Annotated in this window: 49 protein-coding genes, 7 tRNA genes, 3 pseudogenes and 1 riboswitch (2 of these 60 cut by a window edge); of the genes and pseudogenes, 20 read left to right on the forward strand and 39 right to left on the reverse strand. The window is 66.1% G+C overall.

Going from position 1 to position 56,661, the window contains the following annotated elements:
* Positions 1-2,053, reverse strand: a pseudogene (locus tag ACQCSY_RS00595) (glycogen debranching N-terminal domain-containing protein) (it extends 103 nt beyond the left edge of the window).
* A 128-nt stretch (positions 2,054-2,181) separates the two neighbouring features.
* Positions 2,182-2,721: a DUF1016 N-terminal domain-containing protein gene (locus ACQCSY_RS00600; RefSeq protein WP_427132311.1), complete on the reverse strand. Its 540-nt coding sequence runs from the start codon at positions 2,719-2,721 to the stop codon at positions 2,182-2,184.
* A 315-nt stretch (positions 2,722-3,036) separates the two neighbouring features.
* Between ACQCSY_RS00600 and ACQCSY_RS00605 the strand changes: the two genes are divergently transcribed.
* Positions 3,037-4,596 carry an IS1182 family transposase gene (locus ACQCSY_RS00605; protein WP_427132313.1) on the forward strand — a complete coding sequence of 520 codons (1,560 nt, stop codon included), beginning with the start codon at positions 3,037-3,039 and terminating at the stop codon, positions 4,594-4,596.
* 253 nt (positions 4,597-4,849) lie between these two features.
* Here the strand turns inward: ACQCSY_RS00605 and ACQCSY_RS00610 are convergent, their stop codons facing one another.
* Both ACQCSY_RS00610 and ACQCSY_RS00615 read right to left on the reverse strand, forming a co-directional pair.
* Positions 4,850-5,506 (reverse strand): TetR/AcrR family transcriptional regulator, encoded by a 657-nt coding sequence (locus tag ACQCSY_RS00610; RefSeq protein ID WP_427132315.1) that lies wholly within the window; start codon positions 5,504-5,506, stop codon positions 4,850-4,852.
* Positions 5,507-6,142: 636 nt separating this feature from the next.
* Positions 6,143-6,679: pseudogene (locus ACQCSY_RS00615) on the reverse strand (6-phosphofructokinase); the annotation flags it as partial.
* Between the two features lie 678 nt (positions 6,680-7,357).
* Here ACQCSY_RS00615 and ACQCSY_RS00620 point away from each other — a divergent pair.
* Together ACQCSY_RS00620 and ACQCSY_RS00625 are read left to right on the forward strand one after the other, a co-directional pair.
* Positions 7,358-7,855: a hypothetical protein gene (locus ACQCSY_RS00620; protein WP_427132317.1), complete on the forward strand. Its 498-nt coding sequence runs from the start codon at positions 7,358-7,360 to the stop codon at positions 7,853-7,855.
* A complete protein-coding gene (locus ACQCSY_RS00625; protein WP_427132319.1) occupies positions 7,834-8,556 on the forward strand; it encodes a nucleotidyl transferase AbiEii/AbiGii toxin family protein in 723 nt (240 codons plus the stop codon). Before ACQCSY_RS00620 ends, ACQCSY_RS00625 begins: the two co-directional genes overlap by 22 nt.
* A gap of 413 nt (positions 8,557-8,969) precedes the next feature.
* Here ACQCSY_RS00625 and ACQCSY_RS00630 read toward each other — a convergent pair whose 3' ends face one another.
* From ACQCSY_RS00630 to ACQCSY_RS00660, 7 genes and pseudogenes are all read right to left on the reverse strand, one after another.
* Positions 8,970-10,100 (reverse strand): HIRAN domain-containing protein, encoded by a 1,131-nt coding sequence (locus ACQCSY_RS00630; RefSeq protein ID WP_427136022.1) that lies wholly within the window; start codon positions 10,098-10,100, stop codon positions 8,970-8,972.
* A gap of 345 nt (positions 10,101-10,445) precedes the next feature.
* Positions 10,446-10,769 (reverse strand): annotated as a pseudogene (locus ACQCSY_RS00635) (DUF4236 domain-containing protein); the annotation flags it as partial.
* An 884-nt stretch (positions 10,770-11,653) separates the two neighbouring features.
* Positions 11,654-12,550: an IS3 family transposase gene (locus ACQCSY_RS00640; protein ID WP_354248658.1), complete on the reverse strand. Its 897-nt coding sequence runs from the start codon at positions 12,548-12,550 to the stop codon at positions 11,654-11,656.
* 17 nt (positions 12,551-12,567) lie between these two features.
* Complete coding sequence (locus tag ACQCSY_RS00645) at positions 12,568-12,861, reverse strand: transposase (protein WP_427132321.1); 294 nt, start codon at positions 12,859-12,861, stop codon at positions 12,568-12,570.
* 15 nt (positions 12,862-12,876) lie between these two features.
* Entirely contained in the window at positions 12,877-13,719 is an 843-nt protein-coding gene (locus tag ACQCSY_RS00650) for an alpha/beta fold hydrolase (protein ID WP_427132323.1), read from the reverse strand.
* Between the two features lie 26 nt (positions 13,720-13,745).
* Positions 13,746-14,015 carry a transcriptional regulator gene (locus ACQCSY_RS00655; RefSeq protein WP_427132325.1) on the reverse strand — a complete coding sequence of 90 codons (270 nt, stop codon included), beginning with the start codon at positions 14,013-14,015 and terminating at the stop codon, positions 13,746-13,748.
* 831 nt (positions 14,016-14,846) lie between these two features.
* Positions 14,847-15,110, reverse strand: coding sequence for a hypothetical protein (locus tag ACQCSY_RS00660; RefSeq protein ID WP_427132327.1), 264 nt, complete (start codon positions 15,108-15,110; stop codon positions 14,847-14,849).
* A 44-nt stretch (positions 15,111-15,154) separates the two neighbouring features.
* On the opposite strand from ACQCSY_RS00660, the gene ACQCSY_RS00665 reads away from it, so the two are divergent.
* Genes ACQCSY_RS00665 through ACQCSY_RS00675 form a run of 3 tightly spaced genes read left to right on the forward strand, consistent with a single transcriptional unit; the run spans position 15,155 to position 17,648 of the window.
* Positions 15,155-15,289: a hypothetical protein gene (locus ACQCSY_RS00665; protein WP_427132328.1), complete on the forward strand. Its 135-nt coding sequence runs from the start codon at positions 15,155-15,157 to the stop codon at positions 15,287-15,289.
* A gap of 25 nt (positions 15,290-15,314) precedes the next feature.
* Entirely contained in the window at positions 15,315-17,030 is a 1,716-nt protein-coding gene (locus tag ACQCSY_RS00670) for an ATP-dependent DNA ligase (RefSeq protein WP_427132330.1), read from the forward strand.
* Between the two features lie 30 nt (positions 17,031-17,060).
* On the forward strand, positions 17,061-17,648 hold the full coding sequence (locus ACQCSY_RS00675; protein ID WP_427132332.1) for a TMEM175 family protein: 588 nt from the start codon (positions 17,061-17,063) through the stop codon (positions 17,646-17,648).
* A gap of 1,983 nt (positions 17,649-19,631) precedes the next feature.
* On the opposite strand, the gene ACQCSY_RS00680 is transcribed toward ACQCSY_RS00675, so the two are convergent.
* Positions 19,632-19,713: transfer RNA gene (locus ACQCSY_RS00680), tRNA-Leu, on the reverse strand.
* Between the two features lie 205 nt (positions 19,714-19,918).
* On the opposite strand from ACQCSY_RS00680, the gene ACQCSY_RS00685 reads away from it, so the two are divergent.
* Complete coding sequence (locus ACQCSY_RS00685) at positions 19,919-20,524, forward strand: ANTAR domain-containing response regulator (protein ID WP_427132334.1); 606 nt, start codon at positions 19,919-19,921, stop codon at positions 20,522-20,524.
* A 127-nt stretch (positions 20,525-20,651) separates the two neighbouring features.
* On the opposite strand, the gene pyk is transcribed toward ACQCSY_RS00685, so the two are convergent.
* From pyk to hisI, 11 genes are all read right to left on the reverse strand, one after another.
* Complete coding sequence (pyk, locus tag ACQCSY_RS00690) at positions 20,652-22,133, reverse strand: pyruvate kinase (RefSeq protein WP_427132336.1); 1,482 nt, start codon at positions 22,131-22,133, stop codon at positions 20,652-20,654.
* A gap of 86 nt (positions 22,134-22,219) precedes the next feature.
* Positions 22,220-23,677: a glutamate synthase subunit beta gene (locus ACQCSY_RS00695; RefSeq protein ID WP_427132338.1), complete on the reverse strand. Its 1,458-nt coding sequence runs from the start codon at positions 23,675-23,677 to the stop codon at positions 22,220-22,222.
* Complete coding sequence (gltB, locus tag ACQCSY_RS00700; protein WP_427132339.1) at positions 23,670-28,286, reverse strand: glutamate synthase large subunit; 4,617 nt, start codon at positions 28,284-28,286, stop codon at positions 23,670-23,672. Before gltB ends, ACQCSY_RS00695 begins: the two co-directional genes overlap by 8 nt.
* A gap of 264 nt (positions 28,287-28,550) precedes the next feature.
* Positions 28,551-29,864 carry a prolipoprotein diacylglyceryl transferase gene (lgt, locus tag ACQCSY_RS00705; RefSeq protein WP_427132341.1) on the reverse strand — a complete coding sequence of 438 codons (1,314 nt, stop codon included), beginning with the start codon at positions 29,862-29,864 and terminating at the stop codon, positions 28,551-28,553.
* 3 nt (positions 29,865-29,867) lie between these two features.
* Positions 29,868-30,707: a tryptophan synthase subunit alpha gene (gene trpA / locus ACQCSY_RS00710; RefSeq protein ID WP_427132343.1), complete on the reverse strand. Its 840-nt coding sequence runs from the start codon at positions 30,705-30,707 to the stop codon at positions 29,868-29,870.
* Positions 30,704-32,044, reverse strand: coding sequence for a tryptophan synthase subunit beta (gene trpB / locus ACQCSY_RS00715; protein ID WP_427132345.1), 1,341 nt, complete (start codon positions 32,042-32,044; stop codon positions 30,704-30,706). The genes trpA and trpB overlap by 4 nt, the downstream gene beginning before the upstream one ends.
* Before the next feature lie 126 nt (positions 32,045-32,170).
* Positions 32,171-32,989 (reverse strand): indole-3-glycerol phosphate synthase TrpC, encoded by an 819-nt coding sequence (trpC, locus tag ACQCSY_RS00720; RefSeq protein WP_427132347.1) that lies wholly within the window; start codon positions 32,987-32,989, stop codon positions 32,171-32,173.
* A gap of 2 nt (positions 32,990-32,991) precedes the next feature.
* Entirely contained in the window at positions 32,992-33,279 is a 288-nt protein-coding gene (locus ACQCSY_RS00725) for an HGxxPAAW family protein (RefSeq protein WP_427132349.1), read from the reverse strand.
* 66 nt (positions 33,280-33,345) lie between these two features.
* Positions 33,346-34,011, reverse strand: coding sequence for a Trp biosynthesis-associated membrane protein (locus ACQCSY_RS00730; protein WP_427132351.1), 666 nt, complete (start codon positions 34,009-34,011; stop codon positions 33,346-33,348).
* A complete protein-coding gene (locus ACQCSY_RS00735; RefSeq protein ID WP_427132352.1) occupies positions 34,011-35,591 on the reverse strand; it encodes an anthranilate synthase component I in 1,581 nt (526 codons plus the stop codon). Before ACQCSY_RS00735 ends, ACQCSY_RS00730 begins: the two co-directional genes overlap by 1 nt.
* Before the next feature lie 142 nt (positions 35,592-35,733).
* Positions 35,734-36,150 (reverse strand): phosphoribosyl-AMP cyclohydrolase, encoded by a 417-nt coding sequence (gene hisI, locus ACQCSY_RS00740; RefSeq protein WP_427132354.1) that lies wholly within the window; start codon positions 36,148-36,150, stop codon positions 35,734-35,736.
* 155 nt (positions 36,151-36,305) lie between these two features.
* Here hisI and ACQCSY_RS00745 point away from each other — a divergent pair, with 155 nt between their 5' ends.
* Complete coding sequence (locus ACQCSY_RS00745; protein ID WP_427132356.1) at positions 36,306-36,950, forward strand: TIGR03085 family metal-binding protein; 645 nt, start codon at positions 36,306-36,308, stop codon at positions 36,948-36,950.
* 97 nt (positions 36,951-37,047) lie between these two features.
* Here ACQCSY_RS00745 and hisF read toward each other — a convergent pair whose 3' ends face one another.
* From hisF to ACQCSY_RS00815, 14 genes are all read right to left on the reverse strand, one after another.
* Positions 37,048-37,824, reverse strand: coding sequence for an imidazole glycerol phosphate synthase subunit HisF (gene hisF, locus ACQCSY_RS00750; RefSeq protein WP_427132357.1), 777 nt, complete (start codon positions 37,822-37,824; stop codon positions 37,048-37,050).
* A 45-nt stretch (positions 37,825-37,869) separates the two neighbouring features.
* Positions 37,870-38,712 (reverse strand): ATP phosphoribosyltransferase, encoded by an 843-nt coding sequence (gene hisG, locus ACQCSY_RS00755; RefSeq protein ID WP_427132359.1) that lies wholly within the window; start codon positions 38,710-38,712, stop codon positions 37,870-37,872.
* A 108-nt stretch (positions 38,713-38,820) separates the two neighbouring features.
* Positions 38,821-39,084, reverse strand: coding sequence for a phosphoribosyl-ATP diphosphatase (locus tag ACQCSY_RS00760; protein WP_211878609.1), 264 nt, complete (start codon positions 39,082-39,084; stop codon positions 38,821-38,823).
* A gap of 103 nt (positions 39,085-39,187) precedes the next feature.
* Positions 39,188-39,673, reverse strand: coding sequence for a 6,7-dimethyl-8-ribityllumazine synthase (gene ribH, locus ACQCSY_RS00765; protein ID WP_427132361.1), 486 nt, complete (start codon positions 39,671-39,673; stop codon positions 39,188-39,190).
* A 66-nt stretch (positions 39,674-39,739) separates the two neighbouring features.
* A complete protein-coding gene (gene ribA / locus ACQCSY_RS00770; protein WP_427136024.1) occupies positions 39,740-40,405 on the reverse strand; it encodes a GTP cyclohydrolase II in 666 nt (221 codons plus the stop codon).
* Between the two features lie 46 nt (positions 40,406-40,451).
* Positions 40,452-41,180, reverse strand: a complete 729-nt coding sequence (ribB, locus tag ACQCSY_RS00775) for a 3,4-dihydroxy-2-butanone-4-phosphate synthase (protein WP_427132363.1) — start codon at positions 41,178-41,180, stop codon at positions 40,452-40,454.
* Entirely contained in the window at positions 41,177-41,851 is a 675-nt protein-coding gene (locus ACQCSY_RS00780; RefSeq protein WP_427132364.1) for a riboflavin synthase, read from the reverse strand. Before ACQCSY_RS00780 ends, ribB begins: the two co-directional genes overlap by 4 nt.
* Positions 41,851-42,915 (reverse strand): bifunctional diaminohydroxyphosphoribosylaminopyrimidine deaminase/5-amino-6-(5-phosphoribosylamino)uracil reductase RibD, encoded by a 1,065-nt coding sequence (gene ribD, locus ACQCSY_RS00785; protein ID WP_427136026.1) that lies wholly within the window; start codon positions 42,913-42,915, stop codon positions 41,851-41,853. The genes ACQCSY_RS00780 and ribD overlap by 1 nt, the downstream gene beginning before the upstream one ends.
* A gap of 244 nt (positions 42,916-43,159) precedes the next feature.
* Positions 43,160-43,310: riboswitch (FMN riboswitch) on the reverse strand.
* Between the two features lie 88 nt (positions 43,311-43,398).
* Positions 43,399-44,070, reverse strand: coding sequence for a ribulose-phosphate 3-epimerase (rpe, locus tag ACQCSY_RS00790; RefSeq protein ID WP_427132366.1), 672 nt, complete (start codon positions 44,068-44,070; stop codon positions 43,399-43,401).
* A 75-nt stretch (positions 44,071-44,145) separates the two neighbouring features.
* A complete protein-coding gene (locus tag ACQCSY_RS00795; RefSeq protein WP_427132368.1) occupies positions 44,146-45,780 on the reverse strand; it encodes an RsmB/NOP family class I SAM-dependent RNA methyltransferase in 1,635 nt (544 codons plus the stop codon).
* The gene (gene fmt, locus ACQCSY_RS00800) at positions 45,777-46,697 is read right to left on the reverse strand and encodes a methionyl-tRNA formyltransferase (protein WP_427132369.1); all 921 of its coding nucleotides are present in this window, start codon (positions 46,695-46,697) and stop codon (positions 45,777-45,779) included. The genes ACQCSY_RS00795 and fmt overlap by 4 nt, the downstream gene beginning before the upstream one ends.
* Positions 46,694-47,278 carry a peptide deformylase gene (gene def, locus ACQCSY_RS00805; protein WP_427132371.1) on the reverse strand — a complete coding sequence of 195 codons (585 nt, stop codon included), beginning with the start codon at positions 47,276-47,278 and terminating at the stop codon, positions 46,694-46,696. The genes fmt and def overlap by 4 nt, the downstream gene beginning before the upstream one ends.
* 70 nt (positions 47,279-47,348) lie before the next feature.
* Positions 47,349-48,194 (reverse strand): cytochrome, encoded by an 846-nt coding sequence (locus ACQCSY_RS00810; protein ID WP_427132373.1) that lies wholly within the window; start codon positions 48,192-48,194, stop codon positions 47,349-47,351.
* 112 nt (positions 48,195-48,306) lie between these two features.
* Positions 48,307-48,381, reverse strand: a tRNA-Val gene (locus tag ACQCSY_RS00815).
* 329 nt (positions 48,382-48,710) lie between these two features.
* On the opposite strand from ACQCSY_RS00815, the gene ACQCSY_RS00820 reads away from it, so the two are divergent.
* The 6 genes from ACQCSY_RS00820 (at position 48,711) to ACQCSY_RS00845 (ending at position 49,764) form a co-directional block, all read left to right on the forward strand.
* A tRNA-Gly gene (locus ACQCSY_RS00820) sits at positions 48,711-48,783 on the forward strand.
* Positions 48,784-48,830: 47 nt separating this feature from the next.
* Positions 48,831-48,901 (forward strand) — tRNA-Cys (locus ACQCSY_RS00825).
* 40 nt (positions 48,902-48,941) lie between these two features.
* Positions 48,942-49,016: transfer RNA gene (locus ACQCSY_RS00830), tRNA-Val, on the forward strand.
* A 58-nt stretch (positions 49,017-49,074) separates the two neighbouring features.
* Positions 49,075-49,147, forward strand: a tRNA-Gly gene (locus tag ACQCSY_RS00835).
* Between the two features lie 55 nt (positions 49,148-49,202).
* Positions 49,203-49,277 (forward strand) — tRNA-Val (locus ACQCSY_RS00840).
* A 217-nt stretch (positions 49,278-49,494) separates the two neighbouring features.
* The gene (locus ACQCSY_RS00845) at positions 49,495-49,764 is read left to right on the forward strand and encodes an antitoxin (RefSeq protein WP_427132374.1); all 270 of its coding nucleotides are present in this window, start codon (positions 49,495-49,497) and stop codon (positions 49,762-49,764) included.
* 92 nt (positions 49,765-49,856) lie between these two features.
* On the opposite strand, the gene zapE is transcribed toward ACQCSY_RS00845, so the two are convergent.
* Positions 49,857-50,894 (reverse strand): cell division protein ZapE, encoded by a 1,038-nt coding sequence (gene zapE, locus ACQCSY_RS00850; RefSeq protein WP_427132376.1) that lies wholly within the window; start codon positions 50,892-50,894, stop codon positions 49,857-49,859.
* A gap of 251 nt (positions 50,895-51,145) precedes the next feature.
* Here zapE and ACQCSY_RS00855 point away from each other — a divergent pair, with 251 nt between their 5' ends.
* From ACQCSY_RS00855 to ybaK, 3 genes are all read left to right on the forward strand, one after another.
* Positions 51,146-52,075 (forward strand): sulfurtransferase, encoded by a 930-nt coding sequence (locus ACQCSY_RS00855; protein ID WP_427132378.1) that lies wholly within the window; start codon positions 51,146-51,148, stop codon positions 52,073-52,075.
* A gap of 80 nt (positions 52,076-52,155) precedes the next feature.
* On the forward strand, positions 52,156-52,647 hold the full coding sequence (locus ACQCSY_RS00860; protein WP_427132380.1) for a SufE family protein: 492 nt from the start codon (positions 52,156-52,158) through the stop codon (positions 52,645-52,647).
* A gap of 27 nt (positions 52,648-52,674) precedes the next feature.
* Entirely contained in the window at positions 52,675-53,172 is a 498-nt protein-coding gene (gene ybaK, locus ACQCSY_RS00865; RefSeq protein WP_427132382.1) for a Cys-tRNA(Pro) deacylase, read from the forward strand.
* On the opposite strand, the gene ACQCSY_RS00870 is transcribed toward ybaK, so the two are convergent.
* The gene (locus ACQCSY_RS00870) at positions 53,169-54,479 is read right to left on the reverse strand and encodes an alpha/beta hydrolase family protein (RefSeq protein ID WP_427132384.1); all 1,311 of its coding nucleotides are present in this window, start codon (positions 54,477-54,479) and stop codon (positions 53,169-53,171) included. The two genes, ybaK and ACQCSY_RS00870, sit on opposite strands and share 4 nt — an antisense overlap.
* Before the next feature lie 180 nt (positions 54,480-54,659).
* On the opposite strand from ACQCSY_RS00870, the gene ACQCSY_RS00875 reads away from it, so the two are divergent.
* The 3 genes from ACQCSY_RS00875 to ACQCSY_RS00885 all read left to right on the forward strand — a co-directional run.
* Complete coding sequence (locus ACQCSY_RS00875; protein ID WP_427132386.1) at positions 54,660-55,151, forward strand: hypothetical protein; 492 nt, start codon at positions 54,660-54,662, stop codon at positions 55,149-55,151.
* 14 nt (positions 55,152-55,165) lie between these two features.
* Positions 55,166-55,666, forward strand: coding sequence for a peptide-methionine (R)-S-oxide reductase MsrB (msrB, locus tag ACQCSY_RS00880; protein ID WP_427132388.1), 501 nt, complete (start codon positions 55,166-55,168; stop codon positions 55,664-55,666).
* Between the two features lie 241 nt (positions 55,667-55,907).
* Positions 55,908-56,661: the 5' portion of a DUF6421 family protein gene (locus ACQCSY_RS00885; RefSeq protein WP_427132390.1), read on the forward strand. Its footprint extends 647 nt past the window's final position; only the first 754 of its 1,401 coding nucleotides appear in the window; its start codon is at positions 55,908-55,910; its stop codon lies beyond the right edge, outside the window.

The raw sequence follows: 56,661 nt of genomic DNA on the forward strand, positions 1-56,661 counted from the left end.
ACTGATCCCGACACGCTAAACGTGAATCGGGCACCCCCAGGGCCACGTTCGTAGCCCAAAAGTCCCCCCACGACTCAGGCAACACGGGGTCGATCCAGAGCCCGCCCAGGGAGAAGTGTGCGTCATAGCGCAGCATGCTCCGGATCAGCATGATCGGAGTCGTTGCAGCCCATGCCTGAGGCGAACATGCTGTCGGATATGGGAGCGGTTCGGGGTAGTCTTCGCGGCTGAACCCGCAGAACAGTTCCGGCAGCCTGTGGTCCATGTATTCGGCCGCCTCCATCAGAGCCTCCGATAGCCGCTGGGCTTCCTTGACGAACCCGTAGCGCATCAGCCCGGCAACGATCAGCGCGTTGTCGTGCGGCCAGACGGAGCCGTTGTGATAGCTCACCGGGTTGTACGCGCCCATGTCCGTAGCCAGGGTGCGTACGCCCCAGCCGCTGAACATCTCCGGGGACATGAGCCGCTGCACCACCTGTGGTGCCTTGTCCTCGTCCACGATCCCGGACCACAGGCAGTGTCCCATGTTGGACGCGCAGGCATCGACCGGGCGTTTGTCCCGGTCGAGCGCGATCGCGTAGTATCCGCGGTCCAGCAGCCAGAACTGCTCGTTGAACCGTTTTTTCAGCCGCTTCGCGCGGTCCCGGAGCTCGGCCGCGAGGGCCCGGTCCCCGGCGTCGTGGGCCATCCATGCACGGGCGACATAGGCGCTGTACACGTAGCCTTGCACCTCGCACAACGCGATGGGAGCCTCGGCGATGCGGCCGTCGGCAAAATTGATTCCGTCCCAGGAGTCCTTCCAGCCCTGGTTGATGAGGCCCTGGTCGTTGAGGCGCTCGTACTCGACGAACCCGTCGCCGTCGCGGTCGCCGTAGTCTTCGATCCAGTCCAGGGCACGGTCCGCGTGCGGCAGCAGGGCGGCGATGTCCGCCGCAGGGAGTCCCCACCGGCTGACTTCGCCCAGCAGGGTCACGAACAGGGGAGTGGCATCGGCGGTGCCGTAATAGGCTGACTTACCTCCCAGTGCCAGGCCCGTGCCGACCCCGAGCCGTACCTCGTGAAGGATCCGCCCGGGCTGTTCCTCCGTCAGCGGGTCAACTACCGTGCCCTGACGGTCGGCCAGGGTCTGCAGCGTGCCCAGCGCCAGCGGTGCGTTGATGGGCATCACCATGAAGGAGGCCAGCAACGAGTCCCGCCCGAACAGGGCCATGAACCATGGCGCCCCGGCGGCGACGACCATGCGGTCGGGGTGCTGCGGGTCAACGATGCGCAAAGCACCGATGTCGGCGTAGCTACGGTAGCCAGTTCTCGCGACGGACGGATTTCCCATTCGGAAAGGAGGGATACTCGCCACCCAGGCCTGCTGCCGCCGGTCCTGTGGGGAGACAGTGTCCGAGTTGGAGGGGAAGGGCGGCGAGGCCTGCTCAGCGTCGGAGGAAACCGGCGCCGCAGTCACCCGGACGCTCCACTCCCCATGCGCGGGGATAACTGTGTGGAAGAGAAGACCTTCCGCACCGGCCTCGGCGCCCGGTGCGTGCACGGTGACGCCCTTCCGCACATCCTGCCAAACGGCTGCCATCCTCACAGAACCGTTCTCGTACCGGCGCGTCTGTTCCCACTGCCGGTGAAACCTTCCGTCCTTGACCTCAAAAAGATCCGCGAAGTCCGCGTCCACGGACAGCGCGACTTCGCAGGGGGCCGACTGGGGGGCATAGTTGTGGATCGTGATGTCTTCCAGGATGCCGGCACCCAGCTCGCGCTTGCGTTCCACGGTCAGCGGGCTGTCGGCCCGGCCCTCGGCACGCACAGCCCTGCCAACGTAGGTTCCCTGGTGCGGCGAGGGCGTCAAGGCGCCGAGGGGCTCCAGCGGCTGGCCGTTGACGGTCAGAGACCAGCGGGACAGAATCCTGGTGTCCTGATGGAAAACGCCGTGCGGGTGATGGGGAAAGATATCCCCGTTCTGCAATGAGATGCAGAACGACGATCCCTCCACCAGGGTTACCGCACTCTGCCCGATAGGGCCTGCCGCGTTTTCTGCGTTCCACCCCGCCATCACAGGCTCCAACGAAATCACCCGCCTCACACTGACTTGAATCTACACCCATTGCTGAGTGCATCCCAGATCAGCTTGTGCCGGCGTCCTCTCCTTTTGAAAAGGCCTGGCTCCGGTACTGAAAAGGCTCACGGGATCAGAGGAACGGCATGTTCGGAGTCCTGGGCCGCCAACCGGCCGGTGAAGTTAGCCGGTGCTGCGCCGGTGCGCTCCATTGAATGGTTCATCATCTTGTTCAGCAGCACGTTCCGGGACCACCCGTACTGAACGGCCGCCGCTGCGTACCAGTCCCGCTCCTCGGTGGTGGCCGCCTTGGCCAGAATCGTCCTGATATGGCCCCACGGCAAATGTGCCACAACCTGTGGCACATTTGTCTCGGCGCCCCAGTCGCGCACCATGGCTGTCATGTACTGCAGGTTCCGGTACGACAAGCCCTTCATGTCCGGGAACGAGGCACCCAGGTCATTTGCCAGCTGCCTGAGGACGCCGCTCCCCCACCCTTGACGGTCCTGCCGGTCCAAGATGTCGTTGCCGAGCGACCAGTAGAGCTCGATGAGCAGCGCGTTGACGGTTCGTTGCGCCTGGACCCTGACGTTCGCCACCCGGGTCTTCAGGATCTCCAACAGGTCCGCGTAGCCTGCCGACAGGTCGATTTCTGAAGACGTCATAAATCAACCTACCGATCGCCAAATGTGCCACAGGCCGTGGCACAACATTTGGCGCAGAGTTCCCCTGCGGAGCAGCGTCCACGGAGGCCACGCGACATATGGCTGGTTATCGGCTCTTTGAAATGAGTCGGGGGGAGGGCTCTAAAGTAACCGTCCGCTCTCATTCTAGATGTCGGTTCTCGCATTCAACCCTTCACTGGGTACGACCCTGACGCCCACCGGCTCGGGCTTCCGCGCTAGGAGGCTGCTGAATTAAGTCGCGGGCGTTAAGGCGCGTCGGCTGGATTGGTGGGGCTGGTGGTTAAGACTGGTCTTATGCAGGGACGTGAGGACGCGCAACGCGGGTATTTGGATGTTGAGGCGCTGGCCGGGGAGTTGTTGGCCCCGGGCAGCGTCTTTGCTTTTCTGGCCAAACATCGGGGGCGGTTGTTCCCGGATTCGATGATGGAGGACCTCTTCCCGTCGCGGCGAGGACGGCCATCTGTTCCGGCGCCGGTGATTGGTTCGGTGCTGGTGCTACAGGCATTGCAGGGGCTCTCTGACCGCGAAACGGCGGAGGCGTTGACCTTTGACCTGCGATGGAAGGCCGCGTGCGGGTACGGGCTGACCGACACGGCGTTCCACCCGAGCACGCTGACGTATTGGCGGAGGCGTCTGGCCGGATCGAGAAACCCGCACCGGATCATGGAGGCGATCGCCGAGGTCGTCGCAGGGACCGGGGTATTGAAGGGCAAGCGCCGGCGGGCAGTGGATTCAACGGTCCTTGATGACGCGGTCGCGAGGCAGGACACGGTCACCCAGCTGATCGCCGGTGTCCGGCGTTTCGGACGTGAAGTCCCCGGCGGCCAGGAACTGGTGGCTACCCACGCTACCGGGTACGACTACACCCGCACCGGCAAACCGGACATCGCCTGGGATGACCAGGACGCCAAAGACCGGTTGATCTCGGCGCTCGTCAGCGACGCGCTTGCCCTGCTGGGAGCGGTCGATCCCGACACCCTCGAGGGCAAGGCCGCTGATGCGTACGCGCTGCTGGCCCTCGTGGCCGGGCAGGACGTGGAACCGGCCGAGGACTCGGACGGGACCGACGGGCGGTGGCGGATCGCCCGCAGGGTCGCCTCGGACCGAATGATCTCCACCGTTGACCCGGATACCCGGCATGCGCATAAGACCCAGTCCCGTCAGCAGGACGGATTCAAGGCCCACATCGTGATCGAGCCCGATACCGGGCTGATCACCGCCGCGGAACTGACGAAGGCTTCCGGACCGGAGAACAGCGACGGGACCGTTGGTGCGCGGCTTCTCGCGGCGGACCCCACGATCACCGGTACCAGCGTGCAGGTCCTGGCGGATTCGGCCTACGGTTCCGGGGAGATGCTCGCCGCCCTCGCCCTGACCGCCCATACCCCGGTGATCAAACCCTGGCCGTTGCGCCCTGCCGTCGACGGCGGGTTCACCCTCGATGACTTCGCCGTCGATGAGGCAGCCGGGACCATGACCTGCCCGAACAAGATCACCCGCAGGATCACCGCTAAACGCCGGGTCACGTTCGGAGCGGCCTGCAACGGCTGCCCGTTCCGGGCCCGGTGCACCACCTCACCACGGGGACGGAAGATTATCCTCCACGAACACGACGCGTTGCAGCGCGAACACCGCCAACGCGCCACGGACCCGGCCTTCCAGGAGAACTACCGTACCCACCGGCCCATGGTCGAACGGTCCATCGCCTGGCTCACCCGCGGCAACCGCCGCGTTCCCCACCGCGGCACCAGCCGCAACAACGCCTGGCTGCAACTGCGGATCGCGGGACTAAACCTGCGACGCCTGCTCACACTCGGACTGACCGTGAACGAAGGCTCATGGACGCTGGGATGAACCATCCGTTCGAACCCGTCCAATCCCACCACTGGATGACGCCCCACATCTGCGGCACAATGAATCAAGCGGGCGGAACGACCCCGTTGTCGCACCCAAGGGTGCTGACCAGAACACGCCGCTTGACGGCCATTGGTGGCGTTCCGCCCGCCCCACAACCACGTTTTTCAGCAGCCTCCTAGGCCGCTGCCAACATCCCAGCCTCCATTAACCCGCATCCCGAGAGCCACGGCATTGCGGGCGAACATTCAACTCACTGCAGCGCCCCGTTGCCTCTCAGAAGTGTTTTCACCTCTGCAGGGCGGAGGGCGCTCGGGCTGGAGTTTGCCTCCACTTGCAGTGCCTCCGCGATCAGGGTCGCGGTTCGAACGAGGAACGCACGACGTCGGATTGCCCGGTCAGGGCTGCTTCCGGCAAGAAGGGTATCGATTTGGGGCAGAACGGGCCAGCCGTCGCATAGCGTGATGACTGTGATCAGCAGGTCCGCGGCGTCCGTCCTGCCCACGCCGGGCAGGACGGCCATCACCTGGCCTACCTTGGTGGCGCAGTGGTCTGACCGGGTGGCGCGGCTTACGGTTTCCCGGCCGCGTTCCAAGCCCTCCCAGAACAGCAATCGCGGCAGGACACCCTCGCTGATGTGCCGGTCGAAAAGGCGCCCTGCGTAGTCTCCGACGGCCTCGGGTCCGAGTCCTTCGATGGGAACTTCGGTCATGACCCTAACCATTTCCGCGGCCAGGACTGCGTCGAACAGGTCGTCCTTCTTACCGAAGTACTGGTAGATCCTCTCCTTGTTGACCCCTGCGGCTGCGGCAATCCGGTCTACCCGCGCCCCGGCCAGACCGTTGGAGCTGAATTCCTCCGTGGCAGCCGCCAACAGAAGGTCCTTCGTGCGTTCCGTGTTCCATGCCATCGTGCCATTGTACGTAAACTCCAACCAGTCGGTTGCAATTGCAAGTCTGCGGACGTATTGTCAACTAAACAAGCAACTGATCAGTTGGAGATACATTGGACACAGCTTCCAGTCCCACGCCCGCCTTGGCTGCAGCCCAGGTTTCCTCCGAACCTGGGGCGCAAGGTGCCAGGCCTGGCCGGCCGGCCACGCCGCCGTCGATTCACGTGCGGGTTGCCATTACGTGGCTGGCCATCTTTCCGTTGGTGGCTATCGGAATGATGGCGGCCAGTCTTCTAATGGAGGGCTGGCACCCGATATTTCGGGCCTTGGTACTCACACTGGTGGTGGTACCCATCGCCGTCTATGTAGTGCTACCCCGCCTGTTCGCCGCTCACGCTTTCGTGGCCCAGCGCGGCAGCGCGCGCAGCTAGCGGTCAGCATTTGATACCCAACACGCCCTCGTCGTCGCCCGCCGTCGCAATCCAGGCGTCTCCCTGTTCCAGGTCCATACGGGATCGACGCCGAGCGTTATCGGTATGAAATGGGCGCGGGGCCAGCATGTAGCCCGGCGTACTGCCGGATGTCTAGCAGGACGTTTCGAGGTCTAGTCATACTTGAGCTCGTCGGTGGCAATGTTCAGGGTCTGCTGGCAGCTCAGCCGAACAGGACGGCGGCTTCGTCGTAGCGGTTCTGCGGGACGGTCTTGAGCTGGCCGAGGGCTTCCTGGAAGCCCACGTGTTCAATGTCCGTGCCCTTCAGAGCAACCATGGTGCCCCAGTAGCCTTCCACCACGGAGTCAATGGCCGCCATGCCCAGCCGGTTGGCAAGTATACGGTCAAAGGCCGAGGGCACCCCGCCGCGCTGGATGTGGCCAAGGACCGTGGCACGCGTTTCGATACCGGTCCGTGTCTCCAGTTCAGGTGCCAGCTGGTCTGCGATGCCGCCCAGCCGGGGCCGGCCAAAGGTGTCCAGGCCGCGTTCGGAGTGCGGGGTCTCCATATGCTCGGGAACGAACCCTTCTGCCACGACAACCAGCGGTGCGCGTCCGCGGGCGTGGGCTTCCTTCACCCATTGGGTGATTTGCTCGATGCTGACCTTCTGCTCCGGGATGAGGATGGCGTGGGCGCCGGCGGCCATGCCGGCGTGCAGCGCGATCCAGCCCACGTGGCGGCCCATTACCTCGGCGATCATTGTCCACCGGAACGTGTCCAATGACGTTCCGTATATGCCGATCCAGCATGGTCTGGTACGTCTTGGTGGTCCCACTGGATGGCCGGATCAGGAGATCGATGTGTTCCTGGATGACTTCGGCCACATTCGGTGTGCGCTTCGCGTTGGTGAGCATCGCGTGCTGGGCAACCTCGAAAGACTGACCATTGGCGTCCAAGAGCCGCTTTAGGGTCTCAGCTTCGACGGAAGTAGGAACTGTTATGCCCTGCTGTTCGCGGCTCTTTGGGTCCCGCCACAGCACCATGTAGGACGATGTACCGTCCTTTTTGGTGCGTTTACGGATGCTTGCCACATAAAAAACGGTACGCCGCTGTCAACACTTTGGGCGTTTTTGTCAACACTCAAAGTGCAAACAGGCCCCTGACCTGCGGAAACACTGTGCCCGAGGTGGGACTCGAACTGCATTCCAGCCCGCGCAATCACTGGGAAGTCGCGGAAACATGCCGAGTACGGGCCAGTCCGGCCCTAGTACGGCCCAGTCCGACGGCAAAAGTGTGGACACTGTCCACAGCCGGTTTGGCATTACTTAGCATCTCCGGGAAGCCGCACTCCGCGATGAAAACACTCCTCTTTCGTGGTGTCATGACACCGCGTAGACTTAGCTGGCAGGGTCAACCCTCTGAAAGTTAGGAGCGTGCCATGTCAGCAGGAACGCCACGGCACACGATCCGCGTCAGCGACGAACTCTGGAACGAAGCCCACCGCAAAGCACTGCGGGAAGGTACATCCGTGTCCGAACTCATCCGCACACGGCTCCGCGACTATGTCTCAACCCCCGTCGAGCACCGTCACACCGTTGCCGACTCCCTCGTCTACCTCGTCCCGGACGCTTTCGAAGACCTGCAAGGCCCTGCCGCCGGATCCGTGGAACTCCCGCTCCACCTGGACTGGGGACCGGAGAGAACCTACAACGTGGACGAAGACGGCAGCTGCACAGCGCTGTACCAACTCACCCTTCAAAATTCCGGGTCCCTCGAGGAAATCTGCAGCATCATCCAAGCCGAACGGCTGACCGCCCTGTGGCCGACCATGATCCTGCCCGCACGCTGCAGGCAGCTCTGGGAAACAACCTTCCCCCGCCTCCCCGCCCACCACGAAGCGAAGGAACACCCATCGTGGACCACTCTCAGCGCGTAGCAGCCAAGATCGCCCTTGCGGTCCTGGCAGCCGACGGCTTCATCCTCGCCGGCGGCCAAGCCCTGATCGAACACGGCATCACCGACCGCCCGTCGGAGGACATCGACCTCTTCGCCCTGCACCGCCGACACACGCCGGCAACCTTCGCCGCATCGGTGCAGAAAATGACAGCCGCACTCGAAGCCTCCGGCTACACGGTCGAGATCACCCGGCAGTTTGACGAGTTCGCCAGCGTCACCGTAGGACATGACGAGGAAGCCATCGTCATCGACCTCGGTCTGGACTGGTGGGAAAACTCACCCGCCATCATCGACATCGGACCGATACTCTCCCTCAACGACTCGGTAGCATCCAAGCTGCTCGCCGTCTACGGCCGCGGATACGCCCGCGACTACCTCGACGCCTACTCCATCATCACCAGCAGACGCTTCACCCACCAGCAACTCATCAGGCTATGCCAACGTCGAGACCCGAACCTGGACCTGGACCTGTTCGCAACATCCATCACCAGACACCGGACACTCCCAACCACGGAATTCACCAAATACGGTCTGCCACCCCGTGAACTCCCCACCCTCAGTTCCACCCTCCTGGACTTCGCCGAAACGATCCACAAAACCACCCAAAACCCCAGCACAGCCAACGACACCATCGACTTCATCATGCCCGGAAACGCAGGACCCGGCCCGGGACTGCTCTAGCCGGCTTGTTGCGGTGCACCCGCGCGAGAAGGATCACGGAACCGCTCACCAGGCGACTCCCCACTACCCGGCGATCGAGCAGACCCCGGACCACTCCATGAAGGATCAACGAGCCGAGAACTTGCGGGCCAAACTCAAGAAGGAAGCCGGACTGCATCTTCGACGGCGAACAAAATTAAAATGCTCCCGACGGGCCTGTAAGAGAATATCTGTGCACAGCCAGAGGCCCGTCAAAAATGTGGACGAACTGATCCCCGGAAATTGCGCCGGGAAATTCAGTTCCGACTCCCGGGGAACATCTGTATGCACGCGCGTAGTTGGCTTTGGTAGCCTGCGATTCCCAAGAGTCAGCCCCTCGAATGCTGGCTCACCCACGGGCCACTTCTGTTGATCCGTTCTATCCGGAGTGTCTCCTATGTAGCGTAGGCGGGTGGGACGTCATATCCCGTGGCCCACGGGAGGAGCTTTGGGGCAAGGTATGGCCCGGCGGATAGCCAGTCGTTGCTGATCTCGGTGGCCTTGGCCGCGTGCAGAACGAGCTGGGCAGCGAGGGCAGAACCGGCGATTTTTGCGTACGCGATAGCGGTTTCCCCGACAGTCTCGGTGTGCTCGAGAAGCGGCAGCAGATGTGCAGAGGTGATGTTGCTGAGCTCGCCGACCCGTTCGCCTTCGAGCCGGACTTCGACAAATGGACGCTCAACACCGTTCTTAAGAATGCGGATCGCCTTGTGAAGACTGACTAGCAGGAGGCCGACCCCTTCCGGTGGAACGTGGTTGAAAAGGACGTCGAAGTGGTTCTCTTCCTTGAGGACTTGAATTGCCGATCCCCACGGCACAAGAGTGGTGACGCCCGTCGGGGCCTCGTTCAGCGGCGCGATCAACCCCGGCTCAGGCAGGGCGACGGTGACTCGGGCTTGGAGCCGATCGCCACCGTCGTATGCCCAGATGCGAGCGATCGTAGCTGCAGTGTACCCACTCGCAATAATTCTCCTGATAGGTTGCGCGTAGCGGATCGCGTCTTCACGACTGAGATAGCCGAGGACCTGATTCCTCCACCGAACGCTGATGGCATTCATGTCATACGGATTATCAGGCTCGGCCACGAGTTCCACCTGAAGGCCTTCAGTTTCACTGTCGCTCCTTAGAGCGATCGGCGCTTTACTGGCGCGGAGCGCGGCTCTGATCGCATGACTGTACGCGTGCTCGCCCACGACTTCGACGTTCGGCCATTCCGAACGTCCGAGCGACACCAGATAGAGCGGCCCGCTTGAAGAAACATGCGGAGTGGCAGGCAAAATTGGTGCCTGCCCCTCAAGAGCGGCCCGCCTTGGGGCGGCGTGATTCGCCGGTGCCTCAATATGGACATCAGGAACTGCGAGTCCTGGGACGCCGCTGACTGGACTCCCGACCCAGGTCGCATCCTCCCACGCCTGCCGGTCACGGCGCCGCTTCCGCAACAGAAACATCAGCCCGACAATCCCTGCGGCCAGCAAGAACCCGATGGGCGAGGATACCGTCACAATCAGCACCAGCACCCCGAACATGGTCCACTGGGCAAGTGTCCCAGCCTTCTCCAGCCCCGGCACGCCGCGGCCGCCGGCGTTCAGCTTAGCCGGGCTCTGACCTACACACTCCAGGACGCGCGCCGCCTGCCCCAAGGTTAGGTGCATCAGACTAGGCCGCTTGCCCGTTGCACGTGCGACGGACGCGCGAACGAAGTTACGCTGGAACTTCGACGCCGCGGCTGTCTCATCGGTAGCGAGGAGCTCCCGCCATGTCTCGTCGCTGATGGTCTGATGCGCAACCTGCGGGCGGGTCGGTCGGGACGCCCGGGCGGCAGGCCTCTGTGTCGACCGGCGGCCAGGACTGGTACTCACGTACGACACGCCCGTTCCAGGGATCCTCACTGTGCTCGTCGTGCGGCCTGTCGTAGCCTTCGTAACCCGGAACGGGCCTGCCCCAATGCTCGCACTCACCCCGCGCTTCGACGCCGTGATCCTCACAGGCCCGAAACTCTTCGACTTGCGGTAACGGAACCCCAACTCGCACCCCCAAAGTAAGCAATCACGAGGGAGCACTCGTCCCCCCATAAGGGAGATTCTATGCCTCGGAATTCGTGAATGGGGATGCATCCGAACGAACACCGAAAAGACGGTCTCATCGACCGTCCCGAGGACACGAAATACTAAGACGGGCAATTGCCTCATCCGCATTCAGCCCAGTCAACCGGCCAGTCCCGGCAGGACACGGCCCGCCGGGCTGAGCCTGCTCCCCCACAACCGAAACGGGCCTCCGGGAACCCACACACCCCCGGAGAACCAGGTCAGAGGCTCAGTGTGCACATTGTGCACACGAAAAAGCACCAATTTCAGAGAAAAACGCCTCTGACCTGCGGAAACACCTGTGCCCAAGGTGGGACTCGAACCGGACTCCAGCCCCGGAAACACTGGGAAGTCTTGAAAACATGCCGAATCCGGCCCAGTCCGAACCCGGTATGGCCGGGTCCCGAGACATAACACGACCCAGTCCGAAGGCAAGGGTGTGCACACTGTGCACACCCTTCTTTTGGCCATCTTGAAAGCCCGCTGGGCCGAAGTTACGTGTGGCTGAGACGCCGGAGGCAAACATTCGACGCAGCCCTATGCCCCGTGTCCCGGTGGCCCCGGCCAGGAGTGGGACTGTGGAAATAGAGACGATTGGCATCGCCATTTCACCGTGGAAGGAAGGAAGGAAGGAAGGAAGGAAGGGGGCTCTCCTCGAAACGACACGAGGTCAGACGCCACAGGCTCAATCGTTCCTGTCATGGAATACGTCGACCGTCCGCAGGGGAAGGCGTCGTGCCGGTAAGAGTGGCTGGCCAGCCCGGCGGCCCCCAGAACTTCTCGATCTGGCGCGCGTCGATGCAGGTGTCCCACAGAAGCTATAGCAACACTGGGAAGTCGGCGACAACTTTCGTCGGTGGTGGTGGTTAGCGAGAGAGGGAATCGAGGACAGTGCGCAGGGTGGCGCCGAACTCGACGGGCTTGCCGGCGTAGGGGTTCTCGGGGCCGCCATGCGCACGTCAAGTTTCTGAGACAGTTTCATCGTTTTATTTCGGTTACGCTGCCAGGGATTCCTGGTCGCGGATCTGGTGGGCTGTGAGGGCTGCCGCCGGCGGTCGGTGGCCTGCTCGGGCGTTGGGCCGTTTGCGGTTGTACCAGGACTCGATATAGTCCATGACCGAGGTGCGGGCGGCGAGCCGGCTGGTGAAGCTGTGGTGGTGGTAGAACTCGGTCTTCAGATGCGAGAAGAAATTTTCGGCGACGGCGTTGTCCCAGCACACGCCGACCTTGCCCATGGACTGGGTGACGTTGTTCCCGGCGCACCAGCCCTGGAATTCGGCAGAGGTGTACTGGGTGCCGCGGTCTGAATGGAACACCGCCCCGTCCGCGTGCAGGTAGCCGTGATCGCGGGCCATGGCCAGCGCCCCGGTGCACAGTTCGGTGCGCATGTGGCGGTCCATGTTCCAGCCGATGACCATGCCGGTGCACAGATCGATCACGGTGGCCAGATACAGCCAGCCCTCGCCGGTCTTCAGGTACGTGATGTCCCCGCACAGCCGCGTGCCGGGCACCTCGGAGGAGAAGTCCCGCTTGCCGTTCTCGTCGAGCATGTGGTTCCCGATATGGGCGGTCTTCGCCTGCGGGTCCTGCTCGGTGGTCTTCTTCCACGCCCGAGTCCGTACGGCGCGCAGGCCCTGCTCGCGCATGATGGCCCCGACGGTGGGTTGGGAAACGCTGATCCCGTCCGCGTTGAGCATCCGGGTCAGCTGGTCCCTGCCGGCCTTGCCCTTGGCGTCGTTGAACTTTCCGGCCACAGCTTCCACCAGCGTCTGGTGCCGCACGGCCCGCGGGGACGGGCCCGCAGGGTTGCGCCACCGGTAGAACGAGGCCCGGGAGACCTTCAGGGTCCGGCATAGCCAGGCGACGGGATGGTTCGCCTTCTCTGCTTCGATGAACTCGTAGAAATCCTCTACCGTTGCTTCGCTGCAAAGAAGGCGCTGACTTTTCCCAGGAACTCAATTTCCTGCTTCAGCTTCGCGTTCTCGGCCAGCGCTTTCTGGTGCTCTTCCCACGGCACGGCTGCCTTCTCCTCGGTGAGGAACCGATCGGGATGGTCCTCACGGTATTTGCGCACCCAGGTCCCCAGAGTGCCCTCGTTCACGCCGATATCCGGCGCGACCTGGGCGATCGGACGGCCCGAGGAAATCACGAGCTCCACGGCGTCGTCCTTGTACTTCTGGCTATACATCTTACGGTCGGTCATTGTGAAGAAGGGCTCCTAACAAGCTGTCTCACAAAACCATACGGCCGCACCACCGACGAAGCCACCGTGGTGGCTGGGAAACACTACCGGCGGCGTGCCGAGGCGATCGGCGACGGCATGTGTGGTCCGCGCCGTGATGGTGTTGCCGGTTTCTTCGCCGACGCCCAACACCACCCGAGCGGGAGACGCCTTAACGGCGTCGAGGTCGTACGCGTATCGCGTGACCGACAGGCTGCGCTCGGACAGCAACGGGTCATCTCGGCTGCCGTCGTCCTGGGCGGGCAATCCGAACATGGCCGGGTCGGCCGGCGTCTGCGCGAAGTACTCACTGGTAAACTCGCCGGGCCACATGGTCAGGGCGATGAATTGCGCCATGCCAGGTCCGAACCCGCCGCTCTGGTAGGCCTGTCGGACGTTGCCGAAGGCCCGATCAGCTTCGTCGGCGTCATGGGAGAGTGCCCAGGTCGAAGGCGGCTCGTGCGCCACCAGCGTGTGCACGTCGTCCGGGTGGGTCGCGACCCATGTCAGGCCGGCGACAGCGCCGCCGCTACTGCCAAAGACGTCGACCTTGCCCGCACCAAGATGCTCGACCAATGCGTGGAGGTCGGCCGCCTGGTCCTCGGGCCGCTGGTCGGTGCGACCGTCGCGACGCACGACGCTTCGGCCGAGACCGCGCGGGTCATAGGTGACCACGGTCCGATCGGGAAACTGCACGGCCAGGTCGGCGAATCCGTCTGCCGTCATCGGCTGGCCGATCATGACGAGGATCGGCTTGCCGTCGGCGGACGGCACCGGCCCGTGGACGTCGTAAACGAGATCAACGTCAGCGAGCTCGAGAGTGTGCGTTGTGGTAGTCACGTTCGTCTCCTTGTGGATGGTGATGGTCAGTTGTCTTCTTCGGCAAAGAGGGCATCGAGTCGCTGAACCCGCCCCCGCCAGATCTGTTCGTACAAATTGGTCACCAGCTCGGCCCCTCCTAATACAGCGACGTGCTTCTGTACTGCGGCCCACGACATGTCGTAGGCGGTGGCGAGTTCGGACACCGAGACCTCACCGGCGAGGGGGCGGCGCACGATGTCGCGGCGGGAGGCGTCGGCGAGGGCCCGGAACAGGCGGTCGACCGCAGCGTCAGAGAGCTCAACATCTACAACCATTTGGTTGCATGCTAGGTGGCTCGGGCGGGGTCGTCAAGACGCAACCCAGATTTGTTCGCAGGGTGCCGGTTCGAAGGGCAACAAGGTCTTCGAGTACTTCGGGGATTTCGTCATGGTCCTCGATTGTCACGACGTTAATACCTGCTCGTGCCAAGTCGCGTGACCGTAGCTCAGCGAATCGTTCGTTCGGATGTCCGCTCTCGGAGCGCATGAGCGCGTAGTGCGGCAGGCGCCGCAGCCCTGGCGGCATGGACCTGCCTAATAGTGCCGTCAGGTCCGCCCACATAATTGCGTGCTCGGATGAATACGCTTCGTAGTCCGTGCGGGTGATTACTGGAGTTCACTGCCAATGCACAAGGCCATTGTGGTCAGTCCCGAGCCATGAAGCTTAGTGATGATCGTGCTATGCGGCCTTCCTCGGCTGCGCCCGTAGTCGTTGTCGTGCACAATGACAAATGCATCCCGGGCAAAACAGTCGTCTAGGACACGGTCATAGTTTGCTGTCCAGATACGCCTTAGCCTGAGGTTGCGTAGGGCTTCATGTGCTTTGGGAATCGCTCGATAGGATGAAACACTTTCCAAAACGTGATCGGTAAGCGCGTCACGCCCAAGTTCGGCTTCCCTGGGTGAACTCACCGCCCCGGCACGCGTCCCCTACCTGGGATCGATGCTGAACCTGACCCTTGACGTAAGTCAGCTCGGTGAACCGCTGACGCCCGCTCAGCTGACTGCTGCAAGCCCCAGCCCCTTCGATCCGCGCTCCGTGCGCGCCCTTGAAGTCGCCCGCGAGGGATGGACGATCCGAGACATTCTCGCCCACGGCGTCATCGACTACCACCCCACCCCCGTCGGCCCCGCCTCGGTCACCGCGGACCACATCAGGAATGGTTCGAAGCGGGCGCCTGCGACGGGTTCTGGGTCTCCATCGATATCAACGAAGACGGCATCGACACCTTCGTCGACGAGGTCGTCCCCCTGTTGCAGGAACGCGGGCTCTTCCACCACGACTACGAAGGCACCACCCTCCGGGATCACCTCGATGCGCCCGCGCAGTACGGGATCGACCCCCGGATCGCCGTGTCGACGGACTGCCATGACAGCTACCGGAACCCGCCTCAGCTAGAAGGATCGCCCTCGACATGACGACAACCGACACTCGCAGCATCGATCCCGGACTGTTCCGCAGCACCGTCGGTCAGTACGCCTGCGGGATCACCGTCATCACCGGCCACGACGACTCAGGACCGATCGGGTTCACCTATCGCTGTCCATAGCCAGCGGCCGTGACAGAATGGTGCCATGCTGCTCGACGAGCTCGTGAGGACCTCGGAAGCCGTCGCGGCCACCCGCTCCCGGCTCGCCAAGGTCAACAAACTGGCAGGCCTGCTGCTCCGGCTCGACCCCGCGGACATCCCGACGGCGGTCGGCTTGCTCACCGCCAAGCCTCGCCAGGGCCGAGTCGGGATCGGCTGGAGCAGCATGAGGGCGGCCAGGGGCGAGCCCGCTCCTGAGCCGAATCTCACTATCGCCCACCTCGACGTTGCGTTGGATCGGCTGCTGGCAGCCGCAGGCGCTGGCTCGACCGTGGAACGCGCCGCCACCCTTCGTTCTCTGATGGCGGAAGCCACCGAACGAGAGCAGGCCTTCATCGCTGGCGTGCTGCTCGGAGAACTTCGTACCGGTGCACTCCAAGGCGTACTGACGGATGCGGTTGCCCGCGCCGCCGGCCGGCCGGTCGAGGCCGTACGCCGCGCAGCGATGCTCTCCGGCGATCTCGGCGGGACCGCCCTGCTGGCGATCACGGGCACCGCGGCTCAGCTTGACGCGGTCGGCCTCGTCGTCGGGCGTCCGGTGCAGCCCATGCTCGCCGCAACCGCGGCCAGTGCCGGCGAGGCGCTGGAGGCGACGGGGGAAGCGTCGGTGGAATACAAGCTCGACGGCGCACGCATCCAGGTGCACCGTGCCGGCGATGACGTGCGCATCTACACCCGCACTCTGGCCGAAGTAACCCATCGGCTGCCTGAGGTGGTGGAGGTGGTGCGCGGACTGCCCGTGCGCAATGTGATCCTCGACGGCGAGACCCTAGCCCTCGACGAGGACGGCGGGCCCCGGCCGTTCCAGGAGACCATGTCCCGGTTCGGGGCGAACGCGGCGCGCACCACGCTGCTGCATCCGTGGTTTTTCGACGTGCTGCACATCGACGGGCGCGACCTGCTCGACGAGCCGCTGTCCACACGCATCGCCGTGCTCGAGCGCATCGCCCCCGGTCACCGCATCCCGGGGAAAATCACTGCGGATGCGGCTGTTGCCGAGAAAGTGTCGCGCGATGCGCTGGCCGCCGGCCATGAGGGTGTGGTCGCGAAGGCGGTGGGCTCGGCCTACGCCGCCGGGCGGCGGGGTTCGAACTGGATCAAGGTGAAGCCGGTGCTCACCTACGACCTGGTGGTGCTCGCTTGCGAATGGGGGTCAGGACGGCGCACCGGGCTGCTCTCGAACCTGCACCTCGGAGCCCTGGACCCTGTTGGCGAGTTCGGCGAACCCGGCGGTTACGTGATGGTGGGCAAGACTTTCAAGGGCCTCACCGACGCGCTGCTGCAATGGCAGACTGAAAGGTTCCAGGAGTTGGAGGTGCGGCGTACGGCGGGTACGGTGTGGACCGAGCCGGTCACCGTGGTCGAGATCGCCATCGACGGCGTCCAGCACTCTCCCCGCTATCCGGGTGGAATCGCCCTTCGGTTCGCACGCGTCAAACGCTACCGTGACGACAAGACGGCCGCGGAGGCCGACACCATCCAGACGTTGCGCGCTCTGCTCCCTACTCCACGGGCAGAAAGGTATCGCCCGCGCCGGCGGAGCCAGATTCGGGAAGAGACGCCCCACTCCCGTAAAATTGACGGTTTAGCGTTTTCCGTGCAGGCGCGTCCACGAGCTTCAGATCCTAGCAGCGGCGAAGGACTTGATGAGCCGACGATCGTCACGTGCCGAGCTCTCCGGGCCCTGGCTGAGGATCCTTGATTAGGATGTTGCTTTGATGGAGGGAAGCCGGTGAACAAGAACCGTCTGGAGGCGTTCAGTGATGGTGTGCTCGCCATCATCATCACAATCATGGTGCTGGAGCTCCATGTGCCGGACGAACCGACCTGGCGTGGTTTGGGGTCCGTCCTGCCCACGTTCCTCAGTTACCTGCTCAGCTTCGTCTACGTCGGAATTTACTGGAACAATCACCACCACATGATCCATCTGGCAAGCAGGGTCAACGGCGCGATCCTCTGGGCCAATCTGCACTTGTTGTTCTGGCTTTCGCTAATCCCGTTCACCACCCGCTGGATGGATGAGTCCGGCTTCGTGCAGATCCCGGTGCTGACTTATGGGATCAACTTGCTGTGCGCCGCGTTGGCCTACTTCATCCTGGAACGGGCACTGATCCGCCAACAGGGCCCGGATGGCCCCCTCGCACAGGCAATTGGCCGGGACTGGAAAGGCAAAACGTCGCCACTGATTTACCTCGCAGGCCTTGGGCTGAGCGCAGTCCAGCCCCTGCTTGGGGTTGCGGTCTACACCATCGTGGCCCTGATCTGGCTCATTCCTGACCGCCGGGTTGAGCACTTCGTCACCCGGGCTCACCGGGACTGACCCGCGCGGGGCTGCCCATAGTCCGGTACCTGAAGATGTTTGAGTAGCCGGCTGCCTGTCCCATCAGACCCGCTGAAGCTCTCCGGTGTTCCGGATCAGGACAGTTCTCGTTGTTTGTTGGCCGCGCACTCCGCTGCCTTCAGGTGCCAAGGAACGCCTGGAGGCCATGATGGGCCATTTGCATCGGGCTGTGAATCCAAGCGGAGCGAATAGTTTGGTTCCTTCGTGGGGTTGATCCCGACGACTGTTGCTGCATCCCCGGCCGCCGCAATATTTTCTGTACCCGGCAGGCGGGGATAGTCAACGGTGAATTCGACTTGTCTCCTGGCTGAAATACCGGGTCGTCGTAGACGGTGTCGCTGCTGCTCAAGAAGAGAATTTCACTGCCGTCAGCATCGCGGGCCGGTCTGTCCTTGAAGTCGTTTGACATCATGTCCCCCTTGTCGGTGCAGCACGGGCGCTGCTGAGGCCACTAGAGCATGCGGCTCTACCGCCCCGGCAGTAGAAAGCCCCGGCACGCAAAACTGCTCCCGGGAAGTTGGACTGAGAAATTCAGTTCCGACTACCGGGGAGCAGTTGCTGGCAACTGCAGAAACTGAATTACGAGAAGCCCACCGATCCATGGCAGGGCTGCACCCCACGTGCGAGACTTCGTCATAGGGGTCAAGCAACAGGCAGTGGATGAGGCGAGGATATGATTGCCACGTTCAAAGCGCAAACGATTAGAACCTATCGTTCTTTGTACTGACTGATGTGTACACAATGGGAGGGCGACGTGTGCGTCGCCCTCCCATTTGTCTGCCAGCCTGTCCATGCGGATTGTAGCCTTGCTCGCTCCGAGCCCGGCGAGGATCAGGGGACGGGGCTATCTGACTAAATAGTTGCCGAATGAGTTGAGGTGCCGACCGTGCGGCAGATCCGGCCCTCTCCTCCTGCCACCCTCCCGTTGCCGAAAGGGTTCTAGTGGGTATCCGGTCTGCTCAGGTTGGCTGGGTGCACGCTCGGACTTGAGCTAATCGCGGACTATTTTGGAGTACCAGGAAGGGTTCGGCGACGAACAGGTCTGTTTGGGGCTCTCTTTTGAGTGTCGCTGACACAACCTGAGCTAACCGGATACGCACTAGGGTTCTTATCGGTGATCCCGGTCCTGAGTGAGAATATTGGGATACCCGTCCCCCAACCAAGCAAGCCATTCGGTGACATCAGGACAAGGACCGGGCCTTCCGGCCCTGGGGGCTCGAAGCGTCATAAGCCCACAGTCATATGGACACGGCGGCCGACGGCGGCGGGCCGTTCCGGAGCCAGTCCCACACCGCCGCATCCCACCCGCCCGGGTCGGAATTCCACTCCTGCGTATGCTCCGCACGGGATAGGTCAGCAACGCAGCCCTGAAACCAGCCGATGCAGCAAATTGGACCGGACCTTGGCCAACAGCGCACCGCTTCCGGTCGACAACGGGTCCATCGATCAGCAGCCTAGCTTTGCGAATTGCGTGGCGCGCCGGTGTAGTTCGTGGTAATCATGTCGTTGCTGGGGCGAAAGTGCATGAAGTCTTATCAGCGCAAATCAGCCAGACGGGGAGCCCTTCGATGAGCCAGGGAGTCTGTGATAGATGGTGTGGACACTGTCCACACACCTTTGGCTGGACAAACGGATGCCGCGGCGTTAGGCGGGGCGGCCCAACAGACTCCAACAACGAAGAAATATGGCGAAGGGAACTCGTCCTAGTCATGCCGTCAGTACAACCCCTGCCCATGAATAGGTGAACGACCAACTGCCACCACAGCGATTCGAGAGGACGCCCCGATTACCCCACATCCCCAGCAGGCGGAGGGCCCACGAGCCAGGACCCTGAACCCGCCACCCACATAACCGAATAGGTCACCGCGGAGCCAGGCACAGTCCGCGGCAGTGTCAGAGGGACCCGCGGAGGGTAAATGTCCACACATTAACGCAAAATTTCCCCTGACGCGGGAAAACACGTGCCCGAGGTGGGACTCGAACCCACACACCTTTCGATACCGCATTTTGAGTGCGGCGCGTCTGCCAATTCCGCCACTCGGGCGCGGATTACACCGGAAGTAACATTCGCGGAGCCACGGTGCTGTGAGCAACGCGATCGCTTCCAGTGCGCGAAATTACTCTACATGCAGATAGGCTGAATTCCAGAATCGCGCCAGTGACGCCGCATCGAACCAAACCGGTCCAAGTACACCAGCGGACAAAACCTATGATGGTCTAGTCCCGCCGTACCTTTCCAAGGAGTTCCCGTGTCAGAACAGACGGAGTCAAACCCCACTTCCCAGCCGGCGCGCCGCGTTGTCGTCGCCGAGGATGAGACCCTCATCCGCCTTGACATCATCGAGATCCTGCGGGGCGAAGGCTACGACGTCGTCGGCGAGGCGGACAACGGCGAAAAGGCCGTGCAGCTCGCCGAGGAACTCAGGCCGGACCTGGTCCTCATGGACGTCAAGATGCCCGTCATGGACGGCATCTCCGCCGCCGAGAAGATCGTCAAGGCCCGTATCGCGCCGGTGGTCCTGCTCACCGCCTTCAGCCAGAAGGAACTCGTGGAGCGTGCCCGCGACGCCGGCGCCATGGCCTACGTGGTCAAGCCCTTCACCCCGGCGGACCTCATCCCCGCTCTCGAGATCGCGCTGTCCCGCCACGAGGAAATCAAGGCCCTGGAGAGCGAAGTCACCGACCTGCAGGAACAGTTCGCCACCCGCAAGCTCGTGGAGCGCGCCAAGAGCCTCCTGACCACCAAGATGGGCCTGACCGAGCCCGAGGCCTTCCGCTGGATCCAGAAGACGTCCATGGACCGCCGCCTCAGCATGCGCGAGGTCGCCGAGACCATCATCAACCAGGTCAACTAGCGGCCGCTGCGCCCTAAACGGCGCCGGCCCGGTCCGGCCGCCGAAAAGACGACAAAAAGGGAGGGTCTCCGCCAATGGCGGGGACCCTCCCTTTATTCTGGAAAATGCGGCTAACGCCGGACCGTTGCTAGGCCTTCTCGGGCCAGGGTCCGACTTTTTCCTTGATGGCGGCGGTCTCGCCAATGCGGCCGGTGTCAGCCAGGTCCCCCACCTTGTGAACCTTCAGGGAGTTAGTCGAACCGGCTCTGCCGGGAGGGGAACCGGCGGCGATCACCACGAGGTCACCGTCCTCCACGAGGCCCAGTTCCAGCAGGCTGCGGTCAACCTGGGCGGTCATCTCGTCGGTGTGGCCCACCATCGGGACAAGTACCGGCTGGATGCCCCAGGTCAGGGCGAGCTGGTTCCAGACGTGCTCCACCGGGGTGAAGGCGAAAACCGGCTTGATCGGACGCAGGCGCGACAGGCGGCGGGCGGAGTCACCGGACTGGGTGAAGGCACAGATGTACTTCGCATCCAGCTGATCGGCAATTTCGACGGCGGCACGGGTGATGGCGCCGCCGCGGGTCCTGGGCTTCGTGCCCAGCGGCGGGACGCGCTCCAGGCCGTGGACCTCGGTGGACTCGATGATCCGGGCCATGACCTTGACGGTCTCGATCGGGTACTTGCCGACACTGGTCTCGCCGGAGAGCATGACGGCGTCGGCGCCGTCGAGCACGGCGTTGGCGCAGTCGGAGGCCTCGGCGCGCGTCGGACGCGGGTTGTCGATCATGGACTCGAGCACCTGGGTGGCCACGATGACCGGCTTCGCCCAGCGGCGGGCCAGTTCGATGGCGCGCTTCTGGACGATCGGCACTTCCTCGAGCGGAAGTTCCACGCCGAGATCGCCGCGGGCCACCATGATGGCGTCGAAGGCGTCGATGATCTCGTGGAGCTGGTCCACGGCCTGCGGCTTTTCGATCTTGGCGATCACCGGCACGCGGCGGCCTTCCTCGTCCATGATCTCGTGCACGCGCGTGATGTCCGAGGCATCGCGGACGAAGGAGAGGGCGACCATGTCCACGCCGCGGCGCATGGCCCAGCGGAGATCGTCCTCGTCCTTTTCGCTCAATGCCGGAACGTTGACCGCAACACCGGGCAGGTTGATGCCCTTGTTGTTGGAGACCATGCCGCCGACTGTCACGCGGGTGACGACCTTGACGTCGTCGACCTCGATGGCGCGCAGGCCGACCTTGCCGTCGTCGATCAGCAGCGCGTCGCCGACGTTGACGTCGTCCGTCAGGCTCTTGAGCGTCGTCGAGCAGATGTCCTTGGTGCCCGGAACGTCCTCGGTGGTGATGGTGAAGGTGTCACCGACGGAGAGGAGGTGCGGGCCGTCAACGAAGCGGCCGAGGCGGATCTTGGGACCCTGCAGGTCGGCCATGATGGCCACGGCCTTGCCGAGCTGCCCTGCTGCCTTGCGGACGTTCACGTACGTGTTGTCGTGCACGGCGTAGTCGCCGTGGCTCATGTTCATCCGCGCCACGTCGACGCCTGCTTCCAGCACGGCGAGCGTGTTGTCATAGCTCGCGATTGCCGGTCCGAACGTGGCCACTATTTTAGCGCGTCTCATGTACCTACCCTATGTAGTCTCTTGCATGGATTAAGTTGTAGCGGGAATGAGCCTGAACAAGGACCGCAGGGACTTGTCCTGAACGACTACAGTACGGCCATCGCCCGGTCGGTGGGAGCCACGGGAGCCGGGAGGATGGTGCTACCCATCAGGAACTTGTCCACCGCGGCGGCGCAGGCGCGCCCCTCGGCGATGGCCCAGACGATGAGCGACTGGCCACGGCCGGCGTCTCCGGCAACGAAGATCCCCTCCGTCTTGGTCATGTAGTAGCCGTCGCGGGCCACGTTGCCGCGGCCGTCGAATTCGGCGCTGACCTGCTCGGTGATCCCGGCAGGCTCGGCGCCGGTGAAGCCCAGCGACAGGAAGACGAGGTCCGCGGGGATGATCCGCTCCGTGCCGGCCTTCGGAAGACGCCTGCCGTCCACGAATTCGGTCTCGGCGACCTTGACGCCGGTCAACTTGCCGTTCTCGCCGACGAACTCCACGGTGGAGGCGAGGTAGGTGCGTTCGCCGCCTTCCTCGTGGGCGCTGGCAACCTCGAACAGCGTGGGGAACGTGGGCCAGGGCTGGTGGCCGGCTCGCTCCACGGGAGGCTGCTTGCCGATGGCCAGGGTGGTCACGGAGGCCGCTTGGTGCCGGTGCGCGGTGCCGAGGCAGTCCGCTCCGGTGTCGCCGCCGCCGAGGATCACCACGTGCTTGCCGGCGGCGTTGATCTGGTTCTCCACGGTCTCCCCCGCCACGACCCGGTTGGCCGGCACAAGGTAGTCCATGGCGAAGTGGACGCCCTCGAGTTCACGGCCCGTGATCGGCAGGTCACGCGGGACGGTAGCGCCCGTGGCGACCACGACGGCGTCGTACCGGCGGCGCAGCTGCTCCCAGGTCACGTCCGCACCGACGGCGACGCCGGTCCGGAAGCGGGTGCCTTCGGCCTTCATCTGCTCCAGCCGGCGGTCCACGTGCTCTTTTTCCATCTTGAAGTCGGGGATTCCGTAGCGCAGGAGGCCGCCGATCTTGTCGTCGCGCTCGTACACGGCGACGGTGTGGCCCACGCGGGTCAGCTGCTGCGCGACGGCGAGCCCGGCCGGGCCGGAGCCGACGACGGCGACCGTCTTGCCGGTGAGTCGGGCCGGCGGCAGCGGGGTGACCCAGCCGTTGTCGAACGCCTGGTCCACGATCGAGACCTCGACCTGCTTGATGGTCACGGCGGGCTGGTTGATGCCCAGCACGCAGGACGCCTCGCAGGGGGCCGGGCACAGGCGGCCGGTGAATTCGGGGAAGTTGTTGGTGGCGTGCAGCCGCTCCATCGCTTCCTCGCCCTTGTCCCGCCAGATGAGGTCATTCCATTCCGGAATGAGGTTTCCCAGCGGGCAGCCCTGGTGGCAGAACGGCACGCCGCAGTCCATGCAACGGCCGGCCTGGCTCTTCAGGACACCCTTTTCCTGGGCCTCGTAGACTTCCTTCCAGTCCATGATGCGGACCGGAACGGGGCGGCGTGGTTGTGTTTCACGCTGGCGTACTTTCAGAAATCCGCGTGGGTCAGCCACCGGTCACCTCCAGGATTCGAGACCAAACTTCTTCGCCGTCGGGGTCCAGGCCCTCTTCAATGGCGTCAAGGCGGGTTTGCAGGACGGCCGCGTAGTCGCGCGGCAGCACCTTGGTAATGCGGGCTGCGGTGTCGTCGAAGTTCTCGAGCAGCCGTGCCGCGAGGAGCGACTCGGTCTCCTCGGCATGCTTGACGAGCAGCCCGTGGACGATGTCGCGGTCTTCGGCGTCGAGCTCGCGCAGCTGCAGCTCGCCGGACTCCAGGGCCTGCTTGTTCACGCGTTCGGTCTGCAGGTCCAGCACATAGGCCGTACCGCCGGACATGCCGGCACCGAAGTTGCGGCCGGTGCGGCCGATGATGAGCGTCTGGCCGCCGGTCATGTACTCGCAGCCGTGGTCGCCGATTCCCTCGACCACCGCGGTCGCGCCGGAGTTGCGGACCAGGAAGCGTTCGCCCACCTGGCCGCGCAGGAACAGTTCGCCGCTCGTGGCGCCGTAGCCGATCACGTTCCCGGCGATCACGTTGCGCTCGGCCGGGAAGACGTTGGTCCGGTCCGGACGGACGATGATCCGCCCGCCGGAGAGCCCCTTGCCGACGTAGTCGTTGGAGTCGCCGAACATGCGCAGCGTGATGCCGGCCGGCAGGAAGGCACCCAGCGACTGGCCGGCCGTGCCGGTCAGCGTGATGTCGATCGTGTCCGTGGCCAGCAGGTCCGTGCTGAAGGTCTTGGTGACCACATGGCCCAGCATGGTGCCCACGGAGCGGTCCGTGTTGATGACATCGACGGCGATCTTCACCGGCGTGCGGTCGCTCAGGGCCTCGGCGGCCATGGCGATCAGGCGCTGGTCGAAGTGCTTGTCCAGCTCGTGGTTCTGGCCGGTGAGGTTGCGCAGCGGGGCGTCGTCGTCGAACTCGAGGCCGTGCAGGATCGGGTCCAGGTCCAGCCCTTCGGCCTTCCAGTGGTTGATCGCCTCGCGGGAGTCGAGCATCTCGGCGTGGCCGATCGCTTCCTCGATGCTGCGGAAGCCCAGTTCCGCCAGGATCTCGCGGACCTCCTCGGCAAGGAATTCGAAGAAGTTGACCACGAACTCGGGCTTGCCGTTGAAGCGGGACCGCAGCTCGGGGTTCTGCGTCGCGACTCCGACCGGGCAGGTGTCGAGGTGGCAGACGCGCATCATGATGCAGCCGGAGACCACCAGCGGGGCCGTCGCGAAACCGAACTCCTCGCCGCCCAGCAGCGCGGCGATGACGACGTCGCGGCCGGTCTTGAGCTGGCCGTCCACCTGCACCACCACACGGTCCCGCAGGCCGTTGAGCATGAGCGTCTGCTGGGTCTCGGCGAGGCCGAGTTCCCACGGGACGCCGGCGTGCTTGAGCGAGTTCAGCGGCGAGGCGCCGGTGCCGCCGTCGTGCCCGGAAACCAGGACGACGTCGGCCTTGGCCTTCGTGACGCCGGCGGCAACCGTGCCGATCCCCACCTCGGAGACGAGCTTGACGTGCACCCGGGCCGACGGATTGGCCCGCTTGGCGTCGTAGATCAGCTGCGCGAGGTCCTCGATCGAGTAGATGTCGTGGTGCGGGGGCGGGGAAATGAGCCCGACGCCGGGCGTCGAGTGCCGCGTCCGGGCCACCCACGGGTAGACCTTCTGCGCCATCAGCTGGCCGCCTTCGCCGGGCTTGGCACCCTGCGCCATCTTGATCTGGATGTCGTCGGCGTTGCTCAGGTACAGGCTCGTGACACCGAAGCGGCCGGACGCGATCTGCTTCACCGCGGAGCGGCGCTCGGGATCCAGCAGCCGGTCCACGTCCTCGCCGCCTTCACCGGTGTTGGACTTGCCGCCCAGCCGGTTCATGGCGATCGCCAGGGTCTCGTGCGCTTCCTTCGAGATGGAGCCGTAGCTCATCGCGCCGGTGGAGAAACGCTTGACGATGCTGGAGACGGACTCCACTTCCTCCAGCGGCACGGCGGGGCGCAGCCCGGACTTGAACTTCAGCAGCCCGCGCAGGGTCATGAGGTTTTCGGACTGGTCGTCCACGCCGCGGGTGTAGGACTTGAAGATGTCGTAGCGGCGCTCACGCGTGGCGTGCTGCAGCCGGAACACGGTCTCGGGGTTGAACAGGTGGGGTTCGCCGTCGCGGCGCCACTGGTACTCGCCGCCGCCCAGCAGCGGCTGGTGCGGCAGTTCGATGCCGCCTTCCGGGTACGCCATCTGGTGGCGTGCGGAGACTTCCGCCGCGATGACATCGAGTCCGACGCCGCCGAGCTGGGAGTGCGTGCCGGAGAAGAACTCGTCCACGAGCTCCTGGCCGAGGCCGAGCGCTTCGAAGGTCTGGGCGCCCGTGTAGGAGGCCACGGTGGAGATGCCCATCTTGGACATGATCTTCAGGACGCCCTTGCCGAGGCCCTTGATCAGGTTGTAGACGCCGTCTTCGGGCGTGACGCCCACGACGTCGCCGGTGCTGATGAGCTGTTCCACGGATTCCATGGCCAGGTACGGGTTCACGGCGGAGGCGCCGTAGCCGATCAGGACGGCGACGTGGTGCGTCTCGCGGACGTCGCCGGCCTCGACGACGAGGGCGGTCTTGGTGCGGTTGGCGCTGCGCAGCAGGTGGTGGTGCACGGCGCTGACGAGCAGCAGGGACGGGATCGGGGCCCACTGGGCATTCGAGTCTCGGTCCGAGAGCACGATGTACTGGACGCCGCGGTTGATCGCGCCGGAGACCTGCTCACAGATTTCCGTCAGCCGGGCGCGGAGGGCGTGCTCCCCGCCTTCGGGACGGTACAGGCCGCGGACTTTCATGGCGACCTTGTCGCCGGCAGCGTTCTCGATGTTGGCGATCTTGGCCAGCTGGTCGTTGTTGATCACCGGGAACGGCAGCGACACCTGCGGCTGGCGGACCCGGTTGAGGTCAAGAAGGTTGCCGTTGGGACCGATCGCGCCCTTGAGCGAGGTGACCAGTTCTTCCCGGATGGCGTCCAGCGGCGGATTGGTGACCTGTGCGAAGGATTGCACGAAGTAGTCAAAGAGCAGCCGCGGGCGCTTGGACAGGACGGCCACGGGGGTGTCCGATCCCATGGCGCCGAGCGGTTCGGCCCCGGCCCGGGCCATCGGGCCCAGCAGGATCTTCAGCTCCTCGGTGGTGTAGCCGAAGGTGCGCTGGCGGATGTTCACGGACGCCGCGGTGTGCACCACGTGTTCGCGTTCCGGCAGGTCGTTGAGGTCGATCAGGTTGTCCTTGACCCACTCGGCCCAGGGGTTGGCTGCCGCGACCTCGGCCTTGACCTCGGCGTCGTCGATGATCCGGCCGGCCTCGGTGTCCACGAGGAACATCTTGCCCGGCGAAACCCGGCCCTTCTTGACCACCTTGGAAGGTTCGACGTCGATCACGCCGACCTCGGAGGCGAAGACGATGAGCCCGTCCTCGGTGATCCAGTACCGTCCGGGGCGCAGGCCGTTGCGGTCCAGCGTGGCGCCGACCAGGTTGCCGTCCGTGAAGGAGACAGCCGCGGGGCCGTCCCACGGCTCCATCAGCATGGAGTGGTATTCGTAGAACGCGCGGCGGGCCGGGTCCATGGTGGCGTGGTTCTCCCACGCCTCCGGGATCATCATCATGATCGAGTGCGTGATGGGGCGGCCGGAGAGCCACAGCAACTCCGCCACCTCATCGAACGACGCCGAGTCCGAGGCGCCCGGGGTGCAGATCGGGTACAGCTCTTCCGGCGAATCCCCAAGCAGCGGGTTGGCCAGCTGTGACTGCCGGGCACGCATCCAGTTGCGGTTGCCCTTGACGGTGTTGATTTCGCCGTTGTGCGCGATGGTCCTGAAGGGCTGGGCCAGCGGCCAGGACGGGAACGTGTTGGTGGAGAACCGCGAGTGGACGATCGCGAGCTTGGTCTTGAAGCGCTTGTCCGACAGGTCGGGGTAGAACGGCTCCAGCTGTGCCGTGGTCAGCATGCCCTTGTAGACGATGGTCCGCGAGGACAGCGAGGGGAAGTAGACGCCGAACTTGTTCTGGGCGCGCTTGCGGATCCGCCAGGCGCGGGAATCGAGCTCGTTGCGCTCGAGGGTCTCCCCCGTGCTGGAGGCGAAGAACGGCTGGGAGAAGTGCGGCATGCAGGCCCGGGCCATGGCTCCGACGAGGTCCGCCACGATGGGGACGTCGCGCCAGCCGAGGACGGTCAGGCCCTCGTCGGCGGCGAGTCCTTCGATGCCGGCCCTGGCGGCGTCGGCTTCGCGCTGCTCGGCCGGGAGGAACGCGGTGCCGACCACGTACTGGCCGGGGGCGGGGAGTTCGAAGTCGGTGACTGCGCGGAAGAACTCGTCCGGCACCTGCATGAGGAGGCCGGCGCCGTCGCCGGTTCCTTCGTCGGCGCCCACGGCGCCGCGGTGCTCAAGGTTGCGGAGGGCCGTCAGGGCCGCCTCGACGATGTCGTAGCCCGGCTCGCCGCGCAGGGTGGCGATGATGGCCAGGCCGCAGGCGTCCTTCTCATTCTCCGGGTTGTAGAGCCCGGCCGCGGCCGGCATCGCCGCGAAGCGCTTGAACGGAGACATGGCGGCCGCTGGCCGGTCCGGCTCGGACCAGCTGGGGCTGTGAAGAGTTTGGGTCATGGGAGACGTCCTTCCTCCTGATCGTGCGTATGGGAGGGACAACACTGGCCCCACTCGGCGCGCCGGTGTGACGGGCGCAACAGAGTGTTTTACTAACTGGAATTGTAGGCCAGCCCGGCCTGCTGTACTAACAGTTACGCGGGCCACCGGCCCGGGCTTGCACTGACGGCAGCTGTCTGCTGCCAGTAACATGCCCTGCTGCCACGACGCTGTGGAAACGGGCCCTGCGAGTGGTGACTCTGCAGCCCGTGTGCCGGCGCTGACCTACTTGGTGCCGTCAGCCTCCGGTGCGGATCCGATGGCCTGGTGGCCGGACACTCCGGCCCCCGGTGCTCTGGTGGCGGGCTTGTCTCCGCCGGTGGATTCCTTTGACGCTTCAGCTGGCGCGGAAGCGTGGCCTGGACCGCTTTGGTTATTCCGGACATTATCACGGGATTCACTATCTGAGACAGCGGAGTCCGCATGGCGGAACGTCCCGGCGTCGGCCGGAACGGTGGCCCGTTCCTTGGTGTCGGCGGCGGTGTCTTCGTCGGCGGCGGTGCCCGCCTCGGCCATGGAGGCGTCCTTCTCGTCCGCGTCAGTGTCGGCGTCGGCCTTTTCGACGTCGGCCTTGTCGCTGGCGGTGTTTTCGGCGTCGGCCTTGTCGGCGTCGTCGGTGCCGGCGACGTCAGCCGTTGGTTCATGGCCGGGCAGGTACACGGTGTCCGGTTCCTCCCGCTTACGCAGCCCGAGGACGATAAAGGCGATCAGGGCCGCCACGAGGACGAAGATGCTGGTCCAGACGTTGAGCCGGGTGGTGATGCCGAAAAGGCTGATCTGTTCGGCGTCGTCGATCCGAATGGCCTCGATCCAGACGCGGCCCAGCGTGTAGTAGATGGCGTAGAGCCAGAACAGGCGGCTGCGGCGGAAGTTGAACTTGCGGTCCAGGGCCAGCAGGATGACGACGCCCACCAGGTTCCAGAGCGACTCGTAGAGGAACGTGGGGTGGAAGAGGGTGTCTGCCGGCACGCCGACCGGGAAGTTGGGGCTGTTGGGGTCGATCTGCAGCCCCCACGGAAGCGTGGTGGGGCCGCCGAAGAGCTCCTGGTTGAAGTAGTTGCCCCACCGGCCGATCGCCTGGGCCAGCAGCAGTCCCGGGGCCGCGGCGTCCAGGAAGGCGCCCAACTTGACCCCGGCGCGGCGGCAGCCGATCCAGGCGCCGAAGGCGCCCAGCACGACGGCGCCCCAGATTCCGAGGCCGCCGCGCTGGATCTGCGGGATCAGGGACAGGTCACCCGTGCCGTTGAACCCGGGGCCGAAGTAGGCGTCCGGCGAGGACACGACATGGTAGAGGCGGCCGCCGATGATGCCGAAGGGAATGGCCCAGATGGCGATGTCCCAGACGCTGCCCTCCGGTGCGCCGCGCCGCGCCCAGCGGACGGACGTGAGCCAGAGCCCGACGATGATGCCGGCCAGGATGCACAGGGCGTAGGCGTGGATGCGCAGTGACCCCCACGGCAGCGGGATGTCGAATCCGGACCAGTTCGGGCTCGGAATGCTCGCGGGAATCATCGCCGCCGCGTGGAGGACTGACTGCATTGCTTACGCTTCTTCCTTGGTAAGGCCGGTGCTGAGGTCTTTCGTCAAGGAGGCTACAGCATCCACGCCGCCGTCGCGGATGGCCGCGACGAGGGCGGTGCCGACAATCACGCCGTCCGCATAGGCGGCGATCTCGCGGACGTGCTCCGCGTTGGAAACCCCGAGGCCCACGCAGACGCGCTCGGCGCCGGCGGCATGCGCGGCTGCCACAACGTCCTTGGCCGCGGAGCTGACGGAGGCGCGCGCGCCGGTTACGCCCATGATGGAGACGGCGTAGACGAAGCCGCGGCTCGCCTCGACGGTCCGGCGCATCCGCTCCGGGGAGGACGACGGCGCCACGAGGAACACCCGGTCCAGCCCGTATTTGTCCGAGGCCGCCATCCATTCCGAGGCTTCATCGGGGATCAGGTCCGGGGTGATCAGCCCCGCTCCCCCGGCCTCGGCCAGGCGGCGGGAGAACTCGTCCACGCCCATCCGGACGACGGGGTTCCAGTAGGTCATGACCAGGACGGCGGCGTCAGTCTTGCTCGTGATGCCGCGCACGACGTCGAAGACCTGGCGGACGTGGAAGCCGCTAGCGAGGGCCTCTGTGGTGGCGGCTTGGATGACCTGGCCGTCCATGACGGGATCGGAATACGGGATGCCGATCTCGATCAGGTCGGCACCGTTCTCGGCCAGCGCGATGCCGGCGGCGATCGTGTCTTCAACGCTCGGGTAGCCTGCGGGCAGGTAGCCGATCAGGGCCGCCCTGCCCCGGGCCTTGGCGCGGTCGATGGCCGCTGCCGACTTGCTGGCGGCGTGGCGGGCCGTGCTCTGGAAGCTGTTCGATTCAGCGGTGCTCACAGCTGTTCCCCCTCTTTGGCGATCTCGGCTTCGGGTGAATCCTCATCCAGCAGGTTGAACCACTCCGCGGCGGTGGCCACGTCCTTGTCACCCCGGCCGGACAGGTTCACGAGCACGATCTTGTCTGAAGTTTTGCCTGCGGCCTGGCCTGCGGCGGTACCCTCGGCGGCGAGCCGCTGGCCCACCTTGATGGCGCCGGCGAGGGCGTGCGCGGACTCGATCGCCGGGATGATGCCCTCGGTACGGCAGAGCAGGCGGAAGGCCTCCATCGCTTCGCCGTCGGTGATGGGCTCGTAGCTGACCCGCCCGATGTCGGCGAGGTAGGAGTGCTCGGGGCCGACCCCGGGGTAGTCCAGGCCTGCCGAAATCGAGTGCGACTCGATCGTCTGGCCGTCGTCGTCCTGCATGAGGTAGGAGCGGGCGCCGTGCAGCACACCGGGCTTGCCGAGGGTGATGGTGGCGGCGTGGCGTCCGGTTTCGACGCCTTCGCCGCCGGCCTCGAAGCCATAGATCTTCACCGAAGGATCATCCAGGAAGCCGTGGAAGATGCCGATCGCGTTGGACCCGCCGCCGATGCAGGCGCAGACGGCGTCCGGCAGCCTGCCCGCCTGTTCCAGGATCTGGGCACGGGCCTCCTCGCCGATGACTTCGTGGAAGTACCGGACCATGGCCGGGAACGGGTGGGCCCCGGCGGCGGTGCCCAGGAGGTAGTGGGTGTTGTCCACATTGGCGACCCAGTCGCGGAGGGCCTCGTTGATGGCATCCTTGAGCGTCTGGGAGCCGTTGGTCACGGGAATGACGGTGGCTCCGAGGAGCTCCATCCGGGCCACGTTGAGGGCCTGCCGGCGGCAGTCCTCGGCACCCATGTACACGACGCACTCCAGGCCCAGCAGGGCGGCGGCCGTGGCGCTGGCAACGCCGTGCTGGCCGGCGCCGGTTTCGGCGATGACCCGGGTCTTGCCCATCCGCTTGGCGAGCAGCGCCTGGCCCAGCACGTTGTTGATCTTGTGCGAACCGGTGTGATTGAGGTCCTCCCGCTTGAGGAAGACCCGCACACCCCCGGCGTGCTCGGCGAAGCGCTTGGCCTCAGTCAGCAGCGAGGGCCGGCCGGAGTAGTTCTTGTTCAGATCGGCGATCTGCGCGACAAATTCGGGATCGGCCTTGGCCTTCTCGAAGGTGTCCTCAAGCTCGTCCAGGGCCGCGATCAGCGACTCGGGCATCCACCGGCCGCCGTAGGAGCCGAAGTAGGGTCCCGGGGCGTGCCGCAAGGACTGTCCACCTTGCAGAAACGCGTCCACGGCGCTTTCGTCTGAGCCGGCTGCTGGCGCATCGACCATCAGTCTCACCATCCTGTTCCACTGCTAGCTATGAAGATCTGTTACGTAGATCCGCTAATTTTCCGAAGCTCCCGTGCGGGTCCGGTACCGCTCCCGACCCGGGCGGCGGGCCCGGACCGGCAGGCCTCAGGCGCGTGCGGAGATTTCTGCTGCCCCGGCGGCCATGAATTCGGCGATCCGCTCGCGGGGCGTCGAATCGCTGACCAGCGCCTCGCCCACCAGGATCGCGTTGGCGCCGTCGGCCGCGTAATGCCTGACGTCCTCGACATCCCGCACGCCCGACTCCGCGACGACGAGCGCGCCTGCCGGAATACCGGCGGCGAGCTCCGCGAAGACCGAGCGGTCGACGCCGAGCGTCTTGAGGTTGCGCACATTGACGCCGACGATCCGCGCTTCGGCGGCGACAGCGCGCTCGATTTCCTCCGCTGTGTGGGTCTCCACGAGCACATTCATGCCGAGCTCGCGGCTGAGGGCCGTGAACTCGCGCAGCTGGGCGTCGGAAAGGGAGGCCACGATCAGCAGGATGAGGTCCGCGCCGTGGGCCCGGGCTTCCCAGATCTGGTACTCGTCGAGCATGAAGTCCTTGCGCAGCAGCGGGATGTCCACGGCTGCCCGGACGGCATCGAGGTCGGCCAGCGAACCGTTGAAGCGGCGCTGTTCGGTCAGGACGCTGATCACGGCCGCCCCGCCGTCGGCGTACTGCACGGCGAGGGATGCGGGATCCGCAATGCTCGCGAGCTGCCCCTTCGAGGGGCTGCGGCGCTTGATTTCGGCGATCACCTTCAGCTGGTCCCGCGCGGCCGAGGCGCCCCCGAGGGCCGCCCAGGCATCGCGCGGGGGCGCCGCCGCTGCGGCGCGCTCCTTCAGTTCGGCGAGCGTGACGAGGCGCTGGCGGGCCTCCATATCCTCCCTGACACCTGCATTGATGTCGTCGAGAACAGTCACCCTCAGTGGCCGGAGTTCTTCAGCTTGCTGCCGCCGACGCCGTAGCCGGCCTTGCGCATGACCCAGCCGGCCAGCAGGCCGATCACCATGACGGCGGCACCCGCGATGAAGACGGGCGTGTTGGCGATGACAAAGGCGATGGACGCGATGAGGGCACCGATCAGCATGACGATCACGCACGTCCACGCGGCCGGGCTGTTGCCGTGACCCGGCGCTTCGCTGTGATCGACGTCGTCGTAGACGCCTGCCGTCTCGGCGGACGCGGATGCGGATACAGTGGCTTTGCTCATTGAAATCTCCTCAGGATGAATACTGCTTACATTCTGCCATTTTTTGGCCGTGCCTCGGGCATCGGCTCAGGTGGGATCGTCACCGCGCGAGAGCCGGTCCCAGCTGTCAATCTCGTCCGCAGGCCCGGCCTGCGCCACGTCCCCGGCTGTCCCACTGCCGGTGGCGGCTCCGGCGGCGGCGTCATATTTGGTGCGGCTCTTCCAGTAGCGTCCCGCCGGCACGATCGCCAGCGCGCCGAGCCCCAGCAGGGAACCGGCGACGACGGCGAGGACGGGGAACGCGGTGACGTCCACCTTGACGCTGCTGCCGCTGATCCCGGTGGCGGCGGCGATGGATCCCTGTGCCGCGGCCAGCGGGTCGGCCAGCACAACCGCCGCCGCACCGACGATGCCCGCGGCGGCGAGGAGGATGATCGCCGTGATGACCCAGCGGGCGATGCGGCCCGCAATCGAGGCGGCGAGCCCGCCGGCGAGGGCGACGAGGGCGAGGGCTGTCACGGTGGTGGCCGCCTTGCTGCCCTGGACCTGCAGGCCGTCCTGGCTGGTGACGGCCGCGCCCAGCTGCGTCGGATCGAGGTGGACCGTGAGCCAGGTCTGCGTGGTGGTGCCGAACACGGCCATCGCCAGGGCGGCAATCGCCAGGACGAGGGTGGACTTGCGGGCCCAGCCGGGGACGGCCGGCCGCCGGGTGGACTTGACCGTGGGCTGCGGGATGGCTTCGGGGGTGCTCATCAGTTCTCCGTCCCGGCAGGGCTGGCAGCGGCGTCCGGTACCGAGTCGGCCGTGATGTTGTGCAGGGAGCCCGCGGTGTGGACGGCGCGGAGCGGGGCGGCGGCCTTGTTGACGGTTTCCTGGGCTTCGGTGGGGTTGACGGAATCAGCCACGATACCGCCGCCGGCCTGCACGTACGCGCGGCCTTCCCGGAGCAGGGCCGAACGGATAGCGATGGCCATGTCCATGTCACCGGCGAAGTCCAGGTACCCCACCACGCCGCCGTAGATGCCGCGGCGGTGCGGTTCCAGCTCGTCCAGCAAGCGCAGCGCGCGCGGCTTGGGTGCCCCGGAGAGCGTCCCTGCCGGGAAGGTGGCTTTGAGGACGTCGTAAGCCTTGGCGTCCGGGGCCAGCTTGCCGACGACGGTGGAGACCAGGTGCATGATGTGGCTGAAGCGCTCCACTTCCATGAACTGCGTGACATCCACGGACCCTGCAACGCAGACCTTGGACAGATCGTTGCGGGAGAGATCGACCAGCATCAGGTGCTCGGCGCGTTCCTTCTCGTCCGCCAGCAGTTCCTGTGCCAGGGCCTTGTCCGCCTCGACCGTCTTGCCGCGCGGCCTGGACCCGGCGATGGGGTGGGTGATGACTTCCTCGCCCGTCACGGTCACGAGTGCCTCGGGCGAGGAACCGACGATCGAATACTGGCGGCCCGCGGCGTCCTCGAGGCTGAAGATGTACATGTACGGGCTGGGGTTCGTGTTTCGCAGCACCCGGTAGACGTCCAGCGGGTCGGCGCCGCATTCCATTTCGAAACGGCGGGAAATCACCACCTGGAAGACCTCGCCGTCGACGATCGCTTCCTTGCCGCGGTCGATGGCGGCCAGGTAGTCCGTCTCGTCCCAGCGTTCCTGCACGCTCGAGGCGAAGTCCAGGGCGGCGGTTTCCAGCACGGAGACGGGCTGCTCCACGGGCGTGCTGATCTTCGCCAGCAGCGCCTTGACCCGGGCGACGGCGTCGTGCCAGGCCTCGTCGACCCGTTCGGAGCTGTTGTCGAAGTTGATGGCGTTGGCGATCAGCAGCACGGTGCCGTCCATGTTGTCGTGCACCGCCATGTCCGTGACCAGGTTCAGTGCCATCTCCGGCAGTTCGAGATCGTCTTCCGGCGGGCTGGTCAGCTTTTCCCAGTGGCGGACCGTTTCCCAGCCGAGGAATCCGACCAGGCCGGAGGTGAACGGCGGCAGGCCGTCGAAGCGGTCGGTGCGGAGGGCCTCGACAGTGTCGCGGACGGCGTCCACCGGGCTGCCGTCCAGCGGAACACCGACCGGAGGTTCGCCGAGCCAGTGCGCCTGGCCGTCCTTGGTGGTCAGGGTGGCGCGGGACCGGGCGCCGATGAAGGAATACCGGGACCAGGAGCCGCCGACGGCCGCCGATTCCATCAGGAAGGTTCCCGGCTGGCCCTGGGCGACTTTGCGGTACAGGCCGATCGGGGTTTCGGCGTCAGCCAGCACCTTCAGCCGGACGGGGATGACACGGCTGTGGCCTGCGAGTTCACGGAACTCTTCCAGGCCCGGGCTGATGATTCCAAGGTCCTGCATGGCTGTGGTTTCCGCCTGTTCTTTCGGTGTTCTTTGGGGGCGTTCGTTGAGTGGGCGTTTCGTAGGTGGGGGCTGCCGGCGGGTCCGCAGGTCCGGTTCGTGACGCTGCGGGCTGCCCTGGTTGTGCGCCGAGGCAGTGCGCCTAGCTGCCCTGGCCGGCGACGACGCCGAGCTCGCGGCCGTCGAAGCAGGTCCGGGTGCCCGTGTGGCAGGCGGCGCCGACCTGGTCGACGCGGACCAGCAGGGCATCGCCGTCGCAGTCCACCGCGAGTGACTTGACCCATTGCACGTGGCCGGAGGTGTCCCCTTTGCGCCAGTACTCCTGGCGGGACCGTGAATAGAAGGTGACGCGTCCGCTGGTCATGGTGCGGTGCAGTGCCTCGTCATCCATCCAGCCCAGCATCAGCACCTCGTGCGTGTCGAACTGCTGGACGATCGCGGCCACGAGGCCGGCGCTGTCCCGTTTCAGGGCGCCCGCGAGTCCGGCCGGAAGGGGACTCTCCGACGGAGTCGGAACAGGATCGGTCGGACTGGGGGCGGGGGCGGGCTGCTCAGACATCAGGTCAAGTCTAGTGCCTCGAGGCACTGCGAGGACCGGCCGGCTCAGCATGGCACGTAACACCCGGACGGACATCCGGTTGAGAGTCCCCGGGCGGCAAATCTGCGGCGGTTCCTGTGCACAGACCCCGCCGTCACGTGCTAGTTTCACAAGTGATGCATTTCGTCGATCCGTCCCGAGAATTCCTGGCCGAAACCCTGCTGGCGGCCGGTCCTGATTCCGCCACGCTCTGCAAAGGCTGGCTGACCCGGGATCTTGCAGCCCATCTATACCTTCGCGAGCGAAAAGCAGCTGTCGGTCTGGGCCTGCTGATCAAGCGGCTGTCCAAGGCGTCCGACCAGGCCACCGCCAAGCTGGCCGCCAAGCTCAAGACCCCGGACGACTACGCCCGGCTGGTCAACGCCTTTCGCGCCGGCCCACCGGCGCTCTCCCCGCTGAAGATCAAGGCCCTGGACGAAAGCTCCAACCTGATCGAGTACTTCGTGCACACCGAGGACGTCCGCCGTGCCGTGGACCGCTGGGCCCCGAGGGCCCTGGACGAGGCCTACTCCGACGCCTTGTGGGATGAGCTGATCAAGCGTGCGGCCATCCTCTACCGCGGCGTGGACCTGGGCATCGTGCTGGTGCGGCCCTCCGGCCCCCGGCATGTGGCCAAGCGCGCGCCCGTCTCGGTGGCCATCGTCGGCGAGCCCGGCGAGCTGCTGATGCATGCCCACGGCCGGACCCGCCATGCCCTGGTGACCTTCGAGGGCCAGCCGGACGCCGTCGCGCTGTTGCAGTCGGCCGAAGTCGGAATCTAGAGCCGCCCCAACCAAGCAACGCGGGGTCACTTACGGCCCATCCGGCACCGGATTATGGGCTGTAAGTGACCCCGCGTTGCTTTAGGCTGACGGGCTCCTAGCGGACCTCGAAGCCGGCCTCGCGGATGGCTGCCTTGACCTGGGCGATCATGTCCACGGGTCCGAAGTGGAAGACCGACGCCGCGAGGACGGCGTCCGCTCCGGCCGCGACGGCCGGCGGGAAGTGTTCCGGCCTGCCGGCGCCGCCGGAGGCGATGATGGGCACCCTGACGGCGGCCCGTGCCAGGCGGATCAGTTCGAGGTCAAAGCCGTCCTTGGTGCCGTCGGCGTCGATCGAGTTGAGCAGGATCTCCCCCACGCCCCGGTCGGCCGCTTCCCGAGCCCAAGCGATCGCGTCGATCCCGGTGCCCTGGCGTCCGCCGTGGGTGGTGACCTCGAAGCCGGAGGCGGTGGGCTCGGAGCCGGGCCGGGTGCGCCGCGCGTCGACGGACAGCACCAGGACCTGGGAGCCGAAGTGCCGTGTGATCTCGTCGATCACGTCCGGCCGGGCCACGGCCGCGGTATTGATGGCTGCCTTGTCCGCGCCGCAGCGCAGGAGCTTGTCCACCTCAGCAACGCCGCGGACGCCGCCGCCGACGGTCAGCGGTATAAAGACTTCCTCGGCGGTGCGGCGGACCACGTCGAACGTGGTCTCCCGGTTACCCGAGGATGCCGTGACATCGAGGAAGGTCAGCTCGTCCGCCCCGCCGTTGTCGTAGCGGTGCGCCAGCTCCACCGGATCGCCGGCGTCGCGCAGTCCTTCAAAGTTGATGCCTTTGACCACGCGGCCGGCATCGACGTCCAGGCACGGGATGACGCGCACGGCAACAGTCATGACTTCTCCTGATGTTTGCTGGAGGAACTCGGTACGGTGCTTCGCTCAGATCCGGCAGGCGTGGATGCTGCTGACCAGGATGGCGCGGGCGCCGAGGTCGTAGAGCTCGTCCATGATCCGGTTGGTTTCCTTCTTGGGGACCATGGAGCGGACGGCCACCCAGTCCGAATCGCGCAGCGGCGAGACGGTGGGCGATTCGAGGCCGGGCGTCAAGGCGGCGGCCTCTTCCATGAGTTCCTTGCGGATGTCATAGTCCATGAGCACGTATTGCCGGGCCACCAGGACGCCCTGGAGGCGGCGGATCAGGACGTCGGCGGCGGGGTTCTGCTCGCCCTTGCGGCCGATCAGCACGGACTCGGAGCGCAGGATCGGTTCGCCGAAGATCTCCATGCCGGCGGCCTTGAGGGTGTTGCCGGTCTCGACGACGTCGGCGATCGCGTCCGCGACGCCGAGGCGGACGGAGGATTCGACGGCGCCGTCGAGGCGGACCACCTTGGCCTTGATGCCGCGCTCGGCGAGGTAGCCCCGGAGCAACCCGTCATAGCTGGTGGCGAGCCGTTTGCCTTCAAGCTGTTCGACGCTGGCGAAGTCCCCCACGGGGCCGGCGAAGCGGAAGGTGGAGGCCGCGAAGCCCAGCGGAAGCAGCTCTTCGGCCTCGACCTCCGCGTCCAGGAGCAGGTCGCGGCCTGTGATGCCGACGTCGAGCGTTCCCTGGCCGACATATACGGCGATGTCGCGCGGGCGGAGGAAGAAGAACTCGATGTCGTTATCCGGGTCAACCATGACCAGCTCGCGACTGTCGCGGCGCTGGCGGTAGCCCGCCTCGGCGAGCATGGCGGAGGCGGCTTCGGACAATGATCCCTTGTTCGGGACGGCAACTCTCAGCATTTGGGGAGGTCTCTCTCGGTGTTAGGAAGGATCTGTTGAGGCACATCGGGCCACGCAATGCACCGGCTCCGCGCGGAAAAGTCCAGGCGGGGTCCGGTGCGGACGCGGCTAGAGATGCTTGTAGACGTCTTCCAGGCTGAGTCCTTTGGCGAGCATCAGAACCTGCAAGTGATAGAGCAGTTGCGAAATTTCTTCCGCGGCGGCTTCATCGGATTCATACTCGGCAGCCATCCAGACCTCGGCTGCTTCCTCCACGACCTTCTTGCCGATGCCATGGACTCCGGAGTCCAGTTCGGCGACGGTGCGGGAGCCGTCCGGGCGTGCTGCTGCCTTCTCGCTAAGTTCCGCGAACAGCGACTCGAAATTCTTCACGCCCTCCAGCCTACTTGCTCGCGGCCGGACCGCGCCTGCCGGGCCCTTGCATGACGGGCGGGATGTGAGGCAATACACAATCGCTGTGCGGCACCAGCCGGCGTCAGCTGTACTGGCGGAGCGTCACAGCGGTGGCCAGGGCGGCGGTAACGGCCTCGTGCCCCTTGTCCTCGGTGGAACCCGGCAGGCCGGCGCGGTCGATGCCCTGCTGTTCGGTGTCACAGGTCAGCACGCCGAAGCCCACGGGGACGCCCGTGCGCACGCTCACCTCGGTCAGGCCCAACGTGGCCGCCTCGCAGACGTATTCAAAGTGCGGCGTTCCGCCCCGGATGACGACGCCGAGCGCCACCACTGCGTCGAAGTGAGGTGCCAGCCGGGCTGCGGCCACGGGAAGCTCAAAGGTACCGGGAACACGCAGGACCGTCGGTTCGCCAATGCCGGCGTCCTTCGCCGCGCGCAGGGCGCCGTCCAGCAGGCCGTCCATGATCCGGGTGTGCCAGCTGGCGGCCACGATGGCCAGTTTCAGCCGGGAGGTCTCCTCCGGTTTGAAGGTGCTGAGGTCAATCTGGGGTGCGCCGTGTCCGCTCATCTGGGAATCCTTGCTGCTAAATCGTGTTCTGGTCAGTCGTGCTGTCTGCTCTGGGTGGTGTCCAGGTCAGTCTTGTTCTTGTTCGAACCCGCGCTGGCCCCCGGCGGGCGCCGCAGGCTCGACGTCGAGGACCAGCCGGTGGTCCATCCGGTCCTTCTTCGTCTGCAGGTAGCGGATGTTCTGCTCCCGCGAGGGAACCTCGGTGGGAACCATCTCCACCACCCGGACCCCGGCCTTGGCGAGCCTGTCCTGCTTGTCCGGGTTGTTACTCAGCAGGCGCACCTCGTGAAGTCCCATTTCCGCGAGGATCTGGGCCGCCGCCTTGTAGCAGCGGGCGTCGACGGGCAGGCCCAGCTGCTCGTTTGCCTCCACGGTGTCGAAGCCGGCTTCCTGCAGGGCGTAGGCCTTCATCTTGTTCGCCAGGCCGATCCCGCGGCCTTCCTGCCCGCGCAGGTAGAGCAGGGTGCCGCCGAATTCATTGATCATCTCCAGGGCGTAGGCCAGCTGTTCACCGCAGTCGCAACGGTAGGAGCCGAACACATCGCCTGTGAGGCACTCGGAATGCAGGCGCACCAGCGGCGCCTTGCCGTCAACCGGCAGCACCGGTGAGCTGACCGCAAGGTGCTCGGCACCGGTGGCCAGATCGGTCCAGGCCTGCGCGACGAAGTCACCGAAGGCGGTAGGCAGCTGGACAATCGGTCCTCCCCTGACCGGATGCGGCTTGCGTCCCATTGCCATCTCTTCTCGAATCTCGGAAGTCGTCACTATTTCTCCTCCATCAGACGGGATCTGCTGCGTGGCCGCCAGGTTGACTGGTAGACGGCCCGGCCTCGAGGTAGGCCACCAGATCCGCAATCGAGATCAGGGGGCAGCCATGCTCAAGGGCGAAGCCGCGAAGTCCGTCCAGCCGCATCATTTCTCCGTTGTCGTACACGAGCTCTGCAATCACGCCCACCGGTTCCAGGCCGGCTAGCCGGCACAGATCCACGGCCGCCTCGGTGTGGCCCGGACGTTCCCGCACTCCACCCTTAACAGCGCGCAAGGGGAAAACATGCCCGGGACGGGTCAGAGAATTCGGCTGGCTCCCGGGATCGGCCAGGACCCGGGCGGTCAGGGCCCGGTCCGTGGCGGAAATTCCGGTGCTGACACCCGCTGCCGCGTCGCAGGACACCGTGTAGGCGGTGCCCTTGGCGTCTTCGTTGATTTCCACCATCGGGGGCAGCGCAAGGGCGTCGGCCCGCTCGGCGTCGAGCGGTACGCAGATCACGCCGGAGCTGTAGCGCACCGTCCAGCCCATCAGCGCGGGCGTGGCGTGCTGGGCGGCGAAAATGATGTCGCCTTCGTTTTCGCGGTCCTCGTTGTCCACCACCAGGACCGGATGCCCTGCGGCCATGGCGCTGACCGCGTCTTCGATCGGATCCAGGCCCGTCCGCGGGCTCAGCACCGCGGCCGGCCGGGCCCCTTCAGCCAGGGTGGGCAGCCCGGACAGGTCCTTGACGTGGCTCATTTTGCGATCCCCTCCCCGCGTGCTGCTTCGCCCGCGGCCGCTACCGCTGCCGGCACAGATCCGCCGGCAAAGGCGAGCAGGCGCTCCGTGTACTTCGCGAGCACGTCCACCTCGAGGTTGACCCGGCCGCCCAAGGATTTCGCGCCCAGGCCTGTCTCGGCCAGCGTGGTGGGGATCAGCCCCACTTCGAACCACGGCGCCGGCTCGGAGGCCGGGCTGACGGCGGTCACGGTCAGGGAGACGCCGTCGACGGCGATGGAGCCCTTTTCGGCGATGTACCGCGCCAGTCCGGCCGGCACACCGAAGCGGAGCCGGTCCCAGTTGCCGAGCGCCTCGCGCTCCAGGAGCTCGCCGACGCCGTCGACGTGCCCCTGGACAACGTGCCCGTCCAGCCGGCCGCCGGCCGGTACGCAGCGCTCCAGGTTGACCGGGTCCCCTGCGGCCAGTTCCCCGATGGTGCTGCGGTTGAGGGTCTCGCCCATGACGTCGACGCTGAAGTCCTTGCCGTCGATCCGCGTGGCCGTGAGGCAGACGCCGTTGACGGCGATGGAACCGCCCAGGGCGAGCCCTTCGGTGGTTCCGGGCGCCTGGAGCCGAACGGTGGCACTGATGTCGCCGTTGCGCTCAACGGACAGCACCTTCCCCTGCTCGGCGATAATTCCGGTAAACATCAGTAGCCTCCTGCGGCGGTGTCCGTACCAGTGCGGTGCGGGGTCGAATCGGATGAACTTGTGGCGGGGCGAAGGTGCAGCCGGAGGTCGCGGCCGAGCATCCGGACGTCTCCCCCGGCTGCCGGATCCCATTCCCAGTGCTGGGCGTCGGCCAGGGTGGTGATGCCGAGGTCCTCCAGGGCCGGCGTGCCGGAGCCGAGGAGCGTCGGCGCCAGGTAGACGATCAGCTCGTCCACGAGGCCGTCCGCGAGGAAGGCGCTCAGGATCCGGGAGCCTCCTTCCACCATGAGATGCCGCACGCCTGCGGTGAACAACCGGTCAAGCGCTTCGCGCGGATCGCGGGTGGCCAGGTGCAGGACGTTGCCGTCGTCGCCGTTGATGGCGGCACCCTCCGGGATTCCGCGGTATCCCATCACGGCCCGCAGCGGCTGTTTGCCGGCCGCCTCGCCGTCCGCGTTCCGTGCGGTGAGCCGCGGGTTGTCCACGAGGACCGTCTGGGTGCCCACCAGGATGGCGTCAATCCGGCCGCGCAGCGCATGGTTGTCGGCGAGGGATTCGGGGCTGGAGATCCACTGGCTGGTTCCGTCGCTGGCCGCGATGCGGCTGTCGAGGGTCTGGGCAATGTGCAGGGTGACGAAGGGCCTTTTGGCGGCTGCGGCGTCGAACCAGCGCCGGTTTAGGTCCAGCGCGGGGACGGCTGCGAGGCCCGACCGGACGCGGACGCCCGCGGCGCGCAGCGTCGCCGCTCCACCTGCCGCCGGATCATGGGGGTCGTCGACGGCGTAGATGACGTCAGCGATTCCGGCGTCGATGATCGCCTGGGCGCAGGGGCCCGTGCGCCCGCAGTGGTTGCAGGGCTCCAGAGTGACCACCATCGTGGCGCCGCTGAGGTCATGGCCGGCGGCTTTGGCCTGGGCGATCGCGTCGGCTTCCGCGTGTGCCGTGCCGGCGCCGCGGTGGTAGCCGGTCACCAGCTGGGTCCCGTCGGCGGCTATGACGACGGCGCCCACGAGCGGGTTCGCTCCCCGCGGGCCCTGCACGGCTGCCGCCAGCGCCGTTTCCATCGCCGTGGCTTCGGCGGGGCTGAAGCCGGCAGCGGGGACGGTGGCGGAGGCGTCCACCCGCTGGTTCGTGGATTGCTGAACGCTCATTTACCTGACACCGGGCCTGAAGACGACCGCCGGGTTGGCGAAGAGCCATCGCAGAAAGTCCATGTGTGTGTCGTTCCTTCCCTCAAGAACCGCGATGGCTCCGGGGGTATACGACAGCACGATTCTGCGGCGCCAACAGGACGCCGCAGTTACAGCTGTACGTGCTTCTCTCATCCAGACTTTAACTGTCGGTACCGGAATTCCACCGGTTCAACCGTCCGCCGGAACCTTCCCGAGGGAAAGCGCCGGCTCGCGGGTCGCGGACTATCACCGCCGGTTCGGACTTACACCGACCCCGGAGCACGTATGTGTGTTGTTATTCTGACACAACCTTGGACCGTCCCGGGCTATTCCCCCGGGCGGACATTACGGCCTGCGTCATCTTCACGCGGATGATCAGGTGATGATCATCCGTTGGCCAGCGGCGGCCCGGAGCCGCTCGATCGCTTCCGCCGGGTCCGCAGCGCCGTAGACCGCGGATCCCGCCACGAAGACGTTGGCCCCGGCCTCGGCGGCCCGCACGATCGTCTCCTCCGTGATGCCGCCGTCGACCTGCAGCGCCACCCCGACGCCCGAGCCGTCAATGGCCGCGCGGGCGCGGCGGATCTTCGGCAGCGTCAGATCCAGGAACGACTGCCCGCCGAAGCCTGGCTCCACCGTCATGATCAGCAGCAGATCCAGTTCGGAGAGCATGTCAAGGTAGGGCTCCACCGGGGTGCCGGGCCGGAGCGCCATTCCGGCCTTCGCGCCGCGGGCCCGCAGTTCGCGCGCCAGCTTGATCGGTGCGATCGAAGCCTCGGCGTGGAAGGTCACGGAGGCCACTCCGGCGTCCGCGTAGCCGGGGGCCCAGCGGTCCGCATCCGCGATCATCAGGTGGGCATCCAGCGGCACCGGGCTGACGGCCTGGATCCGCTGGACCACGGGCAGGCCGATCGTCAGGTTGGGCACGAAGTGGTTGTCCATGACGTCCACATGCACCGCGTCCGCGTTGCGGATCCTGCGCAGTTCCGCCTCGAGGTTGGCGAAGTCGGCGGAAAGGATGCTCGGGTTGATGCAGCACTGGGCCATGTGGTTCCTTTTACGATCTGCTGAAGATGGTCTGCTGACGGGCCGGGCTTTCCGCGCCGCGCGAGGGCCCGGACGTCAGGACTTTTTGTGGATGAGGGCCAGGAACATGGCGTCCGTGCGGTGCACATGCGGCCAGAGCTGGGCGGTGAGTTCGTGCCCGGCCTCGAGGTGGCCGCTGAGGCTGACGCTGTCCAGCACGGCGCCGGCGTCGAGGAGCTCGAGGTCATCGCGTTTGCGAAGCGCGTCGCTCACGACGGCGGTGGTCTCGGCCGGGTGCGGCGAACAGGTTACGTACGCCACAACGCCGCCCGGTTTGACGGCGTCCAGCGCGGACTTGAGCAGTTGGCGCTGCAGCGGCCCGAGGTCAACGAGGTCCTTGGGCGTGCGCCGCCACCGTGACTCCGGCCGGCGGCGCAGGGCCCCCAGCCCCGTGCAGGGAACGTCGACGAGGACCCGGTCGAAGCTTTCCGGCTGCTCGGCGCCGATGTCACGGCCGTCCCCGGTCCGGATGTCCCAGACTTCGTCCGGCACCGCGGCGAGGGCCTGGCGGACCAGCTTGGCCCGGTGCGGCGCGGATTCGTTGGCCAGCAGGTGGGCGCCCCGCTGCCGGGCGAGGGCGCCAAGCAGGGCGGCCTTGCCGCCGGGTCCGGCGCACAGATCCAGCCACCGTTCGCCGTCGGCGCCTGGCTCACCGCCTTCCTTCCCGCCGTCTGTGCCGATGTCTTTGCCGCTGTCCCGGAGGTCGACGGCGGCCATGGCGCGGGCCACCAGCTGCGAGCCGACGTCCTGGACCCGGGTGCTGCCTTCACGCACCGAGGCAAGCCGGCCGAGGTCGCCGCCACTGGAGAGCGCCGATCCTTCCACGAGCTCCCCCGGGGTTGCCCCGCCGTCGAGGGCCTCGTCCAGGCTGCCGATCCCGGGAAGCGCCACCAGATTCACCACGGGTGCGGCGTTATCCGCTTCGAGCAGGTCGTTGATTTCCGTGACGGGACGTCCATGGGCAACGAGGGACTGGCGGAGCGCGCGGACGATCCATTCCGGGTGGGCGTAGCGGATGGACGCGATCCTCGTTTCGTCCGTCTCGGTGCTGAGCAGCAGCTCCAGCCATTCCTCCAGGGTGCGGGCGGAAACCTTGCGCAGTACGGCGTTGATGAGGGCCGAGGGACCGGCGCCGATCACGGCGCGGGCGAGTCCCACGGTCTGGTCCAGGGCGGCATGCGCAGGCACCCGCATGGCGAGCAGCTGGTGGACGCCGATCCGCAAGGCATCGAGGATGGCCGGATCCAGTTCGTCCAACGGCCGGTCCACGCAGCGGGCCAGGACGGCGTCGTAGGTGCCCTGGCCGCGGAGGGCGCCGTAGCTGAGCTCGGTGGCGAAGCCAGCGTCGCGCTTGTCCAGTCCGTGGTGCCGGATCCGGGCCGGCAGCACCAGATTCGCATAGGCGTCCTCGGATGCGACGGCGCGCAGCACCTCGAAGGCGACCAACCGGGCAGGATCCGCACGGCGGGTGCGCTGCGAGGGGGCGTTCTCGGTGAAGCTGCGCTGCGGGCCGCGGTTGCGTTCCCGGCCCTGCGCATTCCGCTTGCTGCCGTCCCGACCGCCCTGACCTGCGTCTTGCCCTCGGTTTTGCCCTGCATCCTGCCCTCGGTTTTGCCCTCCGGGCTGAGAGCCCCTGCCACGGCTGCTGCCGCTGGTCCCGGATTCGCTCATTCGAACACCACGCTTTCCAGTGTTGCCTGTCCGCGCGCCCAATCAGCGGCGGTCATCATTTTCTTGCCCGAAGGCTGGATCCGGGTCAGTTCCACCGGATGCGAGCCGGTTCCCACCAGAACGCTCTTGCCGTCCACCGCCAGCCGTCCAGGCTGGAGGGCGGCGGCCTCCGGGCGGGGCAGCACCGGTTCCAGTTTGACCCGCTGGCCGGCCAGGGTGGTCCAGGCTCCAGGTTCCGGGGTGGCGCCGCGTGCCCGCCGGCCGATCGCCAGTGCCGGCTGCCGCCAGTCGAGCCGGCCGTCTTCCAGACCAAGTTTGGGGGCCAGGCTGACGTCCCCCTGCTGCGGCAGAGCGACGGCCTTGCCGGCGTCGACGGCGGACAGGGTCTGGGCCAGCAGCACGGCACCGCTGTGGGACAGCCGCTCCAGCAGCGCTCCCGCGGTGTCGCCGGGGTTCACGGATTCGGTCAATGTTCCGAAGACCGGGCCGGTGTCCAGGCCCTCCTCGAGGCGGAAGGTCACGGCCCCGGTCACGTCGTCGCCGGCGATGATCGCCCGCTGCACGGGCGCCGCTCCGCGCCAGGCCGGCAGCAGGGAGAAGTGGAGGTTGACCCAGCCGTGGCGCGGAATGTCCAGGGCCGGGCGCGGAATGAGCCCGCCGTAGGCGACGATCGCGGCGACGTCGGGCTCGACGGCGGCCATCCGGGCAGTGACGTCGGAGTCCACCTTCGCTGCATGGATGATCTCGATGCCGAGCTCGGCCGCGCGGGCCGCGACCGGGGAGGGCGTCAGTACCCGCTTGCGCCCCAGCGGGGCGTCCGGGCGGGTGAGGACGGCGACGACGTCGAACCCGGCCTGGACAAGTGCGTCCAGGGAAGGCACGGCGACGGCCGGCGTCCCTGCGAAGAGAACCCTCACTGGGTGTTTCCGAAGCTGGACCCGAAACTTGATCCGCCGAAACTGGATCCGACGGTCTTGGCGCGCTTCGCGGTGGTCTGCCCGGTAATGGCCTCGTAGTTGGCGTTCCGGATGGCCCTCAGCGCGGCCTTGCGGTCCTCGCCTTCGAGCCGGTCGGTGAACAGGATGCCGTCGAGGTGGTCGGTTTCGTGCTGGAAGCAGCGGGCCAGCATGCCCTCGCCCTCCACGGTGACCGGGTTTCCGTGCAGGTCGACCCCGGTGACGCGGGTGTGTCGGAGCCGGCGGACCGGGAAGCCCAGGCCAGGGATGGACAGGCACCCTTCGACCTGGTCCGGCTGGAAGTCCTCGCTGTTGTCCAGCACGGGGTTGATGATGTGGCCCTCGACGCCGCCGATGCGGTACGTGAAGACGCGTTGGCTCACGCCGACCTGGGGCGCGGCCAGGCCTGCGCCCTCGACGTCTTCCATGGTTTCGGTCATGTCGGCAACGAGCTTCGCCAGTTCAGGCCCGAATTCCGTCACGGGATCGGCAACTGTGCGCAGCACAGGATCCCCGATGATGCGGATATTCAAAATGGCCATGTGCAATCTGTCCTCACGGTGGGCGGCTACGGGATCCAGTCCAGTTTAGTTGCAGCTGCCCGGTTCGGGCTCAGCGGTTCGCCGGCGGGGCGAGCGGAAGCAGCGCGGTTCCGGCGGTGGCGGTGTCTGCCGACATCTCCCACACGCGGCGGAGCGCACAGAACTTCCACCAGTGGTGCTTGAGGACGTCCGGGTTGGCGCGCAGCGGACGGACCTCCGTCTCACCCACTGCAACCGCCAGCAGGATCGGGGATTCGCCGTGCGGCCAGGCTTCCCACTCCCCCGCCACGGGGTCGACGAGGCTTTCCTCGGCCTTCATGCCTGCCACGAGCTGCATCACCACTTTGTCGTCGAGCGGCTTGACAGTCCCGTCACGGCTTGTGCCCTTGGTCTTGTAGTCGATCAGGCAGGTCCGGCCGTTGATCTTTGCGACGAGGTCCAGGGTGCCGGCGTAACCGACCGTCTTGTTCCAGACCGTGATCTCGGGCGCGATCGGCTCCACCTGGAAGAGCTCCCACCATTCGTCGAAGCGGGCCGCGAAGGCTTCCTCGCCGTTGGCCGCCAGCGCCTCCCGGGTTTCCTTCATCTGGTGCGGCCGGCCGAGGGCACGGAGCGCAACCTGCTCGCAATAGTTGTGCACCCGGTCCCCGCGCTTGGCGGCGTCGTCCCGGTACGTTTCCGCAGCCTTCGCCGCCCGGCTCACCGCCTGGCGCAGCTTCGCCGGGCTGCCCAGGATGCCGGGCAGGGCGGGATCCTGGGCGAGGCTGTTTGCACCCATGTACCCGAACCAGCCGTCCAGGCCGTGGGGCTGCTGCCCGATAACCGTGGTGATGGAAGGGACGGAGAATTGCTCGGACGTGGAGCGTGCGTACATCCGGCCGTAGTCGGTGGCGTGGGCGAGGAGCGGAGCGGTCATGGAAAGACTCTTTCACAGGGGTCAGACAATGGGAGCAAAAGCAGTGGGAACAAAACAAAATGGCCCGCCCCGCTGAGTCAGCGGAACGGACCATTTGTTCAGGTGCGTATCTTGGTGGGCGATACTGGGTTCGAACCAGTGACCTCTTCGGTGTGAACGAAGCGCGCTACCACTGCGCCAATCGCCCCAATGCCATTGAATGCTAGCCCACGCTGGCGGATTTTAGAAATCGGCCTGTCACGCGCCTGTCCCGACCGTTCATGCCCGCCTCACAGAGGTCTGGCAGAGTTCCTGGATCGCGGCGGGATCGCCCGCGGTCCACTTTCGGAGCGCCAAGCGCCGCCAGCCGAATTACAAGTCTGTAATTCGCAAAATCCCCTAGAATTCAACGAAGCAGGGCCATCCGCCGCAACGTGCGCCGTCGCGATTTGTAGATTCCTCGAACCTCCTATAGAGTTCTTACTCGTTGGAACGCGAGGAAATGCCGATTGCGGCGCGGAAATCCACTCCAACATTGCGGACGTAGCTCAGCTGGTAGAGCACCACCTTGCCAAGGTGGATGTCGCGAGTTCGAATCTCGTCGTCCGCTCGCAGGACACTGTCACGGCAAGGGTTTCTTCGGAATCCTGCTTACACGGTGGGTTGGCCGAGAGGCGAGGCAGCGGCCTGCAAAGCCGTATACACGGGTTCGAATCCCGTACCCACCTCGGTGAAAACCATGGTTTCCGGTTCTGGCCGGATGGCAATGGGCGATTGGCGCAGCGGTAGCGCGCTTCCCTGACACGGAAGAGGTCACTGGTTCGATCCCAGTATCGCCCACCAAAGCAAGGAAACTTGCTTGATGCAGTACCACCGGCCCAGCCGGCATGGACTTCATATTGCGGACGTAGCTCAGCTGGTAGAGCACCACCTTGCCAAGGTGGATGTCGCGAGTTCGAATCTCGTCGTCCGCTCTCTTATGCATTTGTACTAGATTCAAACAATTCCACTCCGGATCCTTCCGGTTGCGGGCGATTGGCGCAGCGGTAGCGCGCTTCCCTGACACGGAAGAGGTCACTGGTTCGATCCCAGTATCGCCCACCACAGCAAGCAGCTCCGCGGAGCTGCTTTTTTCTTGCGCGCTTTCTGCGCCCTTCCCGATCGGCCCTGGTCGTGTGCCCCGGTGATATCTGGACCGGGCCGCAAGACCCTTGACAGCAGACGGACACGAATGGCCCCGCGCCCTTGGCATGATCGGGACCGGCCGTTACGATCAGAAGCGGGAGGAGCGATCTGGCTCCGCGACCGAGGGGAGGTGCCCGTGGGAATTCTTGACGATCTGAAGGGCAAGGCTCAGCAAATCATTGGTGGCAACGAACAGGCCATCAAGGACGGCATCGGTAAAGCCGGCGATTTCGTCGACTCGAAGACCGGCGGAAAGTACGCCGACAAGATCGATGCCGTGCAGCAGGGTGCTTCCGACTTCGTGGACAAGGCAGACGGCAATCCGGAGACGGCACCCGTCGCCGAGGAGAATCCCGTCGCCGGTGAGCCCCCTGTAGCCGGGGAACCCCGGCAGCAGGGCCTCTGACCCAGGTACGTCAGCGAGGTGCCGGTCCCGCCGTGAGGCGGCGCCGGCACCTTCGGCGTTTAACGGACAGCGCTTCTTCTAAGGCCCGGCTGTCAGGAAGGTTCGTGGTTCTGGCCCTCGCGGGCAAGTGCGGTCAGCCGGGAGACGGCTCGAAAGTATTTCTTCATGTATCCGCCGGTCATCATTTCCTCCGTGAAGAGCTGATCGAAGGGCACGCCGCTGGCGAGGATGGGGACATCCTTGTCGTACAGCCGGTCCGCCAGCACCACGAAGCGCAGGGCCACGGCCTGTTCGGTGATTGTTTCCACGTTCTTCCAGACCACACCCTCGATACCGTCCAGGAGCTGGCGGTAGCGGCTCGGGTGGACGCCGGCGAGGTGGTTGATGAGGGTGCTGAACTCATCGCGGGCCACGGTCTTGCCGTCGAACTCGGCCTTCATGTGGTGCGCCAGCTCGTCATTGCGCAGCGGCAAGGGGGCCGCCGGGAGGCCGCGGTGGCGGAAGTCCTCACCGTCGATCCGGACGACGTCGAACTGGTCCGCCAGCACCTGGATTTCGCGCTGGAAGTCGACGGCGGCAAAGCGGCCGTCGCCCAGGGAGCCAGGCAGGGTGTTGGAGGTGGCGGCGAGCTTGACGCCGGCGTCGGCGAGTTCGCGCATAAGCCGGGACATCAGCACGGTGTCGCCCGGATCGTCGAGTTCGAATTCGTCGATGCACACGAGCTTGTAGTGGCTGAGGGCCTCGACCGTCTTGCGGAAGGACAGCGCCCCGACCAGGTTCGTGTATTCCACGAACGTGCCGAAAGCCTTGGGCCCGGGGGCGGCATGCCACAGCGAGGCCAGCAGGTGGGTCTTGCCGACGCCGAAGCCGCCATCAAGGTAGATCCCGGCCCGGGAGGTGTCCTTCTTGGCGAAGAGCCGCTTGAACAGGCCGTCGCCGTCGCGCGCGCCCACACCCGACGCGAAGCCCTCCAGCTCACGGACGGCATGCGCCTGGCTGGGCTGGGACGGATCCGGCCGGTAGCTGGAAAACGACACCCCGCCAAACCGCGACGACGGATAGAACCCGTTGAGGAGTTCATCCACGGAAACTGCCGGTGTTCTGGCGGCGAGCTGTTCGATCTGTACCAAGGTGGTCCGTTCTGCTGGTCTCTTGTCCCCAGAAAGAATACCGGCAACGCCGCCACTTCTTTCTGAGGGAGGCGTGACGAAGGCGGGAGGAAGGCCTGTGCGGACCGGGGCACGTGATGAAGGCCATATTTCCGAGTGTGACGCTGTGGAGCATTCTCCCCGGGGCGTGGCTAGTGTTGTACCAGGCCCGGCGCCGCATTCGATCTTTCCACGGCCCGGCCTCCTGACAGTTTCAGTGAAAGGCCACCGCAATGCCCTACCCCGTTGAGCAGAACGAGAAGTTCGCCGCCTATGCCCACCCGGAGCGGCTGGTATCCACCGATTGGCTCGCTGCGGCAATAGAAGCCGGCGCGCTCGACGGCGGCAAGCTGGTGGTGGTGGAGTCCGACGAGGACGTGCTGCTGTACGAGACCGGCCACATCCCCGGCGCGGTGAAGATGGACTGGCACACGGACCTTAATGACGAGGTCACGCGCGACTACGTGGACGGCGAGGCCTTTGCCGCCCTGGCCGCGGCCAGGGGTATCTCGCGGGACAGCACCGTGGTCATTTACGGCGACAAGTCCAACTGGTGGGCCGCGTACGCCCTGTGGGTGTTCACCCTCTTCGGCCACGAGGACGTCCGGCTCCTGGACGGCGGACGTGACAAGTGGATCGCCGAGGGCCGCGCCCTCACCGAGGAGACCACTGTTCCCGCCCCCCGCACCTACCCCGTGGTGGAACGCAACGACGCCCCGATCCGCGCCTTCATGGGCGATGTCCTGGAGCACTTCGGCAAGCCGCTGATCGACGTCCGTTCGGCCGAGGAGTACACCGGCCAGCGCACCCATATGCCGGCCTACCCCGAGGAAGGCGCCCTGCGCGGCGGCCACATCCCCACGGCGGCGTCCATCCCCTGGGCCCGCGCGGCAGCCGGGGACGGTACCTACCGGAACCGCGCCGAACTCGAGGTGCTGTACCTGGGTGAAGCCGGGCTCAAGGAAGGCGATGACGTCGTGGCGTACTGCCGGATCGGCGAGCGTTCCAGCCACACCTGGTTTGCGCTCAAGTACCTTCTGGGCTTCGACACCGTCCGCAACTACGACGGCTCCTGGACCGAGTGGGGCAATGCCGTGCGCGTCCCGATCGTCAAGGGCACCGAACGCGGCCCGGTTCCGGCCATCAGGCAGGCCGCCAGGTAGCCGATACGCCGGCCGCCAATGGGACGGACAACTCGGCCCGGAGCGGGACACAATCGCTCGGCGTGCGTAAGCTGGGAGTGATGAATACTTTTGCCCTCCCCGCCGCACTGGCGGAAATTGTTGACGACTTCCAGGCCCTGACCGAAGCCGAGCGGCTGCAGCTGCTCCTTGAGTTCTCACGCGAGCTTCCGGAGCTTCCGGAGCGGCTCAGGGACCACCCGGAGCTGATGGAGCAGGTGGTCGAGTGCCAGACTCCGCTGTTCCTCACCATCGAGACGGAGCATCTCGACGGCGATGCGCCGGAGCGCGTGCGGTTGTTCTTCAAGGCACCCCCGGAAGCCCCGACCACCCGCGGCTTCGCGGGTGTGCTGCATGAAGGACTCGACGGTCTCAGCGCAGCGGAGATCCTGGCCGTCCCGGACGACATGCCGGAACTGTTGGGCCTCACCCGGGCTATCACTCCCCTGCGCATGCGCGGCATGACGGCGATGCTGGGCCGGATTAAGCGCAAGGTGGCCGCCTCCTCGGCAGGGCCGTCCGCAGCGCGGCAGTCCCGCACCCGGCAGTCCTGACCCCGGGCGCCCGGACTCTTAACTGAGATGGCCCGCAAACAGGCATCCCAGGGAACGCCGGCCACCGCGGCCCTCGCGGCGGCCGGCGTTCCTTTTGTTGCGCACCCCTACAGCCACGATCCGGCGGCGACCAGCTACGGCCTGGAAGCCGCGGAAGTGCTCGGCATTGACCCCGCCAGGGTGTTCAAGACCCTGATGGTCGACGTCGACGGCCGGCTCTCCGTCGGCGTCGTCCCGGTGAGCGGGAACCTCGACCTCAAGGCGATGGCTGCTGCCCTGGGTGGCAAGAAGGCCGCCATGGCTGATCCTGCCGCTGCGGAGCGCCGGACCGGTTATGTGCTCGGCGGCATCTCCCCGCTGGGGCAGCGGCAGTCCTCCCCCACGGTCGTGGATGACAGCGCCCTGGAGCTGGACACGATCCTCGTTTCGGGCGGACGGCGCGGACTGGACATTGAGCTGAAACCCGCTGAGCTGATCAGGCTCACCGCCGCGCGCACCGCCCGGATCGGCACCGGCGGGCGCTAGCGGCTCTCGCCGACGCGTGCGGCTCCCGGGTTTGCGCGGGGTGCCAGTTGCTGCCGCAGCCAGGCCGTGACCAGCCGCTCCCAGCGCTCCGGATCCACGTTCCATTCCTTGGTGTGCAGCGCCTTGCTGAATGGTTCGAACGTGACCATGTCCGGGTTCTTCTCGGCCAAGGCCGCGGACGGCCCGTAGGGAACATATTCGTCGTCCACGCTGTGCAGGATCAGCGTCGGCGTCCTCAACTCCACCGCACGCGATACCCAGTCCATTGCCTTCAGGTCCACAGGGGCGGCCAGTCCGGTCAGCCGGCGGCCCAGGCGGTGGCTCAGCATCAGCTGTCCGTAGCGGCCCACGGAGGACGGAATCCGGTTCAGCTCCGCATGGTGCGCCAGCACGTTGACCCAGTTGATCACCGGTGCGTCCAGCACCATCGCCCGGATCAGGTGGTGGTACCGCGAGAGGTCGGCCGTCTGCAGGCAGATCGCGCCGCCCATGGACCAGCCGAAGAGCACCACTTCGCGGGCACCGTGCTCGAGGGCAAAGCTGATGGCGGCCTCGACGTCGCGCCATTCGGTGGAGCCCAGTCCGTAGCGCCCGTCCTGGGCCGACGGCGCCAGTCCATCGTTGCGGTACGAGATCAGGAGACTGGACATGCCCAGTTCCCGGGCCGTGCGGACGGCCCGGAGGCCCTCCTGCCGCGTGGCCCCGCGTCCGTGCACCATGATCGCCCAGACGTCCGACGCCGGCGCGGCCCCTACCAGCCACGCCGGTGCGGTCCCGCCGTCGACCTCGATCAGCACCTCTTCCGCCGGAAGACCGGCGGTGGCGGGATCCGGGTTGACCGCGCCGCTCCACCAGCCGCGCCGTGCGGTCGAAAGGTCACCGCTGTAGACGGCCTCGACCTCCCGCAGCACGGTGCGTTCGGCCGGCGAGTAGGACAGGATCCGGCCGATCCGGGCGTGGCCCCGCCCGCCGTCAAAGAAGAGCCCGTAGACGCCGTCCACCGTCGCATCGGGTGTGGCCGCGAGGATGACCCGCAGACCCCGCCCCTCGCGGATCACGGCCAGGACTTCCTGGTCCGGCTCGCGGACCCTCGCCGGGGTGATGACGCGCCGGGCGAAATAGAGCGCCAGGGCGGACGACCCGGCGGCCAGCAGGCCCGCCGCGGCGCTGCCGCCGATGATGCCGCCCACCGCCCACTTGGCATTTCCGGGCCGCACGGCCCCGGCGCCCTCCTCAAGGGGAGCGGCGGGTCCACGGGCGGACGGGCTCCGGTGCGGGTCCGGCAAGAGGCGCAGGGATGATGCCATGGCACCATTCTGACTGAACTCCGGCCCAAGGCGGGCATCCTGTCTGTTCAAACTGCCTGTTCAGGCTGCCCGCCCAAGAGTATTCAGACGCCGGCAGGGACACGGGAAGATTAGTGGGCTGGCAGATTCGTGCAGCGTCAGAGTCGTGCAGGGGCAGAAGCGCGCGACTAGGCTGGGGTCATGAGTGATCCAATCGTCATTTTGACAGAAGAGCCCCTCGGCGCGGATGACCGCGTCAACATTGAATCCCTGGTTGCCGGCGGTGATTCGCCCCTGGTGGTCCTGGTTCCGGCCAATACCGAACGACACCTGGTGGTGGACTTCCTGGAGAACCTGTCCATGCTGGAGATCGCCAAGGCCTTCCGCGAACTGACGGCACAGTCCCACGATCCTGCCGCCGAGCGGGCCGAAGCCGCCGAGACCCTGGCCGACTCGCTCGCGGCGCTGGCCGGGCTTGGCAGCGGTGTCACGGGCGAGGTGGTCGAAGGCGGAGCCGTCGAGGGCCTCGTCGCCAAGGTCAAGGAACTGGGCGCCGGACAGGCCGTAGTGGTCACCCGTCCGCATGCCCTGGCCGACACCTTCCACACCGATTGGGCCAACAAGGCCCAGGACCGGCTGGGCTTGCCCGTGCTGCATCTGTACGCCGGTTCGGGATTTATCGGGGACTCCTGAGCGTTAATCAGGCTATGAGCACCCCCGAAGACACTTCAGCAAACACGTCCGCTACCACGTCCCCGGACCCGTCACTCGCCGTCGGACCCGTCCCCCCGGCGTCCCCGCCCGCAGCGAAGACGGACGAGCAGTGGCGCCGGGAGCTGACGCCCGAGGAGTACCGCGTGCTGCGGCAGGCCGGCACGGAGCGGCCGTACACCGGTGAATACTGGGACACCCACACGGCGGGCGTCTACCAGTGCCGCGCCTGCGGCGCCGAACTCTTCACGAGCAAGGAGAAGTTCGACTCCCACTGCGGCTGGCCCTCCTTCTGGGCTCCGCTGGCGGACGGGACCGTCCGCTATATCCACGACCGCGCCCTGGGCATGGAGCGCGTGGAAGTCCGTTGCGCCACGTGCGATTCCCACCTGGGCCATGTGTTCGACGGCGAAGGCTACGGCACCCCCACGGACCAGCGCTATTGCATCAACTCCGTTTCGCTGAAGCTGGTACCGGCAGACGACGCCGGGAACTGACCCTGGCCGAAGTGACCCAGGCGTCCGGCGGCCCCTTACCCCGGCTGGCTGCCGGGCACCGCCGTTGCGGTGCCCGGCAGCCAGCCACGCCCCTGCTGTAGCTGGGGCAGGCTTCCCGCCGCACTTGCCACAGACTTTCTTATGCTCGACCTTATTTTGCATTAGAGGTTCTGATTGCTTGCTACGCTCGGTTTAGAAACCAGCGAGACGCTCCAAGCAACCCGAAAGGCGCCTGTCGACGATGACCACGACCGCTATTACCGCCCCCGCCCCGATCACCGCCAACTCCAAGGACTGGCTGCAGCTCAAAGCTGCCGCCACCGCCCTGCAGGCCCTCCAGATCCAGGACGGATCCGTGCCGGACCCCGCCTCCCACGAGACCGCCGCCGGACACGTCGGCACCATCTCGGCAGCGATCACGGCACTCGCCCCCGCCTTCCCGCACGACGCCCGCTACCTTGAACTCCTCGTCACCGATTTCGGCCGCTGGGCCGACGGCGGCTTCGGCGTGCCTGACTTCCTTGACGCGCTGCAGGCCTTCCAGCCGCAGCAGCACCGGGTCAACGGGCTGCAGCACCTCGTCGTGTTCCCCATGTACACCCAGAACGGCAGCAGCAACCGACTCGTCGAGGCCGTGCTGATCGAGGTCATCTGGCCCGAGTTCATCGCCGGGCTGGAAGAGGGCGAGTACTCCAACAAGCTCTTCGTCCCGATCCGCTTCCTGGACTTCACCCCGGGCTACGACACGAACTCCGCAGTGCTGTTCCCGGAAAGCGTGGCCGTCCGCGAAACCCCGACCTTCACGTGGGGCGCCATCTTCGCCGACCGTGAAGCGGCCCGCTTCCGGCGCGTCCTTCGCGCCGCCGCGGACATCACCTCGCTGCAGCTTCCCGAGGACGCCGCTGGCCTCCTCGAGGACCAGGCGTTGACCCAGGAAACGTTCGTCATGTGGGACCTCATCCATGACCGCACCCATATGCGCGGCGACCTCCCCT

Source organism: Pseudarthrobacter sp. S9, from assembly GCF_050156545.1.
In the GTDB taxonomy this organism is placed as follows: Bacteria; Actinomycetota; Actinomycetes; order Actinomycetales; family Micrococcaceae; genus Arthrobacter.

Coding starts and splice junctions, on each gene's coding strand:
- ACQCSY_RS00600 (WP_427132311.1), bottom strand. CDS start 2,721: ATGACGTCTTCAGAAATCGACCTGTCGGCAGGCTACGCGGACCTGTTG.
- ACQCSY_RS00605 (WP_427132313.1), top strand. CDS start 3,037: ATGCAGGGACGTGAGGACGCGCAACGCGGGTATTTGGATGTTGAGGCG.
- ACQCSY_RS00610 (WP_427132315.1), bottom strand. CDS start 5,506: ATGGCATGGAACACGGAACGCACGAAGGACCTTCTGTTGGCGGCTGCC.
- ACQCSY_RS00620 (WP_427132317.1), top strand. CDS start 7,358: ATGTCAGCAGGAACGCCACGGCACACGATCCGCGTCAGCGACGAACTC.
- ACQCSY_RS00630 (WP_427136022.1), bottom strand. CDS start 10,100: ATGTTCGGGGTGCTGGTGCTGATTGTGACGGTATCCTCGCCCATCGGG.
- ACQCSY_RS00645 (WP_427132321.1), bottom strand. CDS start 12,861: ATGACCGACCGTAAGATGTATAGCCAGAAGTACAAGGACGACGCCGTG.
- ACQCSY_RS00655 (WP_427132325.1), bottom strand. CDS start 14,015: ATGGTTGTAGATGTTGAGCTCTCTGACGCTGCGGTCGACCGCCTGTTC.
- ACQCSY_RS00660 (WP_427132327.1), bottom strand. CDS start 15,110: ATGGCAGTCCGTCGACACGGCGATCCGGGGGTCGATCCCGTACTGCGC.
- ACQCSY_RS00665 (WP_427132328.1), top strand. CDS start 15,155: ATGACGACAACCGACACTCGCAGCATCGATCCCGGACTGTTCCGCAGC.
- ACQCSY_RS00670 (WP_427132330.1), top strand. CDS start 15,315: ATGCTGCTCGACGAGCTCGTGAGGACCTCGGAAGCCGTCGCGGCCACC.
- pyk (WP_427132336.1), bottom strand. CDS start 22,133: ATGAGACGCGCTAAAATAGTGGCCACGTTCGGACCGGCAATCGCGAGC.
- gltB (WP_427132339.1), bottom strand. CDS start 28,286: ATGACCCAAACTCTTCACAGCCCCAGCTGGTCCGAGCCGGACCGGCCA.
- lgt (WP_427132341.1), bottom strand. CDS start 29,864: ATGCAGTCAGTCCTCCACGCGGCGGCGATGATTCCCGCGAGCATTCCG.
- trpB (WP_427132345.1), bottom strand. CDS start 32,044: ATGGTCGATGCGCCAGCAGCCGGCTCAGACGAAAGCGCCGTGGACGCG.
- ACQCSY_RS00725 (WP_427132349.1), bottom strand. CDS start 33,279: ATGAGCAAAGCCACTGTATCCGCATCCGCGTCCGCCGAGACGGCAGGC.
- ACQCSY_RS00730 (WP_427132351.1), bottom strand. CDS start 34,011: ATGAGCACCCCCGAAGCCATCCCGCAGCCCACGGTCAAGTCCACCCGG.
- ACQCSY_RS00735 (WP_427132352.1), bottom strand. CDS start 35,591: ATGCAGGACCTTGGAATCATCAGCCCGGGCCTGGAAGAGTTCCGTGAA.
- hisI (WP_427132354.1), bottom strand. CDS start 36,150: ATGTCTGAGCAGCCCGCCCCCGCCCCCAGTCCGACCGATCCTGTTCCG.
- ACQCSY_RS00745 (WP_427132356.1), top strand. CDS start 36,306: ATGCATTTCGTCGATCCGTCCCGAGAATTCCTGGCCGAAACCCTGCTG.
- hisF (WP_427132357.1), bottom strand. CDS start 37,824: ATGACTGTTGCCGTGCGCGTCATCCCGTGCCTGGACGTCGATGCCGGC.
- hisG (WP_427132359.1), bottom strand. CDS start 38,712: ATGCTGAGAGTTGCCGTCCCGAACAAGGGATCATTGTCCGAAGCCGCC.
- ribH (WP_427132361.1), bottom strand. CDS start 39,673: ATGAGCGGACACGGCGCACCCCAGATTGACCTCAGCACCTTCAAACCG.
- ribA (WP_427136024.1), bottom strand. CDS start 40,405: ATGGGACGCAAGCCGCATCCGGTCAGGGGAGGACCGATTGTCCAGCTG.
- ribB (WP_427132363.1), bottom strand. CDS start 41,180: ATGAGCCACGTCAAGGACCTGTCCGGGCTGCCCACCCTGGCTGAAGGG.
- ACQCSY_RS00780 (WP_427132364.1), bottom strand. CDS start 41,851: ATGTTTACCGGAATTATCGCCGAGCAGGGGAAGGTGCTGTCCGTTGAG.
- ribD (WP_427136026.1), bottom strand. CDS start 42,915: ATGGAAACGGCGCTGGCGGCAGCCGTGCAGGGCCCGCGGGGAGCGAAC.
- rpe (WP_427132366.1), bottom strand. CDS start 44,070: ATGGCCCAGTGCTGCATCAACCCGAGCATCCTTTCCGCCGACTTCGCC.
- ACQCSY_RS00795 (WP_427132368.1), bottom strand. CDS start 45,780: ATGAGCGAATCCGGGACCAGCGGCAGCAGCCGTGGCAGGGGCTCTCAG.
- def (WP_427132371.1), bottom strand. CDS start 47,278: ATGGCCATTTTGAATATCCGCATCATCGGGGATCCTGTGCTGCGCACA.
- ACQCSY_RS00810 (WP_427132373.1), bottom strand. CDS start 48,194: ATGACCGCTCCGCTCCTCGCCCACGCCACCGACTACGGCCGGATGTAC.
- ACQCSY_RS00855 (WP_427132378.1), top strand. CDS start 51,146: ATGCCCTACCCCGTTGAGCAGAACGAGAAGTTCGCCGCCTATGCCCAC.
- ACQCSY_RS00860 (WP_427132380.1), top strand. CDS start 52,156: ATGAATACTTTTGCCCTCCCCGCCGCACTGGCGGAAATTGTTGACGAC.
- ybaK (WP_427132382.1), top strand. CDS start 52,675: ATGGCCCGCAAACAGGCATCCCAGGGAACGCCGGCCACCGCGGCCCTC.
- ACQCSY_RS00870 (WP_427132384.1), bottom strand. CDS start 54,479: ATGGCATCATCCCTGCGCCTCTTGCCGGACCCGCACCGGAGCCCGTCC.
- ACQCSY_RS00875 (WP_427132386.1), top strand. CDS start 54,660: ATGAGTGATCCAATCGTCATTTTGACAGAAGAGCCCCTCGGCGCGGAT.
- msrB (WP_427132388.1), top strand. CDS start 55,166: ATGAGCACCCCCGAAGACACTTCAGCAAACACGTCCGCTACCACGTCC.